We start from the raw sequence: 42,968 nt of genomic DNA on the forward strand, positions 1-42,968 counted from the left end.
GGCGAGTGATATCGAAATTCAGGCGCGTGAAATTCTGATCATTCGTCAGAAGCTGAATGAAATCTACCGTGAACATACAGGTCGCACGTTGGAGGAAATTGAGCAGAAGTTGGAGCGTGATACCTACATGTCCGCCCACGAAGCTCAGTCCTTCGGGATTGTGGATGAGGTGATCAGCCACCATAAGGCGACAGAAACAGGCAAGAAGGATAAAAGTCATCCTTAATCTGGCGTACAGTAATCTTCCTGTTACAATAGGGAAGACGCCTGCCGTAAGGCAGGCACACACGTTCTGGGACTCGGCTCTCGGTGCGATGGGGCCTGGGATGATCGAGGGAGTGGGCTGATGAATACGAAGTCCGGTGATTCCAAGAATACGCTTTACTGCTCGTTCTGTGGAAAGTCACAACATGAGGTCCGCAAGCTGATTGCCGGCCCCACGGTGTTCATTTGTGATGAGTGTGTTGAACTCTGCATGGATATCATCCGTGAAGAGAACAAGACATCCCTTGTCAAATCGCGCGAGGGTGTGCCGACACCGCGGGAAATCTGCAAGGTTCTGGATGATTATGTTATCGGGCAGGCTCAAGCCAAAAAGGTTTTGTCTGTGGCTGTGCATAACCATTACAAGCGCCTGACGCAGGTTGCCAAAGCCGGTGATGTTGAGATTGCAAAATCCAACATCCTGCTTATTGGCCCTACAGGCTCCGGTAAAACCCTGCTTGCTCAGACACTGGCGCGTATTCTGGATGTGCCTTTTACAATGGCAGACGCCACAACCCTGACAGAAGCAGGGTATGTGGGGGAAGATGTTGAAAACATTATTCTCAAGCTGTTGCAGGCATCTGACTACAATGTTGAACGTGCACAGCGTGGCATTGTGTATATTGATGAAATCGACAAGATTTCCAAAAAGTCAGACAACCCTTCCATTACCCGTGATGTAAGTGGTGAAGGTGTACAGCAGGCGCTGCTGAAGCTTATGGAAGGCACAGTCGCTTCTGTTCCGCCACAGGGTGGGCGCAAGCATCCGCAGCAGGAGTTCCTGCAGGTAGATACCACCAACATGCTGTTTATCTGTGGTGGTGCTTTTGCTGGGCTGGACAAGATTATTTCTGCCCGCGGTAAAGGAACCAACATTGGGTTTGGCGCCGATGTGCGCGCCCCGGATGAGCGTAAGACAGGGGAAATCCTGCACGACGTGGAACCGGAAGACTTGATGAAGTTTGGTTTGATTCCGGAATTCATCGGGCGTCTGCCGGTTATCGCAACGCTGGGTGATCTGGATGAAGCTGCGCTTATCAAGATTCTGACAGAACCCAAGAATGCGTTGGTCAAGCAGTATCAGCGTTTGTTCCAGATGGAAGATGTGCAGCTGGACTTCACGGATGATGCACTCAAAGCCATCGCAGATCGCGCTATTGTGCGAAAGACTGGTGCACGTGGGCTACGCTCCATTTTGGAAAGTATCCTAATGTCGACCATGTTCGATCTGCCGGGCCTCGAAAATGTAGAGGAAGTGGTGGTTAACCGGGATGTCGCGGAAGGCAAGGCCAGTCCGGTCTATGTCTACGGGAAAAAGAAAGAAATCCCGGCAGAACAATCTGCTTAAGTTGGGGAATATTCACAAAACAGCGCTGGCGGCACATGCTCCAGCGCTGTTTTTGTCACTGTCCCATTGTGTAAAACGCTGTGAATAACGACATAAGGATAGACAAAAGAGCTTTCACCGCGTTGGCTCTTGTACGGAATAGGGTATGCCGCAAGGCGGGTGCCGTGTCCGGATCGTCCTTGTCAGGAGGTCATCATCATGGCTGATAACGAAAAACCAGTGAAACGCAGGCGCCGGACTGCAACAAAAACCAAGCCGGAAGTGGCAGCAGAAGCCACACCTCAAACCACAACAGCAGTAGAAGCTACGGCGGAGCCAGAAGTGCAGGAAGTTAAGGCTCCTGTGCATGTGGCTGTGCTGCCACTGCGCGATATTGTGGTGTTCCCGCACATGATCGTGCCCTTGTTTGTTGGGCGTGAGAAATCTGTAAAAGCGTTGGAAACGGTCACCAAAGATGACCGTCATATCCTGCTGGTCGCCCAGAAGGATGCTGCGCAGGACGATCCTTCCGCCGATGATATTTATCGGGTGGGTACACTTTCAACCATTCTGCAGCTTCTAAAACTGCCGGATGGCACCGTGAAGGTGCTGGTGGAAGGTGTGAAGCGCGTACGCGTAAAAACCTTGCACGAGGTGGAAGGGCACTTTGAGGCCGATATTGAGGACATGCCAGAGCAGGCGGCTGAAGGGCCAGAAGCCGAAGCACTTGGCCGTTCTATCGTGTCTCAGTTTGAGCAGTATATGAAGCTCAACAAAAAGATTGCGTCCGAGGTGCTGGTCTCTCTGAACCAGATCAGTGATCTGGCTAAGCTGGCAGATACCGTAACCAGCCACCTGAACCTCAAGATTGCGGAAAAACAGGAAATTCTGGAAGCGCCAACAGTGATGGCGCAACTGGAAAAGGTTTTCGCACATATTGAGGCGGAAATTGATGTTCTTCAGGTCGAAAAGAAGATTCGCAACCGCGTTAAGCGTCAGATGGAAAAAACGCAGCGCGAGTATTATCTGAACGAACAGCTCAAGGCGATTCAGAAGGAGCTGGGTGAAGGCGAAGACGGCAAGGATGAAACATCCGAACTGGAAGAACGCATTGCCAAAACCAAGCTCTCTAAGGAAGCACACGAAAAAGCTGTAGCGGAGCTTAAAAAGCTGCGCGGCATGAGCATGATGTCTGCCGAATCTACAGTTGTGCGGAATTATCTGGATTGGCTGCTGAGCATTCCGTGGAAAAAGCGGACCAAGGTAAAGCATGATCTGACAGAAGCAGAAAAAATTCTGGATGCAGATCACTACGGGCTAGAAAAAGTTAAAGAACGGATTCTGGAATATCTGGCTGTTCAAAGCCGGTCTCAGAAGCTGAAAGGCCCGATTCTGTGCCTGGTAGGTCCTCCCGGTGTTGGTAAAACGTCTTTGGCACGTTCTATCGCCAAGGCAACGGGGCGGCATTACGTACGTATGTCATTGGGTGGCGTGCGGGATGAAGCTGAAATTCGTGGCCATCGGCGTACGTATATTGGCTCCATGCCTGGCAAGATCATTCAGGGGATGAAGAAGGCGAAAGTCTCGAATCCGCTGTTCCTGCTGGATGAAATTGACAAGCTGGGTTCTGATTGGCGTGGAGATCCAGCATCTGCACTGCTGGAAGTGTTGGATCCAGAGCAGAACAGCACATTTGCAGATCATTATCTGGAAGTGGATTATGATCTGTCTGATGTCATGTTCGTTACAACGGCCAATAGCCTGAACATGCCGCAGCCTCTGCTGGATCGTATGGAAATCATTCGTCTGTCCGGTTACACGGAAGACGAGAAGGTGGAAATTGCCAAGCGTCACCTTATTTCCAAGCAGACACAGGCGCATAACCTCAAACCGGGTGAATGGTCGATTACAGATGACGCCGTGCGGGATCTGATTCGCTATTACACGCGTGAGGCCGGTGTGCGTAATCTGGAACGTGAACTTGCGGGGCTTGCCCGTAAGGCCGTGAAGGAAATTGTCACCGGTAAGGCCAAGAAAGTTTCTGTTACTCCTAAGAATCTGGACAAATACGCAGGTGTGCGTCGCTTCAGCTATGGAGAAACCGAAGCAGAAGACATGGTTGGCGTTGTAACCGGCCTGGCTTGGACCGAAGTGGGCGGGGAAATCCTGACCATTGAAAGCGTTATGGTGCCAGGCAAGGGCGGTATTGTTGAAACCGGTAAGCTGGGCGACGTCATGAAGGAGAGCATTTCTGCAGCGTTCTCCTTTGTGCGGAGTCGGGCAACCAGCTTTGGCATTGTGCCCACCTTGTTTGATAAGCGCAGCTTCCATGTGCATGTGCCAGAAGGTGCGACTCCCAAAGATGGTCCTTCAGCCGGTGTGGCTATGGTCACATCCTTGGTGAGTGTGCTGACAGGTATTCCCATTCGTCGGGATGTCGCCATGACAGGTGAAATCACATTGCGTGGGCGTGTGCTGGCTATTGGTGGCTTGAAAGAAAAGCTGCTTGCGGCTTTGCGTGCGGGTATTCGTACAGTGTTCATTCCCAAGGAAAATGAGAAGGACCTTACGGAAATCCCTGAAAACGTGAAGAAGAAACTGGAAATCGTTCCTGTCTCTCATGTGGATGAAGTTCTGGCGCGTGCGCTGGTGCGTCAGCCTCAGCCAATTGAGTGGGAAGATGTGCCAGATCCACTGCCAGCAGCAGGTGGAGAATCCGCTCTTCCGGTGTTGCCACACTGAATAGAGGGGGTAAGAGCCTACGAAGTTGCGTTTGCTTGGTTGACGTGGCGAAAAACGGCTTCATAGTGCGTTCAGGTAGCGGACAGGCGGACGAAAAGGCCGCCCGCCGTTCCGAACAGATATAAGAAATAGAAAGGCGTAAGGATGGAGAAGCCGCTCAACAAGCAGGAACTCGTTTCAGCAGTGGCTGAAGCTGTTGACCTGCCCAAGGCAAAAGCCGGTGAAGTGGTCGATGCCGTATTCGGTGCGATCGAAAAGGCCCTGTCCACAAAGCAGGAAGTGCGTCTGGTTGGTTTTGGTACATTTGTGACCGCAACCCGCAAGGCTGCTAAAGGCCGCAACCCACGTACGGGTGAAGAAATCGATATTCCTGCTTCCACCTCTGTCCGCTTCAAGCCGGGCAAGGCGCTGAAGGATGCCGTCAGCGGTTAATTCCGTCAGAAAAATTTTTTTCTGAAAAAGGCCGACAATCTCAAAAAAAGGGGTTGTCGGCCTTTTCTGTTTATGGCACATAGGGCGCGGGCAATTAGCTCAGCGGTAGAGCGTCTCGTTTACACCGAGATGGTCGGCGGTTCGATCCCGTCATTGCCCACCATTTTCCCCAAATGGTAACCCACATGCACAATGGACTTAGTTCCATTGCTGCCTGTGTGTGGTTTTTGTCAGAGCATTCTCTGGCTCCTCAATTTCCCTTTAAAATTCGGCCTTCACAAGAAAGTGCCCCATACCCAACGCGTTCGTGCATATCCGTGCGTAGGATGTTGGGGCTAGGGTTGCTGCATGAAACAAAAGCCACTGCGGCTTAAACATGTGCAGGAACCACACCATGCAGTCTGTTCTTGGTGATTACGCGCCAGTTCTCGTGTTTGGGGGCATGTCGGTTATTATTGCCGCCGCCATGCTGGGTATGGCGCTGCTGAGCGGCCACCAGAAACCGTATTCCGAAAAACTGACAGCTTATGAATGCGGTTTTGAAGCATTTGATGATGCGCGCCGCCGTTTTGATGTGCGTTTTTATCTGGTTGCCATCCTGTTCATCATTTTCGATCTGGAAGTTGCATTCCTGTTTCCCTGGGCCATCACGCTGGGGCGCATTGGGCTGTTTGGCTTTCTTTCTATGCTTGGATTTCTGGCCGTGCTGGGCATTGGCTTTTTGTACGAATGGCGCAAAGGCGCGCTGGATTGGGATTGAGGTGAGGGAGATACAGCCATGACAGCCAACCAGCAGGATGCGGTGCTATGGAACCGCGAAGCGCTTCCGCCCGGCCCAGAGCAAGATGCTGTTGTGCGGGGCATTACAGGGGTTCTGGCCGAAAAAGGCTTTGTTGTTGCCAATTTGGATAAGTTGGTAAACTGGGGGCGAACAGGCAGTTTGTGGCCTATGTCCTTTGGGCTTGCTTGCTGCGCGGTGGAAATGATCCACGCTTACATGCCGCGGTATGATCTGGACCGCATGGGCATTATCCCGCGCGGGTCTCCGCGTCAGTCAGATGTTATGATTGTGGCTGGCACGCTTACCAACAAAATGGCCCCCGTGCTGCGCCGATTGTACGAGCAGATGGCCGAACCACGCTGGGTTATCTCCATGGGCTCCTGCGCTAATGGGGGCGGCTATTATCACTATTCGTATTCTGTTGTGCGGGGGTGTGACCGCATCGTGCCTGTAGATGTGTATGTGCCGGGCTGCCCACCAACGGCAGAGGCTTTGATTTACGGCATTATGCTGCTTCAGAAAAAAATACGTCGGACGGGGACCATTCTTCGTGGCTGAACTTCCTGTAAATCCTCGGCAAGGTCGCCTTGAGGGGCGGCTATCTGCCATGGCCTTTACCTTTATGGCAACCTTGCCTTCCGTATCCTATGCGGCAGTAGAAAAAGGTGAGTTGGTTGTTCGTATAGAACGCGATCACTTATTGCATTTTCTCGAATTGCTGAGGGATCATCCATCATATCGCTTTGAACAGTTGATGGATTTGTGTGGGGTAGATTTTCCCGAACGGCCGCAGCGGTTTGATGTTGTTTATAATCTGCTGTCTGTCACACATAACCATCGTATTCGGGTGATTGTGCAAACAGATGAAATTATGCCCGTACCTTCTGTGCACCATTTGTGGCCCTGTGCCACATGGTGGGAGCGTGAATGCTACGATCTGTTTGGGGTGGTCTTTTCCGATCAGCCCGATATGCGGCGTATCCTTACAGATAATGGGTTTGAAGGGCATCCACTGCGTAAAGACTTCCCATTAACGGGTTATGAACAGGTCCGTTACGATGTGGAACGCAGGCAAGTTGTGAAAGAACCTGTTTCTTTAACACAGGATTTTCGTGATTTTGATTTTGTTTCCCCATGGGAAGGCATGCTGACTTTGCCGGGAGACGAAAAAGCGCATGAAGTCAGACAGGGCATGAAGAGGTCCGGCTGATGACTGAATTGAAAAATAGCTTTGTTGAAGCAGCAGATACTGTGCTGCATCAAGATGTTCCAGAAAGCCTTGTGCCCGAAAAAGTGGCGGAAGAAGAACCATGTAAGATTGTGGAAATTGATTCTCACGCACTCAATTTCGGGCCTCAGCATCCATCTGCGCATGGTGTGTTGCGCTTGGTTCTGGAAATGGAAGGCGAGGTAGTGGCGCGTGCCGTGCCCCATATCGGCCTTTTGCATCGTGGAACAGAAAAACTCATAGAATACAAAACCTACCAGAAAGCTTTGCCGTATTTTGATCGGCTGGATTACGTTTCTCCGATGTGTGAGGAGCAGGCTTTTGCTCTGGCTACGGAAAAACTTCTGGGTATTGATATTCCAGAACGCGCCAAGTGGCTGCGCGTTATGTTTGCGGAAATAACGCGCGTTCTAAATCATATTCTCAATCTTACAGCTATGGGGTTGGATTGCGGGGCCGTGACACCGGCTTTGTGGGGATATGAAGAACGGGAAAAACTTCTGGAGTTTTACGAGGCCGCATCTGGTGCGCGGTTTCATGCCAATTATTTCCGTCCGGGTGGTGTCGCACGTGATGTTCCTGCTGGGTTGGAAGATAAAATAGGCGCATGGGCCAAAGAGTTTCCAAAATGGATTGATGAACTCGAAGGTCTGCTCACTGAAAACCGTATTTGGAAACAACGCACAGTAGGTATTGGCGTTTTTACAACAGAGCAGGCGTTGGCTTGGGGTTTTAGTGGCCCATGTTTACGTGCTTCTGGTGTGCCGTGGGATCTGCGCCGTAATCAGCCCTATGACAATTACCACAAGGTTGAATTCAATGTGCCGGTTGCGCGGCAGGGTGATTGTTATGATCGCTATCTGGTGCGTGTTGCGGAAATGCGAGAAAGCGTCAAGATTATTGAGCAATGTCTGACCCAGATACGCCCTGGAGACGTAAAGGTGCAGGACCCCAAGTTCAGCCCGCCGCCTCGTGCAGAAATGAAGCGTTCTATGGAAGCGCTTATTCATCACTTCAAGTTGTTTAGCGAAGGGTATCACGTTCCCCCCGGCGCAACCTATACAGCGGTAGAAAGTCCTAAAGGAGAGTTTGGGGTGTATTTGGTTGCCGATGGAAGTAACCGGCCGTATCGCTGCAAAATTCGCCCAACAGGATTTGCTCACCTTCAGGCCATCGATGAATTGTCCCGCCGCGGTATGTTGGCGGACATGGTGGCCATTATCGGATCGCTTGATCTTGTGTTCGGAGAGGTTGATCGATGAACGCCGCCTGGGCCCCGGCAAAACAGCCGGACAGCTTTGCTTTTGATGATGAATCTGAAGCAGAAATTGTAAATGTTCTTAAAAAATATCCAGAAGAACGCAAAGCCAGTGCGGTTATGCCTCTTTTGTATATTGCGCAGCGCCAGATGGGCCGCGTAACCGGTAGTGCATGGATACCGCTTGTGGCAATGGATGATATTGCCCGCAGGTTAGAGATGGCACCAATACGCGTGTATGAGGTGGCGTCTTTTTACACCATGTTCAACACAAAGCCGATTGGCCGCTACCATCTTCAGGTCTGCACAACCACACCGTGCTGGCTACGTGGCTCGGATGCGGTAACAGAGGCTTGCCGTAAAGCAACAGGGATCCATCATTTTGGTGAAACCAGCGATGATGGCTTGTTTACCTTAACCGAAGTGGAATGTCTGGGTGCCTGTGCCAATGCACCTATTCTGCAAGTTGATGATGATTACTACGAGGATATGGATGGTCCACGCACAGAAGCATTAATTGCAGATTTGCGTGCAGGCCGTCACCCAGAAGCCGGTCCGGCTATCAACCGTATGTGCTCAGCACCGGAAGGCGGCAGAAAAACCCTTCTGGAAACGTCTGCATCATCCCCGGATCAGAAATAGGAGAAACGGCCATGCTTCAGGATAAAGACCGTATCTTCACCAATCTTTATGGTCAGGATGATTGGCGTTTGCCAGCAGCCCGGAAACGAGGCGATTGGGATAATACCGCAGCCATTATCGCAAAAGGGCGGGATGCAGTCGTTGCGGAAATGAAGGCATCTGGCCTGCGTGGCCGTGGAGGGGCTGGCTTTCCCACCGGGTTGAAGTGGTCATTCATGCCCAAAAAGTCTGATGGCCGCCCGCATTATCTCGTCATCAATGGGGATGAGTCAGAACCCGGCACGTGTAAAGATCGGGAAGTTATGCGGCATGAGCCACACAAGTTGATAGAGAGCGCAATGATAGCCTCTTTCGCTATGGGTGCGCATGCTTCCTACATTTATATCCGTGGCGAGTTTTGCAGAGAAGCTGAGCGCCTTCAGGCAGCGATAGATGAAGCTTATGAGGCAGGGCTTCTCGGAAAAAATGCTGCGGGTAGTGGGTGGGATTTTGATTTCCGCATTCACCGTGGCGCCGGCGCATATATCTGCGGAGAAGAAACAGCTCTGCTGGAAAGCCTGGAAGGTAAAAAGGGCCAGCCCCGCATGAAGCCTCCATTCCCAGCTGGGGCGGGGTTATATGGTTGCCCGACAACAGTGAATAATGTGGAAAGCATAGCCGTTACATCTACCATTATGCGCCGTGGGGCAACTTGGTTTTCTGGCTTGGGCCGGCCCAATAATGCAGGCACAAAACTTATGGCTATTTCTGGCCATGTGAATACGCCCTGTGTGTTTGAAGAAGAACTGGGTGTTCCCCTTAAAGAGATTATTGAAAAGCATGGTGGTGGCGTGCGCGGTGGGTGGGATAACCTGCTGGCCGTTATTCCCGGTGGTTGTTCTGTTCCCGTGCTGCCTAAATCCATCTGTGAAACTGTGTTGATGGATTACGATAGTTTGCGCGCAGAACGTTCTGGTTTGGGCACGGCATGTATGATCGTGATGGATAAATCCACAGATATTATTGAAGCCATCGCGCGTTTTTCAAAGTTCTTTAAGCATGAAAGCTGCGGCCAATGCACACCCTGCCGAGAAGGCACTGGATGGATGATGCGTATGATGAACCGCATGGTGCAGGGCAAAGCCGAAATAGAAGAAATTGATCTGCTAGAGCAAGTGACCAAGCAGGTGGAAGGCCACACTATTTGTGCGCTGGGTGATGCAGCTGCATGGCCTATTCAAGGGCTGATCCGGCATTTCCGGCCAGAAATGGAAGCACGTATCCGGCAGTACAAGGTTGCGCATGGCGGTACGGGCTTGGTGCAGGTGCCTGCGGGCGGTGTGCCAGTGGCGGCGGAGTAAGAATAATGGTGAAGGTCATTGTTGACGGTACACCGGTAGATGTGCCCGCAGGTTTTAGTGCTTTGCAGGCCTGCGAGGCAGCCGGAAAAGAAATACCGCGTTTTTGTTATCATGAACGGCTCTCTGTTGCCGGTAACTGCCGGATGTGTCTGGTAGAAGTGGCGCGCGCGCCTAAACCTGTTGCATCTTGCGGTTTTCCTATTTCTGAAGGGATGCAGATTTTTACAGATACAGAGGTTGTGCGCCGCGCACGCCGTGCTGTTATGGAATTTCTGCTGATTAACCATCCGCTGGATTGCCCTATTTGCGATCAGGGCGGAGAATGTGATCTACAAGATCAGGCTTATGGGTACGGATCTGGTATTTCGCGCTATCAGGAAGATAAGCGGGCCGTAACAGATAAAGATCTTGGGCCATTGGTTAAAACGGTTATGACGCGCTGCATCCAGTGCACGCGTTGTGTCCGCTTTAGTACAGAAGTAGCAGGCACGCCTGAGCTGGGTATGGTTTCACGCGGTGAAAACGCTGAAATTACCACATATGTGCAAAAAGCGCTGACATCTGAACTTTCTGGAAATTTAATAGATGTTTGCCCAGTAGGGGCTCTTACAGCCAAGCCATCGGCTTTTCATGCGCGTTCGTGGGAATACAAAAAAACAGACAGCATTGATGTTATGGATGCGCTGGGCACGAATATCCAAATTCAGGCCCGTGGCGGTGAAGTCATGCGCATTGTGCCGCGCGTGAATGATGAAGTAAACGAAGAATGGCTTTCTGATAAAGGACGTTTTTCAATTGATGGTCTCAAGCGTCGGCGGCTGGATCAGCCTTGGGTACGTGTGCATGGCAAGTTGCACCCCGCCACATGGCAGGAGGCATTTGTTTCTCTAGCTCGCAGGCTGGAGGGCGTGCCGGGTGAAAAAATCGGTGCCATTGCGGGTGACCTGTGCGATATAGAAAGCCTGTGTGCTCTTAAGGATTTTTTGAATAATCTTGGTTCATCAAACTTGGACTGTCGGCAGGATGGTGCATGGTATGATTTGAGCGCGCGCGCAAATTACCTGTTTAACAGCGATATTGCCGGAATAGATGAGGCAGACGCCCTGCTGTTGGTGGGGGTGGAACCACGGCGAGAGGCTCCTGTTTTAAATGCCCGTATTCGTAAGCGGTATTTGGATGCAGGGCGAGGTGGCTTTCCTATAGCCAGTATCGGTCAGTTTGTTTCTGATCCCACATATCAGGTTGATATTCTGGCTGATGGCCCAGATGTTCTGGATAAGCTGGTGGCAGGAGAGCAGGCTTTTGCAGAAGTTTTGCAAAAAGCATCCCGCCCCATGATCATCCTTGGGCACGGTGCTTTAACCCGTCAGGATGCACCGGCTATTTATGCTGCTTGTAAACAATTGGCAGAAAAAACTGGTGTTGTTGCAGAAGGGTGGAATGGTTTTAACGTTCTGCACACCGCAGCATCCCGCGTGGGAGCATTGGATATCGGGTTTGTGCCCGGCCCACATGGATGTGCTACCGCCAGCATGCTGCGGGGTGGGGTAGAAGTTCTGTGGCTGATGGGTGCAGACGAACTTCCTGTAGATCGTATCTCGCCAGAAACGTTTGTTGTGTATCAGGGGCATCATGGTGATGCAGCTGCTAAGCGGGCAGATATTATTCTGCCTGGGGCAGCTTATACGGAAAAATCTGGCACATACGTTAATACTGCCGGGCGTGTGCAACGTGCTTTTCGGGGTGTGTTCGCTCCGGGAGATGCGCGAGAAGATTGGCGTATTATCAGAGCTTTTTCAGAAGTGTGCGGGCATACTTTGGCATATAATACGGTGGAAGAATTGCGTGCACGCATGGCAGACGTAAACCCTGTGTTTGCGCATGTTGGGCATATCACAAAGCTGCATGCACCTCAGCCAACAGCCGCACAACAGAAAAAGGATGAGGACAGAAGCTTTATGTCCGCACCATTCAGGTCTGTGATCCCAGATTATTATCAGACCAACGCCATCAGCCGCGCCAGCCCGACTATGGCGGAATGTTCAAAAGTTTATAGCGTGCCTCGCGCGATAGCAGCGGAGTAAGGCCAATGGGACAGTTTTTTTATCACACCCTTGCTGGCCAGATTATTCTGATGTTGCTGGAAACACTGGCTGTTCTGGTGCCGCTGTTGATTGCTGTTGCGTATCTTACACTGATGGAACGCAAGGTAATGGCCGCCATGCAGCGCCGCCGCGGGCCGAATGTAAATGGTCCGTTTGGCCTGCTTCAGGCTTTTGCTGATGCCATCAAGATGATTGTAAAGGAAACGATTATTCCGGCAGGCGCAAACCGCGCTTTGTTCCTGTTTGCACCGTTTCTTACCTTTTCTTTGGCCATGGTGGCATGGGCAGTTATTCCCACAGGTAATGGTTTGGCTGTTGCCAATATCAATGTGGGTATTCTCTACCTTCTGGCTATTTCCTCATTGGGTGTTTACGGTATTCTTATTGCTGGCTGGGCGTCTAATTCCAAATACGCTTTTCTGGGTGGATTACGTTCTGCCGCGCAAATGGTTTCATACGAAGTTTCAATTGGCTTGGTAATTGTTTCCGTATTGCTGGCAGTGGGTAGCCTAAACCTGAACGATATTGTTCTGGCGCAACGGCATGTCTGGTTCTGCTTGCCAATGTTTCCAATGTTTATTGTGTTTTTTATATCGGCATTGGCAGAAACAAACCGCGCCCCGTTTGATCTTCCCGAAGGGGAAAGCGAGTTGGTGGCAGGGTTTTTTGTTGAATATTCATCCCTCGCGTTTGGCCTGTTCTTTCTGGGTGAATACGCAAATATGATCCTTATGTCCTCTATGGTCAGCATTCTGTTTTTAGGGGGATGGCTGCCACCATTGGGTATTGCGCCGCTTACATGGGTGCCGGGGCCTTTATGGCTGATTTTTAAAATTCTTTTCTGTCTGTTCGTCTTTATCTGGGTGCGTGCCACGTTCCCACGGTATCGGTACGATCAGCTTATGCGGCTAGGCTGGAAAGTATTCCTGCCACTTTCCCTTCTGTGGATGATCGGAACGGCAGGTTTTCTTATGGCAACAGGTCTGCTGCCCCATATGGGAGGTGTGAACTGATGGGTGCTTTAGGTAACACGCTGCGCTCTTTTCTACTGAAGGAGCTGGTGGGGGGCATGTCATCCACTTTCCGTATGATGTTCCGCCCAAAGGTGACATTAAACTATCCTTATGAAAAAGGGCCACTGTCACCCAGATTTAGGGGAGAGCATGCATTGCGCCGTTATCCCAATGGGGAAGAACGCTGCATTGCCTGTAAACTTTGTGAAGCGACATGCCCGGCAGAGGCCATTACCATTGAGGCGGAAGAGCGTGATGATGGATCTCGCCGCACCACACGCTACGACATTGACATGACAAAGTGCATCTACTGCGGCCTGTGCGAAGAAGCCTGCCCGGTAGATGCCATTGTTGAAGGCCCAAACTACGAATTTGCCACCGAAACGCGCGAAGAGCTGATGTACGACAAAGACAAGCTTTTAGCGAATGGAGACAGGTGGGAAGCGCTGCTTGCGCGGCGTCTGGAATTAGATGCCCCGTATCGCTAAGCAGATGCAGGCCATGACATGGCAGGAGGTTGGCCAATGATGGCACAGCTTGTTTTCTACGTTTTTGCAACGGTGCTGCTGTTTTCGGCTGTAATGGTCATTAGCGCACGTAACCCGGTGCATTCCGTGCTTTTTCTTATCCTTGCATTTTTTAATGCAGCGGGTTTGTTCCTGGTGGCAGGGGCCGAGTTTTTGGCCATGCTGCTGGTTATTGTTTACGTGGGGGCAGTGGCTGTTCTGTTCCTGTTTGTTGTGATGATGCTGGATATAGATTTCAGCAGTCTGCGCGAAGGTTTTCAAAAACATGCCCCTTTAGGCGTGTGCGTAGGGGGCGTTTTATTTGCCGAACTGCTTATGGCTTTCAGCAACTGGAAGATGGCGCCAGCCAATATTGTGGCGCCCCTTAATCCAGCCCCTCAGCTTACCAATACGGAAGCTTTGGGAACTGTGATTTACACACACTATGTTTTTCTGTTTCAGGCGTGTGGGCTTGTGCTGCTTGTTGCCATGATAGGCGCTATTGTTCTTACGCTGCGTGAACGTGCTACAGGCCGTCGCCAGAATATAGATAAACAACACGCACGCACAGTTGAAGAAACGCTGGAGCTTGTACAACTGCCACTTGGCGAAAACGTGTTTGAAAGCGGTGGTTTCCTGCGGCCCAAAGGCTCCTATTACGAAACAGCGGTTCCCGGTTCCTATGGTTCCGGAAATCAGGCTGTGGCGGAAACAGAGGAGAACAGGCCATGACATCCGCAATCGCTCCCATAGGTATTGGGCCTTATCTTTTTGTTAGCGCGGCACTGTTGGTTTTGGGTGTGTTCGGTATTTTTCTAAACCGAAAGAATGTCATCATCCTGCTGATGTCCATGGAACTCATCCTGCTTTCGGCCAATCTCAATCTTGTTGCGTTTTCCTCCGCACATGGAGATTTGTCCGGGCAGGTTATGGTTCTGTTCGTGCTTACAATTGCCGCAGCAGAAGCTGCCATCGGTCTGGCCATTGTCACGGTGTATTTCCGTAACCGTGGGTCTATCCAGGTCGAAGACGTGACGATGATGAAGGGATGATTGGCTATGCAGCCCGATCTTAACCTCTTTTCCGCCGCTGTTCTTACACCTCTTGTGGGGGCTACTGTAGCCGGGCTTGGTGGCCGCTTTATGGGCGATACGCTGGCCAAAGCCGTAACCCTTTTATGTATGGGCATTGCAACACTTTGCGCCATCGGGGCCTTATGGGGTGGCTGGCTGGCTGGTTTTGGCCATTCCACACTGCATCTGGCGCAATGGGTTCATGCCGGTGGGTTTGATGCAACGTGGACGCTCAGGTTTGATGCGCTATCTGTCACCATGGTGGCGATGGTGCTTGCGGTTTCCTTGCTGGTGCATTGTTACAGCCTTGGCTACATGAGCCATGAAAGCATGCCCACATACAGGTTTTTTTCTTATCTTTCCCTCTTTACCTTTGCCATGCTCATGCTGGTTTCTTCCAATGATCTGATCCAGCTTTTTTTCGGATGGGAAGGGGTCGGGCTCGCCAGTTATCTGTTGATTGGGTACTGGTATGATCGCCCATCTGCAACAGCCGCAGCTATCAAGGCGTTTGTTGTTAACCGTGTGGCGGATCTGTTTTTCCTTGTCGGTATTGGGCTGATTTATGTGCTGTTCCACACTGTGCAGTATGATGCCATTTTTGCGCAGGTTCCGCAGGTTCTAAACACACCATACACGCTGTTTGGTATTTCCTTCCGTATGTTGGAGGTTATCTGCCTGTTGCTGTTTGTGGGGGCTATGGGTAAATCGGCTCAGCTGTTCCTGCACACATGGTTGCCAGATGCGATGGAAGGGCCAACACCTGTATCTGCTCTTATCCATGCGGCTACAATGGTTACGGCCGGTGTGTTTCTTATGGCGCGTATGTCTCCGTTGTTGGAGTTTGCGCCTGCAACACGCACATTCATTATTCTTATTGGTGCAACCACCTGCTTTTTTGCTGCAACGGTGGGTATGGTGCAGCCAGATATCAAACGCACCATTGCGTATTCCACCTGTTCGCAGCTTGGATATATGTTTGCCGCTGTAGGTGTGGGTGCGTATCAGGCTTCGGTTTTTCATCTGACAACACATGCCTTTTTTAAAGCGCTTCTATTTCTTGGGGCCGGTTCCGTTATCCATGCCATGCATGATGAACAGAACATGTTTAAGATGGGCGGCTTATGGAAAAAGTTGCCACTCACCTACACTGTGATGTGGATAGGCAGCTTGGCGCTTGCTGGTGTGTTTCCGTTTGCTGGCTATTGGTCCAAGGATGCCATTCTCAATGCGTTGTGGGCCACTGGTTCGTCTGCCAGCATGTATGCGTGGAGCTTGGGAACAATCACCGCATTTCTTACAGCGTTTTATAGCTGGCGGCTTATTTTTCTGGTGTTTCATGGTCAGGCGGCAGATGCCCATGCGCGGGATGCGGCGCATGAAAGCCCAGCGGTTATGAGCGTACCTTTGGTGCTGTTAGCTTTTGGTGCTGTTGTGGCGGGTATTCTGTTGGCACCATTTTACATTGGAGCGCATCAGTTCAGCTTCTGGGAAGGGGCTATTTTCAACGCGCCAGACAACACAATTATGGAAAATCTGGAGCGGGTGCCGGGCCTTATTGCTATTCTGCCCTCTTTGGCAGGTCTGGCTGGTATTGCGTTAGCTGTGCTGTGTTATGTGCTCAATCCCGCTTTGCCAACTCATATGGCGCGGGCTTGTGGGCCACTTTACCGCTTTTTGCTGAACAAATGGTATTTTGATGAATTGTATGATGCCATTTTTGTGCGTCCCTATGCAGCAATCGCACGTGTCCTCTGGAAAGATGGGGAAGAAGGCGTGGTGGAAGCTGTGCCGCATGATATGGTGCAGGCTGCGCGTACAAGCGCAGCCCAAGCTGTAAAGCTGCAAACCGGATCTATTGCCATTTACGCGTTTACGGTGCTGGCCGGCTTGGTTGTGCTGCTCACCGTGGCGCTATGTGGCTGAGGGAGAAGCGAACATGATGCGCGAAACAGTTTTTCCCTTATCTTTCTCCTCCCAGCTATGGGGTGTCGTGCAATGAGTATGACCAGCTTTAACTGGACAATAGCCGTGCCAGAAATTGTGCTTGCGCTGTCTGGTATTGTTATTCTGGTAGCCGGTGTGTTGCAGCGGAAAGGGGAGGGATTTTTCTCTTCCGCCATGTTGAGCATTGCAGCGTTTGCTGTATGCGGATTTCTGGTGCTGCTTTCACCCACAGGAGAAGGGTATGCAGGTACCTTTGTGAATGATGGCTTTGCCCGTTTCATGAAGATGCTGATACTTGCTGGCGCACTGACTGCTGTGGTGCTGACATTCAGCTACCGCACGCGGGATAAAACCACCCTACCGTTTGAAACCCCTGTGCTGATGCTGTTTTCAACATTGGGCGCGATGATCATGGCATCCTCCGCCAATTTGATGACACTGTTTGTAGGGTTGGAACTCTCATCTCTGTCCATTTACATTTTGTGTGCGATGGAACGGGATAGCGTGCTTTCATCAGAGGCGGGGCTGAAATATTTTGTGCTTGGGTCTTTGGCTTCTGGTTTGCTGCTCTATGGCATTTCGCTTGTGTATGGTTACGCAGGCACTATGGAATACACAGGGTTGGTGGCGGCCATTCGGGCTTCTGGCGCTCTGCCAATGGGGCTGATTGTCGGCATTGTCTTTATTGTTACGGGCCTGTGCTTCAAGCTGTCTGCCGTGCCGTTTCATATGTGGACGCCAGATGTCTATCAGGGTGCGCCCACTCCGGTAACAGCCTATATGGCAGGCGCTCCAAAGTTTGCGGCTTTTGCATTGTTCTTGCGCGTTATGGCCGGGCCGTTTGGCACGGTCGCTCCGCGTTGGCAGATGTTGATAGAAACCGTTTCCGTGCTGTCCATGGTGTACGGGGCTTTTGCCGCTATTCCCCAAGGTAATATCAAGCGCCTGATGGCATATTCCTCTATTGGTCATATGGGATACGCCATGATGGGGCTGGCGGCTGCATCTCTTGCTGGCATACAGGCTACGCTTATTTATCTGGCTGCTTATTTTGTCATGAATGCAGGTGTGTTTGCCTGCATTACGGCAATGCGCCGGAAAGGGCGTGAGGTTGTCAGCATTTCCGATCTGGCAGGCCTTGGGCGCACAGATCCGGCAATGGCTGCTGTTCTGGCACTGTTTATGTTCAGCATGGTGGGTGCGCCCCCTTTGGCTGGTTTCTTTGGTAAATTTCTGGTTTTTGCTGCGGCTTGGCAGTCTGGCCTTTACGTACTGGTTGTAATTGGCGCACTCTCCAGCATAGTTGGTGCGTATTATTATCTACGGATTGTGAAGGTGATGTATTTTGATAGCCCAGCAGAAGTGCTGGATCGTCCTGCCCCCAGCCTGCTGTTTGTTTCTGGCAGCATGGGTTTGGCAACAGCCTTGTTTGTTGCGGGCATGGGCCCTCTGATGGCATGGGCGCATCAGGCCGCACTTGCTTTGGGCGGATGAAAGATCAGCCTAGCCCGTGGCGGCTTGAATGCTTTGCAGAACTGGGCTCCACCTCTGATTTCTGTCTGGAACAGGCGCGGCAAGGGGCAGATTCTGGCCTTGCGGTTTTAGCCTACAGGCAAACCCAAGGCCGCGGCAGCCGCGGCCGCCAATGGGTAGATGCCGGGCAAAGTCTTGCTTTATCCGTTCTGCTGGATGCGCAACAGGCAGGGCAGGATATGCTAGGGGGGTGGCCGTTTGCCGCCTCTTTGGCGTTTTATGATGGGTTGCTGCACGCCGTGCCTGCTGTGGCAGGGCATCTCATGATAAAATGGCCGAATGATCTGTTGTTGGATGGCCAGAAAGCAGGCGGTATCCTGATAGAGCGGGAAAGCGCGCGCCTTGTTATAGGTTTTGGGGCAAATCTCACGCAGGCGCCATCTCAACAGCAAACGGGCCGTTTTACAGCTTGCCTTGCCCAGTATGGCGCAGTGCCACCGGCAAAAGATGTTGCCCAGTGTATCCTTTCTAGCTTGGCAGATTGGTGCGCTGTCTGGCGGCAAAATGGCTTTGGCGCATTGCGGCAGGCATGGCTTGATCGCGCGCATCCTGTAGGGACGCCTCTTGTCGTTAGCAGCCGAACTACTTATGAACAGGGAAAATTTGCAGGTTTGGCCGAGGATGGCCGCCTACTGCTGGACACGGAAGCCGGTATGAAAACGATCACGACAGGAGATATCCTGCTGGAAGAAGGGGTATAAAAGGTGCTTCTTGTTATTGATGCAGGTAACACCAATGTCGTGTTTGCGGTGCATGATGGTGAAAGATGGCGTGGTGTGTGGCGCATTACCATGCAGGCCCAACGTACATCGGATGAATATGCGGTTTGGCTGAATGCGCTGTTGCGCACCCAAGGCATTGTAGCGGATGATATTGATGGTGCCGTTATTGGCACCGTTGTGCCCGCTGCGTTGTATCATTTGCGTACATTATGCCGGCAGTGGTTTGCTGTTGAGCCGCTTCTTGCATCTGCCCGGCTGGATTGGGGGTTTGCCATAAAGGTGGATAACCCGGATGAGGTTGGGGTGGATCGGCTGTTGAATGGTCTGGCTGCACACCATATGTATGGTGGACCACTTACGGTTATAGATTTTGGAACGGCCACAACGTTTGATGTTGTGGATAAGGATGGAAGCTACTGCGGTGGTGTTATTGCTCCTGGCATCAATTTGTCGGTTGAAGCGTTACATCAGGCAGCAGCGCGGTTGCCCCGCATAGGAATAGGGCGGCCAGTAGGGGATTCTGCCATTGGGCGCAACACGGTCACCGCTATGCGGTCTGGCGTGTTTTGGGGTTATGTTGGTTTGATTGAGGGGATTGTTGAGAGGATCAGAAAGGAGGTTGGCCCCATGAAGGTGCTGGCAACTGGTGGTCTGGCTCCACTCTTCTCAGAAGGTACGTCTGTTTTTGAACATGTAGATTCAATGCTCACCCTAAATGGGTTGCGTTTGCTGGCGGGGCGAAACCCCTTGCCAAAACTGACAGTGGACCGAGATTATGTTGCAGAAGGGTAAAACACGGAAATGACAGAACAGAACGGCGATCTGGCCTTTCTGCCTTTGGGCGGAACGGGTGAGATTGGCATGAACCTCAACCTTTATCGGTTGGGAGACACGTGGCTGGCGATAGATTGCGGTATTGGTTTTAGTGGCAACGATACGCCAGAAGCCGAAATTCTGGTGCCAGATCCAAGCTTTATTGTAGAGCGTAAGGATAAGCTGGCCGGCCTGGTTATTACCCATGCGCATGAAGACCATATTGGCGCTGTGGCGCATGTGTGGCCCATGTTGCAGTGCCCAGTGTATCTTACACCGTTTGCTGCTGCTGTTCTGCGCCGCAAGCTGGCCGAAGCCCGTATTATGGATGTGCCCATTCATGTTATCCAGCCCGGTGCGCGGTTTGATGTGGGGCCGTTTGATATTGAATTCGTGCCGGTAACGCATTCTGTGCCTGAGGCGCAGTCCATGGTGCTGCGCACACCCTCCGGCATTGTGGTGCATACGGGGGACTGGAAGTTTGATCCGGACCCGCTGGTAGGCCCCGCAACAGATCTGGACAGACTGGCCGAAATTGGCCGTGAAGGTGTTCTGGCGCTGGTGTGTGATAGCACCAATGTAATGAAGCCGGGGCCTTCTCGCTCAGAATCCGAAGTGCGCCGGAGCATGACGGAACTGGTGGCAAGCCTTAAAGGGCGTATTGCCGTTACGTGCTTTGCTTCTAACGTGGCGCGTGTTGAAACCATTGCCATGGCGGCGCAGGCTGCCGGGCGTACAGTGGTTTTGGTTGGGCGTTCCCTGCGTAATCTGGACACGGCTGCGCGGGATTGCGGCTATCTGTCTGGCGTTCTGCCGTTCCTGACAGAACAGGATGTGAATGATGTGCCAGATGATCAGATTCTGCTGATCATTACAGGCAGCCAAGGTGAGCCACGTTCTGCTCTTTCTCGTATTGCCATGGATACCCATCCCAACATTGCTTTGGGCGAAGGGGATACGGTTATTTATTCCAGCCGTATGATTCCGGGCAACGAGCGTGCGATTATGGCGGTGCAGGATAACCTTTCACGCCGTGGCGTGCGGGTGATTACAGACCGTGAGCATTTTGTGCACGTATCTGGCCATGCAACGGGCGGCGATGTGCAAAAAATGTACGAACTGCTCAAGCCGCAACATGTGGTGCCGGTGCATGGTGAGTGGCGCCATCTTACGGCGCAGGCTGCATTGGCGCAGGAAATGGGTATTGCCCCGGTTTTGCTGGAAGATGGTGATATCCTGCGGCTTTTTCCGGGTAAGCTGGAAGTGGTGGATACAGCCCCTACAGGCCGTTTGGCGCTGGATGGCAACCGCCTGCTGCCCATGAACGGAGGGGTGCTGGCTGCCCGCCGCAAGATGCTGTTCAACGGCATGGTCATCGGCAGCTTTGCGGTGGATGAAGAAGGCTTTGTAATTGGTGAGCCCAAGGTGAGCGCACCGGGCCTGCTTGATCCAGATGATCTGGAAAGCGTGCGTGTGCGTGAAGAATTCGCCAACGCGCTGGACATTATTCCGGATGAACTGCGCGGGGATGATGTTTCCTTCCGTGAAGCCGCTAAAACGGCCCTGCGGCGCGCATTGGGGCGCAAGCTGCAAAAACGCCCGCTGGTGGATGTACACGTGCTGCGTGTCTGATACCCGGCAGAAGGTGGGGTAGAGAAAATGCCGGAGTATCAGGCTTTTCTTTATCCCCTCACTGTTTTACAGCAGATATGAATTGGTTACACCAAAGCGGCTTTCGTTCAGGAAAAGTCGCTTTTTTTACAAGGCTGAATGCACCATGCGTCTTTCGCGCAGCTTTCTTCCCACTCTTAAAGAAAATCCGGCAGAAGCCCAGATTGTCTCGCACCGGCTTATGCTGCGGGCAGGGCTTATCCGCCAGACGGCATCTGGCATTTATGCGTGGCTGCCAGCAGGGCTGAAAGTGTTGCGCAACATCAGCCAGATCGTGCGGGAAGAGCAGGATCGGGTAGGGGCGCAGGAAGTGCTGATGCCAACCTTACAATCAGCCGATTTGTGGAAACGTTCTGGCCGGTATGATGCCTATGGCCCGGAAATGCTGCGTATTCAGGATCGTCACAAGCGCGAACTGCTTTACGGACCGACCAATGAGGAAATGATTACGGATCTGTTTGGCCAGACTGTAAAGTCTTATAAGGATCTGCCGCAGGTTCTGTATCATATCCAGTGGAAATTCCGTGATGAAATGCGCCCCCGTTTTGGGGTGATGCGTGGCCGTGAGTTTCTGATGAAAGATGCTTACAGCTTTGACCTGGATTACGGATCAGCCGTTGCAACCTACCGCCGTATGTTGCTGGCTTATTTGCGCACATTCCAGCGTTTGGGGGTGCGGGCTGTGCCAATGCGGGCCGATACCGGGCCGATTGGTGGTGAACTGAGCCATGAGTTCCTGATTCTGGCCCCCACGGGGGAAAGTGGTGTGTTTTACGATGCCGCACTGGAAGAGCAGGATTGGCTGGATGAGCCTGTTGATACCAACAGCTCCATCGCGCTGGAAGCCTTCTTTAACCGTGTGACAACGCCTTACGCCGCAACGGATGAAATGCATGATGAGGCCGGATGGCAAGCCGTGCCGGAAGAACGCCGGCGTGAAGGCCGCGGCGTAGAAGTTGGGCATATCTTCTATTTTGGAGATAAATACACGCGCTCTATGGACGTAAGCGTGAGTGGTCCAGATGGAAACCAGCTTTACCCAGAAATGGGGTCTTACGGTATTGGGGTTTCCCGCCTTGCCGGTGCCATTATTGAAGCCTGCCACGATGATAACGGCATTATCTGGCCGGATGCAGTTGCTCCTTTCCGCGCTGTTATTCTAAACCTGAAAAACGGTGATGAACTGTGTGATGCCATTTGTGAGCGCATCTACAGCACGAATGAAGAAGCCTTTCTGTATGATGATCGTGCAGAACGTGCCGGTGTAAAGTTTGCAGATGCAGACCTTATGGGCCATCCGTGGCAGATTGTTGTTGGCCCGCGTGGCGCTAAGGAAGGCAAGGTAGAACTCAAGCGCCGTGCCACTGGTGAACGCCATGAAGTCAGTGTGGATGACGCGCTGGCTCTGGTTCTGGCAGGCTGATCAGCATGTTCGGACCCTTTGAGCGGGCGGTGGCAGGCCGTTACCTCCGTGCGCGGCGAGGGGAACGGTTTGTATCAGTTATTGCCATTTTCTCGTTGGTTGGCATTGCCCTTGGTGTGGCAACGCTGATTATTGTTATGGCCGTGATGAACGGTTTTCAGGCCGACCTTATGGGGCGTATTCTGGGCTTGAATGGGGATCTGACCATTTACGGGCAGGGCCGCACAATCTCACAGTATGAAGATGTCACACGTAAGGTTCGGTCTGTTCCGGGTGTGGTAAGCGCCACACCTTTGGTGGAAGGGCAGGCACTGCTGAGTGCAGGTGCCTATAATTCTGGCGGCATGGTGCATGGTCTGACACCACAGGGATTGCGAGATCTCAAAGCCGTGAGCTCTTCCATTATTGCGGGTTCGCTGGATGATTTTGGCCCGGATGATTCCATCGTGGTGGGCGTTACAATGGCGGAACGGGCAGGGCTGGGCATTGGCTCGGGCCTTACCCTTGTTTCACCAGATGGCGCTGCCACAGCATTTGGCACGGTGCCGAGAGTGCGCAGGTACCGCGTGGTGGCAATTTTTGATGCCGGGGTGAACGACTATAACTCCAGCGTTGTGTTTTTGCCCATGCACGCGGCGCAAATTTACTTTCAGATGCCTAACAAGGCCACGCAAATTCAGGTCATGACCAAGGATGCAGAGCATGTCCGCCCTGTTACCCTTGCCATTGAAAATGCGGTAGGAGATCCAGGGCTACGCGTGCTGGATTGGACAAACGCCAACAATGCCCTGTTTGGAGCCGTGCAGGTGGAACAGAATGTGATGTTCCTTATCCTCACGCTTATTATCCTTGTGGCGGCCTTTAATGTTATTTCCTCCCTCATCATGATGGTGAAGGATAAAACAGCCGATATTGCTGTGCTACGCACCATAGGGGCCAGCCGTGGCGCCATTATGCGCATTTTTTTAATGTGCGGCGCTTTTGTAGGGGTAACGGGTACTGTGGCAGGCACCGCACTTGGCGTTGTGTTCTGCATGAATATTGAACGTATCCGCCAGCTTCTGCAAAAACTCACCGGCACGAACTTGTTTAACCCGGAAGTTTATTATCTGGAGCACCTGCCAGCAAAGCTGGTGTGGGGGCAGGTGGTAGAAGTTATTGTTATGGCGCTGGGGCTTTCCCTGCTGGCAACGCTTTATCCTTCTTGGCGCGCCGCCAAAACAGACCCGGTGGAGGCTTTGCGGCATGAATAATCAGCCAGTTTTAAGCCTGAAGCACGTTCGCAAAGCTTACCAAAGTGGGGATGAGGGTATTCTGCCAGTTTTGCAGGATATCAATTTTTCTTTGCATGCCGGTGAAATTGTTGGGCTGGTTGCACCATCAGGCACGGGTAAATCCACCCTGTTGCATCTAGCTGGTTTGTTAGATACGCCAGATGCCGGTGAAATTGTTATTGCGGGCCAGATTACCACCGGCATGGCAGATGCCGGACGCACGGCTATGCGCCGAGACCGGATTGGTTTTGTCTATCAGTTCCACCATCTTCTGGGTGAGTTTACTGCTAAGGAAAACGTGGTTCTGCCGCAGATGATTGCTGGTGTAGGCAAGGCACAGGCACGCCGTAAAGCGGAAGAGCTTTTGAGCATGTTTGGCTTGGCCCACCGCGTAAACCATTTACCGGGCAAACTTTCTGGGGGGGAACAGCAGCGCGTTGCCATTGCACGCGCTTTGGCAAATGACCCCGCACTTTTGTTGGCGGACGAACCCACTGGCAATCTGGATGTGCATACGGCAGACAGCGTATTTTCTCAGCTGCTTGATGTTGTGCGCCAGAAGGGCCTGGCGGTTTTGGTAGCAACCCATAATCGTGAATTGCTCCCGCGTATGGATAGGGTTGTGACCATGCAGGAAGGCAGGCTGGTCCCAGCCGATTTTAACGGCGATCCACTGCCTGCCTCTGCTGGCTGATTTTAGGACTTTAGAGCCGTTTCCACAGCATGCCTGACACGCCCGGATGTGGGTGGGGTCAGGCAACTAAACCACGCAACCGGCATGCCTTGGCGGTTTGTGAGATACTTAAAAAAGTTCCACCGTGGTCGTGCCAGAAAACCAAGCTCACTATCCAGCCATTTAAAGAGCGGAATAGCATCTGGCCCTTTTACAGGGCTACGTGCCGCCATAGGGAAGGTAACCCCATAGTTGATTTGGCAGAAGGAAGAAATCTCTTCCGAAGTGCCGGGCTCCTGCTGGCCAAAATCATTGCTCGGCACGCCAACAACAACCAGCCCAGCTTTTTGGAACTGTGTCCATAAAGCCTGCAAACCCTCGTATTGTGGGGTAAATCCGCATTTAGATGCGGTGTTTACCACCAGAACAGGCTGCCCCCGATAAGCGTTTAGATCAAGGGTGCTTCCATTTAGGGCGGGAAGTTTAAAATCATATATACAGGTCAAGTTCGTGCCCTTTTGCTGCTATGGTGCAGGAAAGGCTTTATCTGTAGCGCAGGAAGGAAAAGGGAGCGAGATTTTGGTGCATTTATTTGCGGTATAATGCGCGTATGAAGAAGTGGAAGCCTGCCGCCCGTTTTCGGGTTCTTGTTTTTCAGGCTTCCACTATGTCTTCTGCGCGGCAAGATCAGTTCTGATTTTTGTTGTTCATTATATTGAACTTGATCCCGTATTTGGAATAATGAAGAGATCGGACCTCTCTGTCAACAAGGAAAATAAGAAAAAGTATGCCCAAATCACAGGACACGGTTCCCGCATTACGGCGGGCCGTTCGTATTCTTGATATGGTGAAGGCTTCTATCAGGCCGCCCTTGGCCGCAGATGTGGCGCGCCAGCTAGATTTGCCACGTAGCACAGTGCATGGCCTGCTGGCTGTTATGGTGGAGCTAGGGCTGCTGGAGAAAAACGCATCTCAGGGCTACAGGCTGGGAACACGCCTGCTGGACTGGGCCGGAGATGTAACAGAAAAGCGGGATCTGGTAACAGAATTCTACCACGTATTGGAGAATCGTGCCGATCTGGATGCGTTTACAGTTACGCTGACCATGCTGGAAGGGGCGGAGGTTGTGTATGTGGCCTGCCGCAATAGCGCTACAGTGCTGGGGGCCTCTTTTAGGGTAGGTATGCGCTTGCCTGCCATATTTACGGCCACAGGTAATGCCATGCTGGCTGGTATGGATGATACCTCTTTCAGAGAATGGCTGGCCCTTAACCCTGTTTCCACATGGTCAGAACCACTTACACCTAACGGCATTTGCTCTGTAACGACATTAGTGCGTGAAATCGCAGAAATTCGTGACAGAGGATACGCTGTGGATGATGAGCAGGTGCATGAAGGGCTGTGGTGCTTTGCCGCATCTGTCAGAGATCATTCCGGGCAAGCTGTAGCCGGTATTGGCATCAGCCTGCCTCAAACAGAATTGAGCCGTTTCACGGTTGCACAATTGGGCAATATGGCTGCGGGGTTGGCGCAGGCTGTTTCTATCCGTCTGGGTTATCGTGGGGAACGGCAGGATTTTTCCTGATGATTCCATAAGGTACTTTCTAATGTCTTTTTTGCATCTGTTATTTAAGCGACGTGTTGCCAAAGCCAGTGCTTTAGGTTTGTTGCTTGTGGGGGGAGGGATAGCGGCAACACCATTTGCTGGTGCGGTTTCTGCCCCGCAAACAGTGGTGCGCTATTTTGTGTATGCGCACGGCCTGCATGTTATGACCATTAACAGTGCTTATCGTCTGAGCGGCAACCAGTACAGTGTAGCTGCCCAAAGCAAGACGGGTGGGTTGCTCCAGCTTTTCATGAAAACCAATATCAACATCCGCGCGCAGGGGCATTTTTACAATAGCGGCATGCCTGAACCAGAAAGCTATGAGAGTGCTGGCTGGTCTCGCGGTAAAAACCGACATCTTTCCATTGCCTATAAGCAGGATATGCCAGATGTGCAGGCAATGGAGCCTGTAGAAACCGATCGCGAACAGATTTTGCCAGATGAACGTAAGGGTGCAGTAGATAATGTTGCCATTCTGATGGCGCTTTTGCACAAGGTGCAGGAAGGGCAAGGCTGCGGTAACGGCGCGGTTAAGGTGTTTGATGGTGTGCGCTTAAGCACGTTGCAGGTGCAAACAGAGGGCGTTCAGCCTTTGCCAGATGGCGCATCAAAAGATTGGGGAGAAGATGGTTTACGCTGTAGTTTTGTAGCGCAGCAGATCAAGGGCTTTAAACTCTCTAGTGCAGACCGCAAAGCCAGAAAACCTCAGCAGGGGCGCGTCTGGTTTGAGAACATTCCCCAGATTGGCATGGTGGCTACAAGAGTAGAGGTGGATAGCCCCAAAATGGGGCACATTATGGTGGAACTGGAAGGGAAACCTCAGCAACAGCCATAAATGGCAAGAAGCCCAAATAAAAAGCCCCTATCCGTGCAGATAGGGGCTTTTTTGTATTTATTCCACGGTGACAGATTTTGCCAGATTACGTGGTTGATCTACATCTGTGCCCTTCAGTACAGCAACTTCATAAGCCAACATTTGCACCGGAATGGTTTGCAGAATGGGGGCTACAAAATCATGCACGTGGGGCAGAACCACCATCTGTTCTGCAATGGCAGATACACGTTCAGCACCTTTAGTATCCGTAAACACTAGTAGGCGGCCACCACGTGCTTTGGCTTCTTGCAGGTTGGAAAGTGTTTTTTCAAACAACGCGTTTGATGGCACTGTGGCGACAATTGGCACTGTGCGATCAATAAGGGAAATCGGCCCGTGCTTCATTTCACCAGCTGCATAAGCTTCTGCGTGAATGTAGGAAATTTCCTTCAGCTTGAGCGCACCTTCCATGGCAACGGGGAACATGCTGCCACGGCCCAGATACAAAACATCACGCGCTTCCACCACAAGTTGGGCCATGGCACGAATAGCATCTGTTTGGTTGAACACTTCCGCTGCACGGCTGGGGAGGTCTAACAGGGCGCTTACCAGATGTTCTTCTGCCAGTGTATCCAGCTTGCCGCGTGCACGGGCAGTGGCAATGGTCAGGCACGCCAATACGGTTAACTGAGCGGTAAAAGCCTTGGTGGATGCCACAGAAATTTCCGGGCCAGCCACGGTGCCCAGCACAACATCGCTTTCCCGCGCCATGGTGCTGTGTTCAACATTCAGCACGGAAACAATGTGAATCGCTTTTTCACGCAGGCTACGCAAGGCCGCCAGTGTATCTGCTGTTTCCCCAGATTGAGAAATCAACAGCCCCAAGGACCCTTCCGTTAGCGGTGGGTTGCGGTAACGCATCTCGCTGGCAACATCTATATCCACCGGCAAGCGGGCAATTTCTTCCAGCCAGTAGCGGCCAATCATCCCCGCAAAAAAGGCAGACCCACAAGCGGTAATAACTGCGCGTGGCACTTTTGCCAGATCAAAAGGCAGTTCAGGTAAAAGAACGCGACGAGAAGCCGGATCCACCATGCGCTGCAAGGTCTGGCCGATCACCAACGGATGTTCGTGCAGCTCTTTTTCCATGTAGTGGCGGTAACCATCTTTGCCGATGGAACCAGCAGCTAGGGCGGTAAGCTGGATAGTGCGCTCAACAGGCACACCATCAAAGTTCATGAACTCTGCGCCCTTGGGGGTGATAACAACGCAATCCCCATCTTCCATGTAGGCGATGCGACGGGTCAGCGGGGCCAGAGCCAGTGAATCAGAGCCCAGAAACATTTCATCTTCGCCAAAACCCACAGCCAGAGGGGCGCTATGGCATGCGCCAATCATCAGCCCTTCGTGGCCAGCAAAAATTATGGCAACGGCGTATGCGCCTTCTAGGCGACGCAGTGCATGCAGGGCTGCTTCTTTGGGTTCTAACCCTTGTTGCAGATGGTAATCTACCAGCAGGGCGATGGTTTCACTGTCGGTTTCTGTTTCAAAAACCTGACCAGCAGCTTCCAGCTCACGGCGTAGGGTTTCAAAGTTTTCGATAATGCCATTATGCACAATGGCTACGCGCTCGGTACCATGAGGGTGGGCATTGCAAGCTGTAGGGGCACCATGTGTGGCCCAGCGGGTATGCCCAATGCCGGTGGTGCCGGGCAAAGGTTCCTTTTTCAGCAATGCAGCAAGGTTATCCAGTTTACCTGCTGCACGGCGGCGTTCAACACGCCCATCTACTAAAGTGGCAATACCTGCGGAATCATAGCCCCGATATTCCAACCGGCGCAGGCCTTCAAAAACAATAGGGGTGGCATGCCTTCGGCCAACAACGCCGCAGATCCCACACATCAGCCGTTTTCCTTTTTTGCTTGCAGGCGCTCTTTAAAAAGCCTGCCCATTTCCGCTTTATTCACTTGCTGTGCCCGGCCAAAAGCCAGAGCTTCATCTGGCACATTTTTTGTAATGACACTGCCAGCGGCCACCAGCGCGTTGTCTCCAATAGTAACGGGTGCCACAAGAATGGAATCCGAGCCGATAAAGGCTTTCTCTCCAATCGTGGTGGTGTGTTTGAACACGCCATCATAGTTGCAGGTAATAGTGCCTGCGCCAATATTGGTGTGGCTGCCGATTTCGGCATTACCCAGATACGTAAGATGATTGGCTTTGGAACCTTCGCCCAGTGTTGTGGCCTTGAGTTCAACAAAGTTGCCAACCCGCGCAGAAGCGCCAATGGTGGAGCCTTCCCGAATACGTGCATAAGGGCCAACAATCGCATTGGCCTGCACTTCGCATCCTTCAAGATGGCTAAAAGCGCGAATAACGGCCCCACTTTGCACAGTTACGCCAGGGCCAAAGAACACGTTAGGTTCTATTAACACATCGGCTTCAATCTGCGTATCAGCGCTTAGAAACACAGTTTCTGGCGCAACCAACGTTACACCATTTTCCATGGCTTTATTGCGTAGGCGTGTTTGCAGGGCAGCTTCTGCCTGAGCCAGTTCTGCACGAGAGTTTACGCCACGCAGTTCATCTTCTGCAGCTTCTACCGCGCGTACCTGCACGTTATCGGCTACAGCCAGATCTACTACGTCTGTCAGATAATATTCACCCTTGGCGTTATCATTGCGCACGTTATGCAGCCAGCGGCGGAAATCTACGGCATCTGCGCACAATACACCGGCATTGCACAGGTCAATCGCGCGTTCTTCTGGCGTGGCGTCTGCCCATTCTACAATACGTTCCACATTGCCATTTTGGGCAACAACGCGGCCATAACGCGCAGGATCAGCAGGGCGCATGGCTAACAATGCCAAGCCCACATCTGGCTTGCGGCGCTCTTCCAGCAAACGATTGAGTGTTTCAGCCGAAATCAGCGGGTTATCTGCATAAAGCACAGCCACATCGCCATCACCAAACCAGGCTTCGGCCTGCAAGGCCGCGTGGGCTGTGCCCAAGCGTTCTTGCTGCACAACCACTGGATAGGGGGCCGCCAACTCGGCAACCTCTTCCATATCTGGGCCGATTACAACAACCAGCCTGTCAAAAACCTCCGCGGCATTGGCAAGTAGATGTGCCAGCATTGGTCGGCCACCAAGAGATTGCATGGCTTTAGGGCGGGAGGACTTCATGCGGGTGCCCAGTCCGGCGGCCAGAAGAACCGCCGTGGCAGGACGTGGTGCGGAAATAGACGTCATAACAGCATGCGGTAAGCCAAGCTCCGGCATGTGTCAAACGTCTCCCCATCGGAAAACAAACATGCCAATATCATAAAAGTTTTCAGATATTTACTCGGCAAGGAAAAACCGCATGTTCACACCTCGTCTTGCTGTTTTTGATATGGACGGCACGTTGCTTGATTCCGTGCCGGATCTGGCGGCGTGCAGCCGGGAATTACTGGAAATATGCCATCTTCCATCCCTGACAGATGCAGAGGTGCGTACCATGATAGGCAATGGCGTGCCTGCCTTGGTGCAACGCGTTCTGGATGCCGGGCGTAAAAAGCAGAAGGCCATAACTTCGCAGCCATATGTTTTACCGTTTACGGAGGCTGAAGCTGTACAGAAGTTTATGGAGCTTTACACGCCACGGGCTACACGGCTTTCACGTCTGTTTCCCGGCACGCAGCAGGCATTGGAACAGTTGAAAAGTGCAGGGTGGTTGCTAGCTGTGTGTACCAACAAGCCGGAGGTGGCTGCTCAGCGTATTTTAGACAATTTTGGTCTAACGTCACTTTTTGCAGCAATAGGCGGAGGTGACAGTTTTGCCGCCCATAAACCAGATCCGGCCCATTTACTGGGCACAATCAAACAGGCTGGCGGAGAGGTTTCGCGTAGTGTGATGATTGGGGATATGCCACCAGATTGTGGTGCGGCGACTGGAGCTGGCGTAAGGTTTGTGTTTGCCGCGTGGGGCTATGGTTCCAGCGCATTGGCAGCGCAGGCAGATGCACAAGCGGGCAACATGATGGATATTCCATCTGTGCTGCCTGCGTTACTGCCCGCTTAAGTGTGAAAAGAAATTATTTGCCGGGTGTTTTTGTAACGGAACACGTTGGAAAAGTAGAGGCAAGTTCTTCTGCCAGCACAACATCGGCAGGTTTATCTACATCTACAGCGGCGCGGCCATCAGAAAGTGGAACAAGTTCTGCTTTTGCGCTGGTGAGATGATAGATGCGCCGGTAAAGCGCGCGCCGTGTCAGCTTGCCACAGAGGGCACGCAGCAGAATGCCCAGCCCTAAAAGCCAAGCAATCCGCAAAGGGTGCTTGCGGTTTTTTTCTACATGCTGCCACAAGTCTGCCACGCGGGCAGAAACAGAGGTGCGGAATAAAAACAGGTTACAGCCAGAAAAAGACAGATCAGCAAGCCGAATATAAGTACGCTGCGTGTTGGGTACATCCCGCTTTACGGTTGTTTCTGTTGCAACAGCAACGGCAAGGTCAGCTTGCGGGTGGCTCTCACTCAGCAGTTCTTGCACCCAGCTTGGCTGGAGTAGGGCATTATCTGCCGTGGTTACCAGCAAAGGCGTGCCATAGCGCGCAAGGCCAGCCAATACGCTGGCGCTTGGGCCTTCAGGACGCGCAGGAATAATATCTATTCCGGCAGGTAAGATAGACGCAATAATTTGTGGGTTTTCAATGCAAACAGCAATGCGGGTGATTTGAGGCACCTGTTGCAGTGCATCAATTACCCTCAAGAGCATAGGCACCCCACCAATAGGCAGGAGTGCTTTGTGAGAAACGCCCCCGGCCAAGGCAACCGGGTCTGGCTTACCGGGGCGAGAGCCTGCCAGAATAAAAGCTGTAATGCTTTGAGAGGAAGCGGTCATGCCGCTTTCCTGTTCTCCGCTGGGCGTGCACCATCGGGGCGATCACGCGGGGGAGCGCCAGTCAATTCCATGACCCACGGATACTGTTGGGCTTCTTTAACATCGTAACCCAGATTGAAAACCGTGGGGCTGCGGGGGCGGGCTTTGGCATCTAGATAATATGAGCCAAACATCCGATCCACCACAAAGCTGGTGATGCCGAAGTTGCCATCCTCATCATGGAAATGGTGCAGCACATGGCGCGCTTTCATGCGCTGGATCCAACTTGCGCGGGGCTTGTAGTTAAGGTGCTGGATGCAGTGGAAGAATTCGTAAATGCAGGTAATGGCAACGCCTGTGCCAAATGCCGTGGCTGCAGCGCCAATCCCGCCAATAAGGTAACCAATAGGGATGGTGACAGCCCCAATGGTAGGCAGTGTTGTAGCCGGTGCGCCAAACAGAACATCCAGCAGATGCGGGTCCTGATGATGGTCAAAATGGATGCGCTTCCACAGAGCGGCTGTCCATTTCATTTTATACAGGATACGCCCATGCAGCACGTAGCGGTGCAGCAGGTACCACACCACTGGATACACAATAACAACGGCGACCATAGAAACCAGCGTTGGCCACCAACCTGCAAAAAAGTACGCAGCCAGCGCAGCAGAAGCAATAACCAGCGCAAAATAGAGCAGGATGGTTGGGTAGGTAAGATATGCCACCCAAAGCTGCCTGAGGTTCATTTTCCCCAGATCAAAGCTGCGCCCGGTTTTAAGCGACGAGTTATTTAGCGTTCCGCTCATCGTGTTTCATTCCTCAGGAGCACAGTAATGGCCCCCAGTGTGAAAATAATCAGTGCGGGTATGGTAGCAATTGCCGGCGGTAGCAACCCCGCATTCCCCATTGCGCGTAGCATACCCTGCACAATAATAAACAACAGCCCGCTGCCCAAGCACCATACTGGCACCCAGCTGCGCGTTCCTGTCCGTGGAGGGATATAGATTGTGGGCAGCGCAATCAACAAAAGAACAAGTAAGGAGGCCGGACGCAAGAAGCGTTCAAGCAGCCCAGCTTCCAGAAAACCGGGGCTGGTATGGGATGGTAGGCGCCCTTGTAGCATGCCCAGAATGGTGGTGGAAGAAAGCGGCGGATTTTCGGCAGACAGGCGGATAAACTCCCACGGATGCAGGCTTGTGTCCCAACTCATGTTCTGAACAGAAGGCAGGCGCGTGGTTTTTTCACCTTCCACGGTAATGCTATCAACATTGTGCAGCAGCCAGCCACGCGTATGTGTGTAATCAGCAGATTTGGCGTGGAGAATCTGTTGTAACCGCCCGTTGGCATCACGGATATAGATATCCACCTTGGCCAGCATATTGCCACCATCCGATGTATAGCCAATATGGGCAATACGGTTGCCATCATGGAACCAGAAGGCATGCCCATTTTCTGGATGTGGGTCTGTACGGTTCCACCATGCGGCCAATGCCTGCTCAGACCGGGGTGTGACCTGATCATCCAGCACAACGCCTGCAAAGCCGATTACCAGAGTGGCGGGGATAAGGTATTTATACAGGCCAAAAGTAGAAAGGCCACAAGCCCGCAGAATGGCAATTTCGCTGGCTAATGTCATTTGGGTGAGCATAAGCAGCGCGCCAATCAACACACTTAATGGAAGTGCGCCAGCCAGCAGAAATGGTGCACGCATGGCCGCAAAGCTGAGAATACCCTGTACGCCTAAGTGACGTTGTAAAATAGGGGTGGTTTGTTCAAGCAGGGCCAGAATTTCAAGAAGCCCGACAAGAACGGCACCACAAAAAATCACGCGCGTAAGCAACGCCATGGAAAGATAGCGGAGAAGAACGTGGCGGGGCATGCTTGAAGATTGGCTCATGGCAGGGCTTTTTGGGCAGATGAGCGGGAACGCCAGGCTTTTAACACCTGAAAGGTGCCTGATTTGTAAAGTAGCAGCAGCGTACAGCCGACAATAAAGACCAACGCAGGCCCCCAGATAAGCAGGAGCGATGCCTTTTTTGTAGCCACCATGCTGTGGCCGAACTGGATGATGTGGTCAAACCCAACCATAATAATAAAGGCCAGAGGCAGACCGGCATTGTTGCGTTGGCGCTTGCGCATAAGAGCCAGAGAGGCCGCTAATAGGGGAATAAAAGGCACAGTAAGGCTGCGCGCCATACGAAAATGCACTTCAGAACGCATATGAGGGCGGGAAATGGAAGGGTCATGCCGAATGAGGCGGCCAACCAGTTCTGGGGATGTCAGCTCTCGTTCATCCTCACCGCGCGTGCGGAAAGGAGAGACGTGCGAGGCATGTGTAAGGTAGCGCGTAGAATGATCAAACGTGACCAGACTGGGCACGCCATCCCCTTTATCCGTGACAATCACGCCGTTGGTAAGATCAATCTCAACAGTTTCACCATCCAAACCGATGCGGATATGCCCGTTGCGCGCAGTAATATCGCGCTCCTGCTGCTCAGAAAGATCTCGGATAAAAACATTTTCCAGATCAGAGCCGCTTTGGGAGACCTTATCCGCAACAATGGTCAGTTGAGATGAAGGGCTGGCAAACATGCGGGGCTGCAAACGCGGCGCCCAGCCTGTGTGGCTGGCAATGTAAAAGGTTGAACGAAAATCATATCGTGCATGAGGCTGGATAAAGCCATAAAGCAGAAAGGAAAGGATACCCAAGATAACGCCCAGTTGGATATAGGGGCGCGTAATCCGCAGCAGTGAAAGGCCACTGCTGTTGATGGCATCAATTTCTTCATTCTGGCTCATGCGGCGGATCACGGTAAACACCGCTACGCAAAGTGCGGCCGGAATAGCCAAGCCAAGGTAATGGGGCAGCAAGGCCGCCAGCAGGCCAATAAATATGCCAATATGGTTGTTGCCCGCTGCCAGCAGATTGAACAGCACCAAAAGGCGTTCAAGTATCAGGGCAATCATCACAACAGACAGCGCCACCAAAAAAGGCGGCATAACCTGAGCAATCAGGTAGCGGTCTAATGTGCCGGGGCGAAGCGAAGCTACAATCCGGCGCAGGAAAGGCACATTGAGCATGCGGGTTGTCATAGCGAGGTTGCGGGCAAAAGGCGATGCGCACTGCACACACGCCTCATTTGGCTATCTTGCAAGCTTCCATCTGGCATTAAGCTGCGGTGTTGAATGGTGATTTGCCAGATATCGGGCTGTTTGTGCACGGAAATAGCATTCCACCCCGCACTTTTTTCCGGTTCATCCGCAATGTGGGACGCAGAGGTGCTGCTGACAGCCAGAATATCTGTGCCAGGAAGAGCGGTGATTTGCGCACGATGAGAATGCCCGTAAAGCACAAGTTCAGCACCTTCTGCACGCAATACGTCTTGAAACGCCAAGAAATCATCCAGCCCTTTGCGGCGGCTGACAATGCCTTGCGCCGGAGGGTGGTGGAGTAACACAATCCGGCATAATCCCATAACGCGGGTGCGGCGCAACAGATCCGCCAAAAGCACAAGCTGGGTTTGCCCGGCCTTGCCAGACGCCAAAAAGGGTAAGGTGGGAACGGCCGTGTTGACCCCAATAAGGGCGATATGATCTTTTACCAGCAATGAAGGGGCTGCCGGTTCAGACTGCGTGCTGCTATGCAGCCATTCGGCCCAGAGAGCCTGTTTGGCAGCGCTATTCTCTTTTATCAGCGCATCATGATTGCCGGGAATAAGCAGTGTAGGGGGCAAATCTTGCTGTAAAAGCCACTGCCGTGCGTACTGAAATTCTTTGAGCAAACCCAGATTGGTCAGATCCCCCGTGAGGGCAACCATATCTGGATGAAAGTGGCGGATATCCCGCATGATTGCCTGCAAAGCCGGTAATTTATGCAGGTGCCTGCGCCGCAGTTGCCAAGACAACAAACTGAGGATGCGCTTGAAGCGGATTTCCTTAAAAGAAGGCAAGCCGACAAGTGGCAGATGTGGGTCAGACAGATGGGCGATATGAACGCAGGACAAGAAAAACACATCTCCGGTGACGGGGTATGGCCCCACGGCATGTGACAAGAGCCATAACAGCCTTTATACCATCGCCCGTAGCCGGGGCAAAAGGCGCTGGCGTTTTTGTTTGTTTATAGCAAGAGTGCTGAATGTCCGATCGTTTTGCCCTGATTTATAACCCTCGTAGCCGTCGGAATTTGAAGGCAGATCCCAAGTACCTGGCGCTGGCGGGCAAAATGTTGGGGCCTTTGTTCTGCTCCCCTAGAACGCATGCTGCATTAAGGCAGCAGGTTTATGCCCTCTTACAGCAAAAAATAAGCTGTCTGGTTGTGGATGGGGGAGACGGCACAGTTGGGAATGTTCTGAGCGCACTTTATACCTCATCCTGCCCACCAGAGCAGTGGCCAAGTATTGTTGTGTTGCCTTCTGGCAATACTAACCTGATTGCCACAGATGTTGGGTTTGGTAAGCGTGGGGTTGAGGCATTACAGATTTTGCAGGCTCGTCTGGCATCCGGACGCCTTCTTTCCGATGTGCGGCGCAGGCAGCCTTTGGTGGTCACGCGCAACGGGCAGAAAGAAGGGGCTTCTCTAGGCTTTTTTGGTGGTTTGGGTGCTTTTGGGCGTGGGATTGAAATCGCGCATGATCCCAAAATCCTGAAGAATTATTCGCATGATGCCGCCGTTATGGCGACATTGTTTGTGACGGCTTGGCAGTTGCTAAGCCCGAAACATAGGCGAGGATGGCTGGAAGGTACAAAAGTTACAGTAGAGCGGGATGGTGAGGTATTGCCAGAACAGAACCATTTTCTGTTTTTATGCACCGCTTTGCATCGGCTGCCCCACGGTATCTGGCCATTCTGGCAGAATCTGACAGAAGCAGACCGGGGTATTAGTTATCTGGATGTTGCAGCTTTTCCCCCTCATTTAGGGCGCGCAGTCTGGAATTTGTTACGGGGGAAAGCGCCGCAATGGTTACGACAGGATGCAGCTTATCATAGTGGTTCGGCAACCGAATTGGTGCTGCGTACGGACCAATCCTTTATTCTGGATGGTGAGGTTTTGCCTCCTGGGGAAGATGGCAGCCTGACTGTTTCTGCGGGCCCCGTGGTTTCTTTTGTGCATGTTTAAAGCATTCTGGTGGAAAAGCAGTTCATGAAGGGTATTCGGCCGGGGCAGAAAGAAATTTTCACCCTTACAGAGCAAGAACTGCATACGCCTGTATCCCCTTTGGTTACGGAATTTGTGCATAATCTTTTGGGTACAGCGCAACCATTAGGGGTTTTGTTTTATGGGTCTGGCCTACGGGGTGGAATTCAAGATGATACCCTGCTGGATTTTTATATTATCGTAGAAAAGCAGATGGACTGGCCCAGAGCGCGGCTTTCCTGTCTGGCAAATGCCATTTTGCCCCCTAACGTGGAATATCATGAATACAGGGTAGGGGAGCATCTGCTGAGGGCCAAAGTTGCCATTTTGTCTCTGGCGCAGTTTCGTTCCCTAACGCGCACCCAAACATTGGATACCACTGTTTGGGCGCGCTTTTCTCAGCCTGTTCGGTTGGTATGGTGGCGGGATAACGAGGCCCAAGGAGCGTTGCACGCTTGCGTTATGCGGGCGGTATTGACTGCCGCATGGTGGGCCGCACAACTTGGCCCAGATTCAGGCAGCGTTCTGGATTATTGGAACGCCTTGTACCGCAATACTTATCGTGTTGAATTGCGGGTTGAAAAAGCAGGCCGTGGGCAAAGCATTGTAGATGCTTATATGCAGCGTTATGCGCAGCTTTTACTGCCGTGTTGGCAAATGCTGGGTATCCCGTATAAGTCTCAAGATCAGATTGTCACGCCGCAAATCCCACAGGAACAAAAGCAACATGCCATTCAAAAATGGACATTACGTGCATCTTGCGGTCGGCCTTTAAATATTCTGCGCTTACTTAAGGCAGCTTATACATTTACAGGTGGGGCACGTTACGCGGCATGGAAAGTTCAACGCCATAGCGGGATAGAAGTGCCGCTTTCTTCGTTTGCAGAAAAACACCCCTTACTGGCAGCACCGCCAATTGTTTGGCGCTTGTGGCAGCAAGGGGCGTTTAAACGCAAATAAGGGTTTTAGGCTGCGGTGGGTGCTGGTGTTACGCCAACTTCTGCGGCAGCTTGCCGGAATATGGCAATGGCCTGAGCAATCTGCTCTGGCGTATGGGTGGCCATTACGGAACAACGCAGCAAGGGGCGTGAATCTGGCGTTGCCGGGGGAAGGCTAAGGTTGACGTAAACACCAAGTTCCAGAAGCCTGTTCCACATGGGAATAGCTTCTTCAGCAGTTTCCAGCGTAACCGCAATAACAGGGGTAGCCTGTTTACTCGCATTTAGCCCGATATCTACAAAACCAGCATGTAGTTGCTGAGCATTGGCCATAAGCTGTTTACGCAGTTCTGGATGAGCCTGCATATCGCTCAAGGCTGCCGTTGTTGCAGCAATAACTTCTGGTGGAAGAGATGCCGTAAACATATATGGGCGGCAGTTCAGGCGTACAAATTCCAGTTCAGGATGGTCGGATACGCAGTAACCCCCAACAGTCCCGAGGCTTTTTGAAAATGTGCCGACAATAAAGTCCACATCAGCTTCCACACCATCGGCTTCAGCCGCACCGCGTCCGTTTTCACCCAACACCCCAAAGGAATGGGCTTCATCTACCAGAAGATATGCACCAGTTTCTTTTTTAACGGCTACAAATTCTGCAATCGGGGCCACATTGCCCGTCATGGAATAAATGCCTTCAACCACAATCAGCTTGGCACCGGGGGTGCCATCCATGCGTTTCAGGCGTTTATAAAGATTATCCGGGTCATTATGGCGGAAACGAATAACTTCTGCAGCACTCAGGCGGCTCCCGTCATAAATGCTGGCATGGCTATCAGCATCCAGAAACAGATGGTCGTCTTTGCCGGCAAGCGTGGAAATAATGCCTAAGTTAGCCTGATAACCCGTAGAAAAAACCATGGCATCACGGCGGCCAAAAAACGCGGCAATATCTTTTTCAAGCTGCCGGTGGAGAGACTGCGTGCCGTTTGCAATGCGCGAGCCCGTGGTGCCAACACCGCAAGCCGCAGCAGCTTGTTGGGCGGCCCGAATGGCATTTTTGGATTGGCTAAGGCCTAAATAATTATTGGTACCGAAAAGAAGCGTTTCCCGACCTTCAATAATTCCAACAGTTGAAGATACAGGTTTTTCAATAACAACAGCAAAAGGGTTGCGGCCACCTACGGCGACTACAGAACCCAGCGCGCCTGCCGTACCTTCAAATTTGGAAAATAGTGATGTCATCCACGCTCACCCTTTGTTTTTCAGAGCGACAATGCATGCGGCAAGGTCATTAATCGTCCGGATATCGGCAAGTTTGTCGAGCGGGATGGAAACATCCAAGCTATCTTCAACTTCCATAACGAAGTTCATGACGGCCAAAGAATCAAACGCAAGATCTTCCATGATCTTGCAGTTACCATCAATGTCACGCGGAACCTTCGGGTTGGCGAGGAGCTTTTGAATGATCAGCGCGGAAACGCTTTCAACGGTTTCGCTCATGTCGGATCCTTCATCCCTTAAGGGCGTTTGTTTTATGCCGAGCTTGTGCTCGCAGTGCCGCCTTATGGGTGAAAAAGGCCAGTTTGACCAGCCTTTCTCATCATAAACGGGCGATAAAATCCTGTAGGCCGGTCAGGCGACTTCAGACTGCTGCTCAAACGCGCCGCTTAGATACATGGTGCGGGCTTTGGCACGTGTAAGTTTGCCCGAAGATGTCTGCGGCAGCGCATGTGGTGGCACCAATACGACAGAAACTTCTACCCCATGGAGGCGGCGGAACAAGCTGGCGGCTTCGGCTCTCAGCTTCTCACGCGTGTCTGTGGCAGAAGCGCGGCACTGAATAAGAGCCACGATTTCTTCATGGTCGCCCTTTTCCAGAGAGAAAACAGCCACATCTCGGCTACGAAGGACAGGAATATGCGTTTCGGCAGACCATTCCAGATCCTGCGGCCAAATGTTGCGGCCATTAATAATAATCAAGTCTTTGGCGCGGCCAGTAACAACTATCTGCCCATTGAGCATGTAGCCAAGATCACCAGTGTTCAGCCAGTTGTCTGCGTCCAGCGTTTTGCTGCTTTCTTCCGGCATCCGGAAGTAACCGCTCATCAGGCTGGGGCCACGTACATAAATAGTGCCAACTTCTCTGTCGCTCAGCACCCGGCCATAACTATTCCGAACTTCCAGTTCATGCCCAGGCAGAACTTTCCCGCAAATCACAAAGGTGCGGCTTGGGGTGTCTGCACTGGCGGGTGGGCGCGCAATTCCTGTGCTTTCCAGCGCAGGAAGGTCAACCGTATCGGTTTCTATGCCTGTATCAAGCGGCGCAAAGCTGATGGCGAGCGTAGCTTCTGCCATACCATAGCTGGCTACAAATGCTTTTGGGCTAAAGCCAGCGGGGGCAAAGCGCGCAGCAAATTCATCCAGAATATGCGCGCGGATCATATCGCCACCAATGCCTGCAACCCGCCAGCAGGAGAGATCTAGCCCTTCGGATGCCGGACGCCGGGCGCAAAGTTCATACCCAAAAGAGGGGCTGTAGGCGATGGTGCCACGGTTACGGCTGATCAGATCCAGCCACACATGTGGTCGGCGCGCGAATTCGCGCGTTGGCAGCAGGTCCACGCTCAACTGGCACGTCATGGGCGTCAGGAAGAAACCAACCAGACCCATATCGTGATAGAGAGGAAGCCAGGAAACGCAGCGATCCCCTGTTTCCTTAACCTGCAATCCATTGCGTGCAATGGAGGAAACATTCGCCATGCCGGAACGGTGGCTTACGCAAACCCCCATGGGGAAGCGTGTGCTGCCGGAAGAAAACTGAAGATATGAAAGATTTTCTGGTTGAATATCGGGCAGCGGCATATCTGGCACAGGGCGTGCCATAAGCTCAGCTGGTGGCCCAGCAAAAACAAGGCCCAAGCCCGTTACAATTTCGTCCGTCCAGCCTTCGATAATCTGCGGAATAATCACGGCGCTGGCTTGTGCGCTAGTAATCATACCCCGAAGAGTTTTTAGATAGGCTTCTTTGCCGCCAAAAGCGACAGGGAGGGGAAGGGGAGCCGCAACCAAACCAGCATACTGACAGCCAAAGAAGATGCGGGCAAAATCACCATCGCTTTCCGCAACAATGGCAACGCGGTCTCCCGGCTGTAGGCCCATGCCCAAAAGGCGCAAAGCTGTATCAACAGCCTGCTGACGCAATACTTTATAGGGTAGGGCTTCTAGAAGTACGCCTTTGCCGGAATAAATGTTAAACCCGGCTTCGCCTTGAGCGGCATAGTCCAACGCTTCAGGAAATGTTGCAAAATCCCCGTACCGGCGCGGCTGACCAGATGCGGTAGAAACCGGTTGGAGGGTTTCATTTAAAGAGATTGCAGAAGCAGGGTTCATACTATTCATCAGCTGGCCATTCGAAGAAAATCAACAATTGCGTCGGCCCCTACCGGCGCAGTCGGTTCGTCCCCAACAAGGTCGAACGTGTCGCGTATATAATCTTTTTGCAGATTTACGAAAGCATTGTGCGACGAAAAGGCTTGTTCAATGTCTTCTCCTAGACTGTCAATAGTATTCAGCACAGGTCCCAAAGACCAGAAGCGGTAATTTTCATCACCCTCCCAATCAACATTGTGCGCATTCAGAAACATACAAGCGCGCGGCTTTACCAGAAATTCGGCAACTTGCGAACTAACATCGCCCAGATACATGTCTGCGGTGGATGTGTACGTCATATCAATGCTGCGGGCACTGCCGGTATCCACCAGCATGTGTGGATAATGCCCAAACGCACGTTCTAACTGCAACGCCTCGGCTTTTTTGTTGTCAAACAGCCGATAATGGGGCGCAAAGATAAGATTATAACGGTCTTGGTTCGCAAAATGTGTCAGCACATTCAGGCCCATTTTAGGCCATGATGAGAGGCGCGTATTAAAATGTGGATTATAAAGGATAGTCGGACGATTATTGTTAAATAGACGTAATGTCCGATGGCGCATCCGATGAACCATATCGAATTTGGCGTAAACGCCAGTATGATAACAGCCAGGACGGATGGCACCTTGAGCTAAAAGCCGCTCTTCTATTTTATGCCCAGCCATCAGCACGTAGTCGAATTTCTTTACATCACGCGCAAAACCAATAGCCCGATCTCCGGCACCGTGGCGTGTCCATATCAGCCTTGGCTTATTTACCCCCAGCTTACGCAGATAGAGTGAAGTGCGCTCGGGAACTACGATCCCCTGAAACGAAGAGAAATAATTCTTGTTAAAAAATAGGCTCGCCAGACGAAAAAAAGCGGTCTGCCCATAGCGTTCAGTTTGGCGCCGTAGAAACTGAGGGAGGTGTAGAAGGCTGAACTGCACTTTCGATTCTGGATAATATGCGGCCAGTGAGCGCACATAATCCAGATGCGATTGTGTGGTGCAGGCAAGATGCACTTCAGCCTCGGGATGACGGCTCGCAATTTCCATTGCAATCGGCAAAGAATGCAAGGTTTGGTGCGGCTGTGCGATGTAAGGGAAGAGAATGCGCATCTGTTAAATGTCATCCTTGTTTAACATAGGAACCTTTGTCACAGCATGAGCGTCTTTATGTGCTTGCCCATAAGGCAGTCTGGCCTCAGCAAGTTACTGTTCAGTGCACAAATCGTTCAGCGTGCCCGATAGTCAAGCCCCACCGCATAAGGAGAAATGTGAGGAAGAAGGCTTTTTCGTGATGTGGGAGAGGAGGGGCTTAAGGCAAAAAATCAAGAATATGAATTTTTTCTGATTTTTAGAGTTGACGACGTATGTTTATGGGGTGTAGAAGCTGCTTCACCGAGACGGAGTGGTCTTGGCGGGTTTAGGAAGATCTGCTAGG

General features: G+C 52.1%; 40 protein-coding genes and 1 tRNA gene (1 of these 41 only partly in view). 29 read left to right on the forward strand and 12 right to left on the reverse strand.

Going from position 1 to position 42,968, the window contains the following annotated elements:
* The 24 genes from ACP7IZ_RS10810 to ACP7IZ_RS10925 all read left to right on the forward strand — a co-directional run.
* Positions 1-226: the final stretch of an ATP-dependent Clp protease proteolytic subunit gene (locus tag ACP7IZ_RS10810; RefSeq protein ID WP_019088390.1), read on the forward strand. Its footprint begins 437 nt before the window's first position; 226 of the gene's 663 nt are visible here — the last part of the coding sequence; the start codon falls outside the window, past its left edge; the stop codon is at positions 224-226.
* 120 nt (positions 227-346) lie between these two features.
* The gene (clpX, locus tag ACP7IZ_RS10815; protein WP_006116556.1) at positions 347-1,612 is read left to right on the forward strand and encodes an ATP-dependent Clp protease ATP-binding subunit ClpX; all 1,266 of its coding nucleotides are present in this window, start codon (positions 347-349) and stop codon (positions 1,610-1,612) included.
* Between the two features lie 198 nt (positions 1,613-1,810).
* Entirely contained in the window at positions 1,811-4,333 is a 2,523-nt protein-coding gene (gene lon / locus ACP7IZ_RS10820; protein WP_426849153.1) for an endopeptidase La, read from the forward strand.
* Positions 4,334-4,477: 144 nt separating this feature from the next.
* Entirely contained in the window at positions 4,478-4,765 is a 288-nt protein-coding gene (locus ACP7IZ_RS10825; RefSeq protein WP_003624117.1) for an HU family DNA-binding protein, read from the forward strand.
* Between the two features lie 88 nt (positions 4,766-4,853).
* A tRNA-Val gene (locus ACP7IZ_RS10830) sits at positions 4,854-4,928 on the forward strand.
* Positions 4,929-5,159: 231 nt separating this feature from the next.
* Positions 5,160-5,525 (forward strand): NADH-quinone oxidoreductase subunit A, encoded by a 366-nt coding sequence (gene ndhC, locus ACP7IZ_RS10835; RefSeq protein ID WP_019088394.1) that lies wholly within the window; start codon positions 5,160-5,162, stop codon positions 5,523-5,525.
* Positions 5,526-5,543: 18 nt separating this feature from the next.
* The gene (locus ACP7IZ_RS10840) at positions 5,544-6,104 is read left to right on the forward strand and encodes a NuoB/complex I 20 kDa subunit family protein (protein WP_006116559.1); all 561 of its coding nucleotides are present in this window, start codon (positions 5,544-5,546) and stop codon (positions 6,102-6,104) included.
* Complete coding sequence (locus ACP7IZ_RS10845) at positions 6,097-6,756, forward strand: NADH-quinone oxidoreductase subunit C (protein ID WP_426849156.1); 660 nt, start codon at positions 6,097-6,099, stop codon at positions 6,754-6,756. The genes ACP7IZ_RS10840 and ACP7IZ_RS10845 overlap by 8 nt, the downstream gene beginning before the upstream one ends.
* A complete protein-coding gene (locus tag ACP7IZ_RS10850) occupies positions 6,756-8,036 on the forward strand; it encodes an NADH-quinone oxidoreductase subunit D (protein WP_426849157.1) in 1,281 nt (426 codons plus the stop codon). The genes ACP7IZ_RS10845 and ACP7IZ_RS10850 overlap by 1 nt, the downstream gene beginning before the upstream one ends.
* The gene (locus ACP7IZ_RS10855) at positions 8,033-8,674 is read left to right on the forward strand and encodes a complex I 24 kDa subunit family protein (RefSeq protein ID WP_426849159.1); all 642 of its coding nucleotides are present in this window, start codon (positions 8,033-8,035) and stop codon (positions 8,672-8,674) included. The genes ACP7IZ_RS10850 and ACP7IZ_RS10855 overlap by 4 nt, the downstream gene beginning before the upstream one ends.
* An 11-nt stretch (positions 8,675-8,685) precedes the next feature.
* The gene (gene nuoF / locus ACP7IZ_RS10860; RefSeq protein ID WP_426849161.1) at positions 8,686-10,014 is read left to right on the forward strand and encodes an NADH-quinone oxidoreductase subunit NuoF; all 1,329 of its coding nucleotides are present in this window, start codon (positions 8,686-8,688) and stop codon (positions 10,012-10,014) included.
* Positions 10,015-10,019: 5 nt separating this feature from the next.
* Positions 10,020-12,098, forward strand: coding sequence for an NADH-quinone oxidoreductase subunit NuoG (nuoG, locus tag ACP7IZ_RS10865; RefSeq protein ID WP_426849162.1), 2,079 nt, complete (start codon positions 10,020-10,022; stop codon positions 12,096-12,098).
* 5 nt (positions 12,099-12,103) lie between these two features.
* On the forward strand, positions 12,104-13,132 hold the full coding sequence (nuoH, locus tag ACP7IZ_RS10870; RefSeq protein WP_006116565.1) for an NADH-quinone oxidoreductase subunit NuoH: 1,029 nt from the start codon (positions 12,104-12,106) through the stop codon (positions 13,130-13,132).
* A complete protein-coding gene (nuoI, locus tag ACP7IZ_RS10875; RefSeq protein WP_019088402.1) occupies positions 13,132-13,620 on the forward strand; it encodes an NADH-quinone oxidoreductase subunit NuoI in 489 nt (162 codons plus the stop codon). The genes nuoH and nuoI overlap by 1 nt, the downstream gene beginning before the upstream one ends.
* Positions 13,621-13,638: 18 nt before the next feature.
* On the forward strand, positions 13,639-14,370 hold the full coding sequence (locus tag ACP7IZ_RS10880) for an NADH-quinone oxidoreductase subunit J (RefSeq protein ID WP_006116567.1): 732 nt from the start codon (positions 13,639-13,641) through the stop codon (positions 14,368-14,370).
* The gene (nuoK, locus tag ACP7IZ_RS10885) at positions 14,367-14,690 is read left to right on the forward strand and encodes an NADH-quinone oxidoreductase subunit NuoK (RefSeq protein WP_006116568.1); all 324 of its coding nucleotides are present in this window, start codon (positions 14,367-14,369) and stop codon (positions 14,688-14,690) included. The genes ACP7IZ_RS10880 and nuoK overlap by 4 nt, the downstream gene beginning before the upstream one ends.
* 6 nt (positions 14,691-14,696) lie before the next feature.
* Positions 14,697-16,637, forward strand: coding sequence for an NADH-quinone oxidoreductase subunit L (gene nuoL, locus ACP7IZ_RS10890; protein WP_426849163.1), 1,941 nt, complete (start codon positions 14,697-14,699; stop codon positions 16,635-16,637).
* Positions 16,638-16,709: 72 nt separating this feature from the next.
* Complete coding sequence (nuoN, locus tag ACP7IZ_RS10895) at positions 16,710-18,152, forward strand: NADH-quinone oxidoreductase subunit NuoN (protein WP_426849164.1); 1,443 nt, start codon at positions 16,710-16,712, stop codon at positions 18,150-18,152.
* A complete protein-coding gene (locus ACP7IZ_RS10900; protein WP_426849165.1) occupies positions 18,149-18,892 on the forward strand; it encodes a biotin--[acetyl-CoA-carboxylase] ligase in 744 nt (247 codons plus the stop codon). The genes nuoN and ACP7IZ_RS10900 overlap by 4 nt, the downstream gene beginning before the upstream one ends.
* Positions 18,893-18,895: 3 nt before the next feature.
* A complete protein-coding gene (locus ACP7IZ_RS10905) occupies positions 18,896-19,705 on the forward strand; it encodes a type III pantothenate kinase (RefSeq protein ID WP_003625287.1) in 810 nt (269 codons plus the stop codon).
* A gap of 9 nt (positions 19,706-19,714) precedes the next feature.
* Complete coding sequence (locus ACP7IZ_RS10910; RefSeq protein ID WP_426849166.1) at positions 19,715-21,358, forward strand: ribonuclease J; 1,644 nt, start codon at positions 19,715-19,717, stop codon at positions 21,356-21,358.
* A gap of 145 nt (positions 21,359-21,503) precedes the next feature.
* Positions 21,504-22,820, forward strand: a complete 1,317-nt coding sequence (proS, locus tag ACP7IZ_RS10915; protein ID WP_426849167.1) for a proline--tRNA ligase — start codon at positions 21,504-21,506, stop codon at positions 22,818-22,820.
* 5 nt (positions 22,821-22,825) lie between these two features.
* Positions 22,826-24,073 (forward strand): lipoprotein-releasing ABC transporter permease subunit, encoded by a 1,248-nt coding sequence (locus ACP7IZ_RS10920; RefSeq protein ID WP_426849169.1) that lies wholly within the window; start codon positions 22,826-22,828, stop codon positions 24,071-24,073.
* On the forward strand, positions 24,066-24,788 hold the full coding sequence (locus ACP7IZ_RS10925; protein WP_426849170.1) for an ABC transporter ATP-binding protein: 723 nt from the start codon (positions 24,066-24,068) through the stop codon (positions 24,786-24,788). Before ACP7IZ_RS10920 ends, ACP7IZ_RS10925 begins: the two co-directional genes overlap by 8 nt.
* Positions 24,789-24,790: 2 nt before the next feature.
* Here ACP7IZ_RS10925 and ACP7IZ_RS10930 read toward each other — a convergent pair whose 3' ends face one another.
* Positions 24,791-25,273 (reverse strand): glutathione peroxidase, encoded by a 483-nt coding sequence (locus ACP7IZ_RS10930; protein WP_426849172.1) that lies wholly within the window; start codon positions 25,271-25,273, stop codon positions 24,791-24,793.
* Between the two features lie 281 nt (positions 25,274-25,554).
* Here ACP7IZ_RS10930 and ACP7IZ_RS10935 point away from each other — a divergent pair, with 281 nt between their 5' ends.
* Together ACP7IZ_RS10935 and ACP7IZ_RS10940 are read left to right on the forward strand one after the other, a co-directional pair.
* A complete protein-coding gene (locus ACP7IZ_RS10935) occupies positions 25,555-26,352 on the forward strand; it encodes an IclR family transcriptional regulator (RefSeq protein WP_426849174.1) in 798 nt (265 codons plus the stop codon).
* 22 nt (positions 26,353-26,374) lie between these two features.
* Positions 26,375-27,208: a DUF3108 domain-containing protein gene (locus ACP7IZ_RS10940; RefSeq protein ID WP_426849175.1), complete on the forward strand. Its 834-nt coding sequence runs from the start codon at positions 26,375-26,377 to the stop codon at positions 27,206-27,208.
* Positions 27,209-27,265: 57 nt separating this feature from the next.
* Here ACP7IZ_RS10940 and glmS read toward each other — a convergent pair whose 3' ends face one another.
* Positions 27,266-29,089 (reverse strand): glutamine--fructose-6-phosphate transaminase (isomerizing), encoded by a 1,824-nt coding sequence (gene glmS / locus ACP7IZ_RS10945; protein WP_150178586.1) that lies wholly within the window; start codon positions 29,087-29,089, stop codon positions 27,266-27,268.
* Positions 29,089-30,465 carry a bifunctional UDP-N-acetylglucosamine diphosphorylase/glucosamine-1-phosphate N-acetyltransferase GlmU gene (glmU, locus tag ACP7IZ_RS10950; RefSeq protein WP_426849176.1) on the reverse strand — a complete coding sequence of 459 codons (1,377 nt, stop codon included), beginning with the start codon at positions 30,463-30,465 and terminating at the stop codon, positions 29,089-29,091. Before glmU ends, glmS begins: the two co-directional genes overlap by 1 nt.
* An 82-nt stretch (positions 30,466-30,547) precedes the next feature.
* Between glmU and ACP7IZ_RS10955 the strand changes: the two genes are divergently transcribed.
* Positions 30,548-31,246 (forward strand): HAD hydrolase-like protein, encoded by a 699-nt coding sequence (locus ACP7IZ_RS10955; RefSeq protein WP_426849177.1) that lies wholly within the window; start codon positions 30,548-30,550, stop codon positions 31,244-31,246.
* A 13-nt stretch (positions 31,247-31,259) separates the two neighbouring features.
* Here ACP7IZ_RS10955 and ACP7IZ_RS10960 read toward each other — a convergent pair whose 3' ends face one another.
* From ACP7IZ_RS10960 to ACP7IZ_RS10980, 5 genes are read right to left on the reverse strand one after another with little or no spacing between them, the layout of a single operon-like run.
* Complete coding sequence (locus ACP7IZ_RS10960; RefSeq protein WP_426849178.1) at positions 31,260-32,066, reverse strand: nucleotidyltransferase family protein; 807 nt, start codon at positions 32,064-32,066, stop codon at positions 31,260-31,262.
* On the reverse strand, positions 32,063-32,848 hold the full coding sequence (locus ACP7IZ_RS10965) for a sterol desaturase family protein (RefSeq protein ID WP_006116581.1): 786 nt from the start codon (positions 32,846-32,848) through the stop codon (positions 32,063-32,065). Before ACP7IZ_RS10965 ends, ACP7IZ_RS10960 begins: the two co-directional genes overlap by 4 nt.
* Entirely contained in the window at positions 32,845-33,939 is a 1,095-nt protein-coding gene (locus tag ACP7IZ_RS10970) for an LptF/LptG family permease (protein ID WP_426849179.1), read from the reverse strand. Before ACP7IZ_RS10970 ends, ACP7IZ_RS10965 begins: the two co-directional genes overlap by 4 nt.
* Positions 33,936-35,135 (reverse strand): LptF/LptG family permease, encoded by a 1,200-nt coding sequence (locus ACP7IZ_RS10975; RefSeq protein ID WP_426849180.1) that lies wholly within the window; start codon positions 35,133-35,135, stop codon positions 33,936-33,938. Before ACP7IZ_RS10975 ends, ACP7IZ_RS10970 begins: the two co-directional genes overlap by 4 nt.
* Positions 35,132-36,082 carry a metallophosphoesterase family protein gene (locus tag ACP7IZ_RS10980; protein WP_426849192.1) on the reverse strand — a complete coding sequence of 317 codons (951 nt, stop codon included), beginning with the start codon at positions 36,080-36,082 and terminating at the stop codon, positions 35,132-35,134. Before ACP7IZ_RS10980 ends, ACP7IZ_RS10975 begins: the two co-directional genes overlap by 4 nt.
* 95 nt (positions 36,083-36,177) lie before the next feature.
* On the opposite strand from ACP7IZ_RS10980, the gene ACP7IZ_RS10985 reads away from it, so the two are divergent.
* Positions 36,178-37,158 carry a diacylglycerol/lipid kinase family protein gene (locus ACP7IZ_RS10985; protein ID WP_426849182.1) on the forward strand — a complete coding sequence of 327 codons (981 nt, stop codon included), beginning with the start codon at positions 36,178-36,180 and terminating at the stop codon, positions 37,156-37,158.
* Between the two features lie 24 nt (positions 37,159-37,182).
* Positions 37,183-38,136, forward strand: a complete 954-nt coding sequence (locus ACP7IZ_RS10990) for a hypothetical protein (protein ID WP_426849184.1) — start codon at positions 37,183-37,185, stop codon at positions 38,134-38,136.
* 5 nt (positions 38,137-38,141) lie between these two features.
* On the opposite strand, the gene spt is transcribed toward ACP7IZ_RS10990, so the two are convergent.
* From spt to ACP7IZ_RS11010, 4 genes are all read right to left on the reverse strand, one after another.
* Positions 38,142-39,356, reverse strand: coding sequence for a serine palmitoyltransferase (gene spt / locus ACP7IZ_RS10995; protein WP_089179206.1), 1,215 nt, complete (start codon positions 39,354-39,356; stop codon positions 38,142-38,144).
* Between the two features lie 6 nt (positions 39,357-39,362).
* A complete protein-coding gene (locus tag ACP7IZ_RS11000; RefSeq protein ID WP_003625320.1) occupies positions 39,363-39,614 on the reverse strand; it encodes an acyl carrier protein in 252 nt (83 codons plus the stop codon).
* Between the two features lie 132 nt (positions 39,615-39,746).
* On the reverse strand, positions 39,747-41,513 hold the full coding sequence (locus ACP7IZ_RS11005; protein ID WP_426849186.1) for a fatty acyl-AMP ligase: 1,767 nt from the start codon (positions 41,511-41,513) through the stop codon (positions 39,747-39,749).
* Positions 41,513-42,643, reverse strand: a complete 1,131-nt coding sequence (locus ACP7IZ_RS11010; RefSeq protein ID WP_019088425.1) for a hypothetical protein — start codon at positions 42,641-42,643, stop codon at positions 41,513-41,515. Before ACP7IZ_RS11010 ends, ACP7IZ_RS11005 begins: the two co-directional genes overlap by 1 nt.
* Positions 42,644-42,968: the final 325 nt, after the last annotated feature.

The sequence above is a fragment of the Acetobacter sp. AAB5 genome, from assembly GCF_050106715.1.
Taxonomy (GTDB): Bacteria; Pseudomonadota; Alphaproteobacteria; order Acetobacterales; family Acetobacteraceae; genus Acetobacter; species Acetobacter oryzifermentans.

Excerpts from the sequence above, each read along its gene's own strand:
- ACP7IZ_RS10935 (WP_426849174.1), top strand. The coding sequence starts at position 25,555 with ATGCCCAAATCACAGGACACGGTTCCCGCATTACGGCGGGCCGTTCGT.
- ACP7IZ_RS10880 (WP_006116567.1), top strand. The coding sequence starts at position 13,639 with ATGGCAGGAGGTTGGCCAATGATGGCACAGCTTGTTTTCTACGTTTTT.
- nuoI (WP_019088402.1), top strand. The coding sequence starts at position 13,132 with ATGGGTGCTTTAGGTAACACGCTGCGCTCTTTTCTACTGAAGGAGCTG.
- ACP7IZ_RS10925 (WP_426849170.1), top strand. The coding sequence starts at position 24,066 with ATGAATAATCAGCCAGTTTTAAGCCTGAAGCACGTTCGCAAAGCTTAC.
- ACP7IZ_RS10960 (WP_426849178.1), bottom strand. The coding sequence starts at position 32,066 with ATGACCGCTTCCTCTCAAAGCATTACAGCTTTTATTCTGGCAGGCTCT.
- ACP7IZ_RS10990 (WP_426849184.1), top strand. The coding sequence starts at position 37,183 with ATGAAGGGTATTCGGCCGGGGCAGAAAGAAATTTTCACCCTTACAGAG.
- glmU (WP_426849176.1), bottom strand. The coding sequence starts at position 30,465 with ATGCCGGAGCTTGGCTTACCGCATGCTGTTATGACGTCTATTTCCGCA.
- ACP7IZ_RS10955 (WP_426849177.1), top strand. The coding sequence starts at position 30,548 with ATGTTCACACCTCGTCTTGCTGTTTTTGATATGGACGGCACGTTGCTT.
- nuoF (WP_426849161.1), top strand. The coding sequence starts at position 8,686 with ATGCTTCAGGATAAAGACCGTATCTTCACCAATCTTTATGGTCAGGAT.
- ACP7IZ_RS10910 (WP_426849166.1), top strand. The coding sequence starts at position 19,715 with ATGACAGAACAGAACGGCGATCTGGCCTTTCTGCCTTTGGGCGGAACG.
- clpX (WP_006116556.1), top strand. The coding sequence starts at position 347 with ATGAATACGAAGTCCGGTGATTCCAAGAATACGCTTTACTGCTCGTTC.
- nuoL (WP_426849163.1), top strand. The coding sequence starts at position 14,697 with ATGCAGCCCGATCTTAACCTCTTTTCCGCCGCTGTTCTTACACCTCTT.
- lon (WP_426849153.1), top strand. The coding sequence starts at position 1,811 with ATGGCTGATAACGAAAAACCAGTGAAACGCAGGCGCCGGACTGCAACA.
- ACP7IZ_RS10985 (WP_426849182.1), top strand. The coding sequence starts at position 36,178 with ATGTCCGATCGTTTTGCCCTGATTTATAACCCTCGTAGCCGTCGGAAT.
- ACP7IZ_RS10840 (WP_006116559.1), top strand. The coding sequence starts at position 5,544 with ATGACAGCCAACCAGCAGGATGCGGTGCTATGGAACCGCGAAGCGCTT.
- proS (WP_426849167.1), top strand. The coding sequence starts at position 21,504 with ATGCGTCTTTCGCGCAGCTTTCTTCCCACTCTTAAAGAAAATCCGGCA.
- ndhC (WP_019088394.1), top strand. The coding sequence starts at position 5,160 with ATGCAGTCTGTTCTTGGTGATTACGCGCCAGTTCTCGTGTTTGGGGGC.
- ACP7IZ_RS11005 (WP_426849186.1), bottom strand. The coding sequence starts at position 41,513 with ATGAATAGTATGAACCCTGCTTCTGCAATCTCTTTAAATGAAACCCTC.
- nuoG (WP_426849162.1), top strand. The coding sequence starts at position 10,020 with ATGGTGAAGGTCATTGTTGACGGTACACCGGTAGATGTGCCCGCAGGT.
- nuoH (WP_006116565.1), top strand. The coding sequence starts at position 12,104 with ATGGGACAGTTTTTTTATCACACCCTTGCTGGCCAGATTATTCTGATG.
- ACP7IZ_RS10975 (WP_426849180.1), bottom strand. The coding sequence starts at position 35,135 with ATGACAACCCGCATGCTCAATGTGCCTTTCCTGCGCCGGATTGTAGCT.
- ACP7IZ_RS10900 (WP_426849165.1), top strand. The coding sequence starts at position 18,149 with ATGAAAGATCAGCCTAGCCCGTGGCGGCTTGAATGCTTTGCAGAACTG.
- ACP7IZ_RS10940 (WP_426849175.1), top strand. The coding sequence starts at position 26,375 with ATGTCTTTTTTGCATCTGTTATTTAAGCGACGTGTTGCCAAAGCCAGT.
- ACP7IZ_RS11010 (WP_019088425.1), bottom strand. The coding sequence starts at position 42,643 with ATGCGCATTCTCTTCCCTTACATCGCACAGCCGCACCAAACCTTGCAT.
- ACP7IZ_RS10825 (WP_003624117.1), top strand. The coding sequence starts at position 4,478 with ATGGAGAAGCCGCTCAACAAGCAGGAACTCGTTTCAGCAGTGGCTGAA.
- nuoK (WP_006116568.1), top strand. The coding sequence starts at position 14,367 with ATGACATCCGCAATCGCTCCCATAGGTATTGGGCCTTATCTTTTTGTT.
- ACP7IZ_RS10855 (WP_426849159.1), top strand. The coding sequence starts at position 8,033 with ATGAACGCCGCCTGGGCCCCGGCAAAACAGCCGGACAGCTTTGCTTTT.
- ACP7IZ_RS10850 (WP_426849157.1), top strand. The coding sequence starts at position 6,756 with ATGACTGAATTGAAAAATAGCTTTGTTGAAGCAGCAGATACTGTGCTG.
- nuoN (WP_426849164.1), top strand. The coding sequence starts at position 16,710 with ATGAGTATGACCAGCTTTAACTGGACAATAGCCGTGCCAGAAATTGTG.
- ACP7IZ_RS10965 (WP_006116581.1), bottom strand. The coding sequence starts at position 32,848 with ATGAGCGGAACGCTAAATAACTCGTCGCTTAAAACCGGGCGCAGCTTT.
- spt (WP_089179206.1), bottom strand. The coding sequence starts at position 39,356 with ATGACATCACTATTTTCCAAATTTGAAGGTACGGCAGGCGCGCTGGGT.
- ACP7IZ_RS10920 (WP_426849169.1), top strand. The coding sequence starts at position 22,826 with ATGTTCGGACCCTTTGAGCGGGCGGTGGCAGGCCGTTACCTCCGTGCG.
- ACP7IZ_RS11000 (WP_003625320.1), bottom strand. The coding sequence starts at position 39,614 with ATGAGCGAAACCGTTGAAAGCGTTTCCGCGCTGATCATTCAAAAGCTC.
- ACP7IZ_RS10970 (WP_426849179.1), bottom strand. The coding sequence starts at position 33,939 with ATGAGCCAATCTTCAAGCATGCCCCGCCACGTTCTTCTCCGCTATCTT.
- glmS (WP_150178586.1), bottom strand. The coding sequence starts at position 29,089 with ATGTGTGGGATCTGCGGCGTTGTTGGCCGAAGGCATGCCACCCCTATT.